General features: G+C 41.5%; 43 protein-coding genes, 1 tRNA gene and 4 pseudogenes. 14 read left to right on the forward strand and 34 right to left on the reverse strand.

The genetic code is table 11. The annotated features are described in order from the left end of the window. Positions 1-150: 150 nt before the first annotated feature. A pseudogene (locus F948_RS13420) lies at positions 151-411 on the reverse strand (hypothetical protein); the annotation flags it as partial. Between the two features lie 63 nt (positions 412-474). Between F948_RS13420 and F948_RS13430 the strand changes: the two are divergent. Continuing rightward, a protein-coding gene (locus F948_RS13430; protein ID WP_100222360.1) for an IS3 family transposase occupies positions 475-1,622 on the forward strand; the annotation gives its coding sequence in 2 pieces (ribosomal slippage) (positions 475-712 and positions 712-1,622; 1,149 coding nt in all). Between the two features lie 17 nt (positions 1,623-1,639). Here the strand turns inward: F948_RS13430 and F948_RS16750 are convergent. From F948_RS16750 to F948_RS13470, 7 genes and pseudogenes are all read right to left on the reverse strand, one after another. Then, positions 1,640-1,825: pseudogene (locus tag F948_RS16750) on the reverse strand (hypothetical protein); the annotation flags it as partial. A 27-nt stretch (positions 1,826-1,852) separates the two neighbouring features. After that, positions 1,853-2,074 carry a hypothetical protein gene (locus tag F948_RS13440; RefSeq protein WP_004964761.1) on the reverse strand — a complete coding sequence of 74 codons (222 nt, stop codon included), beginning with the start codon at positions 2,072-2,074 and terminating at the stop codon, positions 1,853-1,855. A 75-nt stretch (positions 2,075-2,149) separates the two neighbouring features. Beyond that, a complete protein-coding gene (locus tag F948_RS13445; protein WP_004964764.1) occupies positions 2,150-2,614 on the reverse strand; it encodes a hypothetical protein in 465 nt (154 codons plus the stop codon). A gap of 112 nt (positions 2,615-2,726) precedes the next feature. Next, the gene (locus F948_RS13450; protein WP_004964769.1) at positions 2,727-5,255 is read right to left on the reverse strand and encodes a hypothetical protein; all 2,529 of its coding nucleotides are present in this window, start codon (positions 5,253-5,255) and stop codon (positions 2,727-2,729) included. Next, entirely contained in the window at positions 5,252-7,882 is a 2,631-nt protein-coding gene (locus tag F948_RS13455; protein WP_004964773.1) for a lysozyme family protein, read from the reverse strand. Before F948_RS13455 ends, F948_RS13450 begins: the two co-directional genes overlap by 4 nt. Positions 7,883-7,889: 7 nt before the next feature. Next, positions 7,890-9,872 carry a hypothetical protein gene (locus F948_RS13460; protein WP_004964777.1) on the reverse strand — a complete coding sequence of 661 codons (1,983 nt, stop codon included), beginning with the start codon at positions 9,870-9,872 and terminating at the stop codon, positions 7,890-7,892. A gap of 601 nt (positions 9,873-10,473) precedes the next feature. Beyond that, positions 10,474-10,776, reverse strand: coding sequence for a hypothetical protein (locus F948_RS13470; RefSeq protein ID WP_004964786.1), 303 nt, complete (start codon positions 10,774-10,776; stop codon positions 10,474-10,476). A 699-nt stretch (positions 10,777-11,475) separates the two neighbouring features. Here F948_RS13470 and F948_RS13480 point away from each other — a divergent pair. Continuing rightward, positions 11,476-12,348: a toll/interleukin-1 receptor domain-containing protein gene (locus F948_RS13480; protein ID WP_025464258.1), complete on the forward strand. Its 873-nt coding sequence runs from the start codon at positions 11,476-11,478 to the stop codon at positions 12,346-12,348. Positions 12,349-12,420: 72 nt separating this feature from the next. Here F948_RS13480 and F948_RS13485 read toward each other — a convergent pair whose 3' ends face one another. Then, positions 12,421-13,587 carry a hypothetical protein gene (locus F948_RS13485; RefSeq protein WP_004964792.1) on the reverse strand — a complete coding sequence of 389 codons (1,167 nt, stop codon included), beginning with the start codon at positions 13,585-13,587 and terminating at the stop codon, positions 12,421-12,423. A gap of 232 nt (positions 13,588-13,819) precedes the next feature. Between F948_RS13485 and F948_RS13490 the strand changes: the two genes are divergently transcribed. From F948_RS13490 to F948_RS13510, 4 genes are all read left to right on the forward strand, one after another. Then, positions 13,820-14,311, forward strand: coding sequence for a hypothetical protein (locus F948_RS13490; protein WP_004964795.1), 492 nt, complete (start codon positions 13,820-13,822; stop codon positions 14,309-14,311). 34 nt (positions 14,312-14,345) lie between these two features. Further along, a protein-coding gene (locus F948_RS13500) for an IS3 family transposase (protein WP_100222360.1) occupies positions 14,346-15,493 on the forward strand; the annotation gives its coding sequence in 2 pieces (ribosomal slippage) (positions 14,346-14,583 and positions 14,583-15,493; 1,149 coding nt in all). Positions 15,494-15,497: 4 nt separating this feature from the next. Further along, complete coding sequence (locus F948_RS13505) at positions 15,498-15,872, forward strand: DUF4145 domain-containing protein (RefSeq protein WP_017397317.1); 375 nt, start codon at positions 15,498-15,500, stop codon at positions 15,870-15,872. 459 nt (positions 15,873-16,331) lie between these two features. Further along, positions 16,332-17,528 carry a tyrosine-type recombinase/integrase gene (locus F948_RS13510; RefSeq protein WP_004964802.1) on the forward strand — a complete coding sequence of 399 codons (1,197 nt, stop codon included), beginning with the start codon at positions 16,332-16,334 and terminating at the stop codon, positions 17,526-17,528. A 181-nt stretch (positions 17,529-17,709) separates the two neighbouring features. Here F948_RS13510 and cadR read toward each other — a convergent pair whose 3' ends face one another. Beyond that, positions 17,710-18,117 (reverse strand): Cd(II)/Pb(II)-responsive transcriptional regulator, encoded by a 408-nt coding sequence (gene cadR, locus F948_RS13515; RefSeq protein ID WP_001219642.1) that lies wholly within the window; start codon positions 18,115-18,117, stop codon positions 17,710-17,712. A 95-nt stretch (positions 18,118-18,212) separates the two neighbouring features. On the opposite strand from cadR, the gene F948_RS13520 reads away from it, so the two are divergent. The 3 genes and pseudogenes from F948_RS13520 (at position 18,213) to F948_RS13530 (ending at position 20,937) form a co-directional block, all read left to right on the forward strand. Then, complete coding sequence (locus tag F948_RS13520) at positions 18,213-19,109, forward strand: cation efflux transmembrane domain-containing protein (protein ID WP_004964805.1); 897 nt, start codon at positions 18,213-18,215, stop codon at positions 19,107-19,109. 3 nt (positions 19,110-19,112) lie between these two features. Then, complete coding sequence (gene lspA / locus F948_RS13525; RefSeq protein WP_004964809.1) at positions 19,113-19,625, forward strand: signal peptidase II; 513 nt, start codon at positions 19,113-19,115, stop codon at positions 19,623-19,625. A gap of 21 nt (positions 19,626-19,646) precedes the next feature. Beyond that, positions 19,647-20,937, forward strand: a pseudogene (locus F948_RS13530) (ISL3-like element ISPpu12 family transposase). Positions 20,938-21,118: 181 nt separating this feature from the next. Here F948_RS13530 and F948_RS13535 read toward each other — a convergent pair. The 15 genes and pseudogenes from F948_RS13535 to F948_RS13605 all read right to left on the reverse strand — a co-directional run bounded on the left by F948_RS13535 (position 21,119) and on the right by F948_RS13605 (position 39,529). Next, positions 21,119-22,990: a DUF262 domain-containing protein gene (locus tag F948_RS13535; protein ID WP_004964813.1), complete on the reverse strand. Its 1,872-nt coding sequence runs from the start codon at positions 22,988-22,990 to the stop codon at positions 21,119-21,121. Positions 22,991-23,018: 28 nt separating this feature from the next. After that, the gene (locus tag F948_RS13540) at positions 23,019-26,267 is read right to left on the reverse strand and encodes a type I restriction endonuclease subunit R (RefSeq protein WP_026057363.1); all 3,249 of its coding nucleotides are present in this window, start codon (positions 26,265-26,267) and stop codon (positions 23,019-23,021) included. Beyond that, the gene (locus tag F948_RS13545) at positions 26,264-27,313 is read right to left on the reverse strand and encodes a PDDEXK nuclease domain-containing protein (protein ID WP_004914917.1); all 1,050 of its coding nucleotides are present in this window, start codon (positions 27,311-27,313) and stop codon (positions 26,264-26,266) included. Before F948_RS13545 ends, F948_RS13540 begins: the two co-directional genes overlap by 4 nt. Continuing rightward, positions 27,310-28,599, reverse strand: a complete 1,290-nt coding sequence (locus F948_RS13550) for a restriction endonuclease subunit S (RefSeq protein ID WP_004964818.1) — start codon at positions 28,597-28,599, stop codon at positions 27,310-27,312. Before F948_RS13550 ends, F948_RS13545 begins: the two co-directional genes overlap by 4 nt. Beyond that, entirely contained in the window at positions 28,599-30,884 is a 2,286-nt protein-coding gene (locus tag F948_RS13555) for a type I restriction-modification system subunit M (RefSeq protein ID WP_004964822.1), read from the reverse strand. The genes F948_RS13550 and F948_RS13555 overlap by 1 nt, the downstream gene beginning before the upstream one ends. A gap of 265 nt (positions 30,885-31,149) precedes the next feature. Then, positions 31,150-31,380 (reverse strand): helix-turn-helix transcriptional regulator, encoded by a 231-nt coding sequence (locus tag F948_RS13560; RefSeq protein WP_004964825.1) that lies wholly within the window; start codon positions 31,378-31,380, stop codon positions 31,150-31,152. A 79-nt stretch (positions 31,381-31,459) separates the two neighbouring features. Further along, positions 31,460-32,344 (reverse strand): recombination directionality factor, encoded by an 885-nt coding sequence (locus tag F948_RS13565; protein WP_004964828.1) that lies wholly within the window; start codon positions 32,342-32,344, stop codon positions 31,460-31,462. A 195-nt stretch (positions 32,345-32,539) separates the two neighbouring features. Next, positions 32,540-33,598 (reverse strand): YqaJ viral recombinase family nuclease, encoded by a 1,059-nt coding sequence (locus tag F948_RS13570; protein ID WP_004964831.1) that lies wholly within the window; start codon positions 33,596-33,598, stop codon positions 32,540-32,542. A 188-nt stretch (positions 33,599-33,786) separates the two neighbouring features. After that, positions 33,787-34,821, reverse strand: a complete 1,035-nt coding sequence (locus tag F948_RS13575; protein WP_004964834.1) for a DUF932 domain-containing protein — start codon at positions 34,819-34,821, stop codon at positions 33,787-33,789. A gap of 22 nt (positions 34,822-34,843) precedes the next feature. Continuing rightward, a complete protein-coding gene (locus F948_RS13580) occupies positions 34,844-35,122 on the reverse strand; it encodes a hypothetical protein (RefSeq protein ID WP_026057364.1) in 279 nt (92 codons plus the stop codon). A gap of 99 nt (positions 35,123-35,221) precedes the next feature. After that, positions 35,222-35,560 (reverse strand): hypothetical protein, encoded by a 339-nt coding sequence (locus F948_RS16600; protein WP_004964841.1) that lies wholly within the window; start codon positions 35,558-35,560, stop codon positions 35,222-35,224. Between the two features lie 16 nt (positions 35,561-35,576). After that, a complete protein-coding gene (locus F948_RS13590) occupies positions 35,577-36,518 on the reverse strand; it encodes a YagK/YfjJ domain-containing protein (protein ID WP_004964843.1) in 942 nt (313 codons plus the stop codon). Between the two features lie 263 nt (positions 36,519-36,781). After that, on the reverse strand, positions 36,782-38,329 hold the full coding sequence (locus tag F948_RS13595; protein ID WP_004964845.1) for a hypothetical protein: 1,548 nt from the start codon (positions 38,327-38,329) through the stop codon (positions 36,782-36,784). Positions 38,330-38,508: 179 nt separating this feature from the next. Beyond that, a pseudogene (locus F948_RS16205) lies at positions 38,509-38,757 on the reverse strand (tyrosine-type recombinase/integrase); the annotation flags it as partial. A 499-nt stretch (positions 38,758-39,256) separates the two neighbouring features. Beyond that, complete coding sequence (locus F948_RS13605; RefSeq protein WP_004951410.1) at positions 39,257-39,529, reverse strand: hypothetical protein; 273 nt, start codon at positions 39,527-39,529, stop codon at positions 39,257-39,259. Positions 39,530-39,914: 385 nt separating this feature from the next. On the opposite strand from F948_RS13605, the gene F948_RS13610 reads away from it, so the two are divergent. After that, a tRNA-Thr gene (locus F948_RS13610) sits at positions 39,915-39,990 on the forward strand. Positions 39,991-39,994: 4 nt separating this feature from the next. Here F948_RS13610 and F948_RS13615 read toward each other — a convergent pair. From F948_RS13615 to F948_RS13630, 4 genes are all read right to left on the reverse strand, one after another. Further along, the gene (locus tag F948_RS13615; protein ID WP_004964846.1) at positions 39,995-40,414 is read right to left on the reverse strand and encodes a GFA family protein; all 420 of its coding nucleotides are present in this window, start codon (positions 40,412-40,414) and stop codon (positions 39,995-39,997) included. 7 nt (positions 40,415-40,421) lie between these two features. Next, a complete protein-coding gene (locus F948_RS13620; RefSeq protein WP_004964848.1) occupies positions 40,422-41,246 on the reverse strand; it encodes an SAM-dependent methyltransferase in 825 nt (274 codons plus the stop codon). A 2-nt stretch (positions 41,247-41,248) separates the two neighbouring features. Further along, entirely contained in the window at positions 41,249-42,547 is a 1,299-nt protein-coding gene (locus F948_RS13625) for an FAD-dependent oxidoreductase (RefSeq protein ID WP_026057365.1), read from the reverse strand. Between the two features lie 430 nt (positions 42,548-42,977). Further along, positions 42,978-43,838, reverse strand: a complete 861-nt coding sequence (locus F948_RS13630; RefSeq protein WP_004964851.1) for a pirin family protein — start codon at positions 43,836-43,838, stop codon at positions 42,978-42,980. A 287-nt stretch (positions 43,839-44,125) separates the two neighbouring features. Between F948_RS13630 and ycaC the strand changes: the two genes are divergently transcribed. Together ycaC and F948_RS13640 are read left to right on the forward strand one after the other, a co-directional pair. Further along, a complete protein-coding gene (ycaC, locus tag F948_RS13635) occupies positions 44,126-44,752 on the forward strand; it encodes an isochorismate family cysteine hydrolase YcaC (protein ID WP_004964852.1) in 627 nt (208 codons plus the stop codon). A 73-nt stretch (positions 44,753-44,825) separates the two neighbouring features. After that, complete coding sequence (locus F948_RS13640; protein ID WP_004964854.1) at positions 44,826-45,752, forward strand: LysR substrate-binding domain-containing protein; 927 nt, start codon at positions 44,826-44,828, stop codon at positions 45,750-45,752. A gap of 69 nt (positions 45,753-45,821) precedes the next feature. On the opposite strand, the gene F948_RS13645 is transcribed toward F948_RS13640, so the two are convergent. Further along, a complete protein-coding gene (locus F948_RS13645; RefSeq protein WP_004964855.1) occupies positions 45,822-47,270 on the reverse strand; it encodes an NAD-dependent succinate-semialdehyde dehydrogenase in 1,449 nt (482 codons plus the stop codon). Then, on the reverse strand, positions 47,267-48,559 hold the full coding sequence (gene gabT / locus F948_RS13650; protein ID WP_004964859.1) for a 4-aminobutyrate--2-oxoglutarate transaminase: 1,293 nt from the start codon (positions 48,557-48,559) through the stop codon (positions 47,267-47,269). Before gabT ends, F948_RS13645 begins: the two co-directional genes overlap by 4 nt. A gap of 154 nt (positions 48,560-48,713) precedes the next feature. On the opposite strand from gabT, the gene pdxR reads away from it, so the two are divergent. Continuing rightward, positions 48,714-50,213 (forward strand): MocR-like pyridoxine biosynthesis transcription factor PdxR, encoded by a 1,500-nt coding sequence (pdxR, locus tag F948_RS13655; protein WP_004964862.1) that lies wholly within the window; start codon positions 48,714-48,716, stop codon positions 50,211-50,213. A 73-nt stretch (positions 50,214-50,286) separates the two neighbouring features. Here pdxR and F948_RS13660 read toward each other — a convergent pair whose 3' ends face one another. The 3 genes from F948_RS13660 to F948_RS13670 all read right to left on the reverse strand — a co-directional run bounded on the left by F948_RS13660 (position 50,287) and on the right by F948_RS13670 (position 54,237). Further along, positions 50,287-51,729 (reverse strand): amino acid permease, encoded by a 1,443-nt coding sequence (locus F948_RS13660; RefSeq protein WP_004964863.1) that lies wholly within the window; start codon positions 51,727-51,729, stop codon positions 50,287-50,289. Between the two features lie 506 nt (positions 51,730-52,235). Then, the gene (ssb, locus tag F948_RS13665) at positions 52,236-52,820 is read right to left on the reverse strand and encodes a single-stranded DNA-binding protein (RefSeq protein ID WP_004909838.1); all 585 of its coding nucleotides are present in this window, start codon (positions 52,818-52,820) and stop codon (positions 52,236-52,238) included. A 52-nt stretch (positions 52,821-52,872) separates the two neighbouring features. After that, positions 52,873-54,237 carry an MFS transporter gene (locus F948_RS13670; RefSeq protein WP_005403380.1) on the reverse strand — a complete coding sequence of 455 codons (1,365 nt, stop codon included), beginning with the start codon at positions 54,235-54,237 and terminating at the stop codon, positions 52,873-52,875. Between the two features lie 194 nt (positions 54,238-54,431). On the opposite strand from F948_RS13670, the gene F948_RS16215 reads away from it, so the two are divergent. Continuing rightward, the coding region (locus tag F948_RS16215; RefSeq protein ID WP_004963338.1) for a DUF4372 domain-containing protein at positions 54,432-54,572 on the forward strand (141 nt) is incomplete at its 3' end.

Raw genomic sequence — 54,572 nt, forward strand, 5'->3', positions numbered from 1 at the left:
TAGCTAGATATGTCCATAATATTTAGATTGGAAATTCCTTTAGATAAAGGCTTAATGCCAGTTAAGTCTCACATTATTTAGCTTAGATTCAGGACTTTATCGGTGAAATCCACTAGCGTCGACTTTTTTATAAAATCAAAGATTTAATACTTAAGGAGCAACTTTAAATTTCATTGGCTGAAAGTCATCAATATGGACTTTCTTAGCTTTCAATAAATCTTCTCGTTTACCATCTACAACCAGGACGGCGCGCTTAACTTGAACTGTCCAGGTACGATCCGCTCCGCACATAGTCTCTGATTCGATAAAGATATTCCCAAATGCTTTACCTTGAAGGTTTTGTATATCGCCGTAGGTTATTACATTCTCAGAAGTCCCTTGCACTCTGCCGGATTTGTCCTTTGATCCTAGCCAAGATACTGGACAATCGGTCCCTCTAAAGATAGTTTAATTTTAATCTTTGGAGATGTAAAAATGGCTAAACGCTTTAGTCCGGAATTTAAACAACAAGCGATTGATTACGCCTTAGCGAACTCAAGTGAATCGATAGCCGCACTAGCCAATAAACTTGGTATCGGTTACTCAACACTAGATAAATGGATTCGTCAATCTAGCGAAGCAGGCTCCAGTAAACGTCAATTAACACCTGAGCAGCAGCGCATTCTAGACCTTGAAAAAGAGAATAAGCGACTCCGTGAGGCGAATGAGATACTAAAAAAAGCGCATGTGTACTTTCTCACCGAGGATGCCAAGAGAAGTACACGTTAATCAAAGGAATAGCGCCTGAAATGGTTACTGTTGCTTCAGCTTGTGATTGCATTGGTGTGAGTCGATCGGGCTATTATGCGTGGTTGAAACGAACACCTAGATGCGAGAAGCAACTCAATGATTTACAGTTACTTTATTGGCAGCATCACGCACGTCTAGGTGCCCCATCATTGGTCCATGATATGCGTGATAAGGGCTATTGTTTGAGTGAAAGAACGGTAGGTAGAATGTTACGTACTCTGGGGTTGCGCAGTAAAATATCCCGTAAATTCAAGTATAAAATTGACCCAGCAGATTGCTTATCAGCAGCACCAAATTTATTGGACCGTCAGTTTAAAGTATCGAGACCAAATAAGGTATGGACTACCGATATCACCTATATTTGGACTCAGCATGGCTGGCTATATTTATGCGTCATGTTGGATCTATTTAGTCGCCGCATCGTTGGTTGGCAGACTAGCAAACATATTGATCGTCACTTAGTCTGTGATGCGTTTAATTATGCGATGGCGCGTCAAGGTTATCCTCGTGGAGTAATGGTTCATTCTGATCAAGGCAGCCAGTACGGCAGTCATGACTACAGAGACTTGTTAGCTGCCAATAGAGCCATTCAAAGTATGTCACGACGAGGCAACTGTTGGGATAATGCCGTCACTGAAAGCTTCTTTCACACATTAAAAGTACATATCGTGCATGGCAGTGTATTTAAAACGCGAAAAGAGGCAAATAAGGACTTGTTCGAATATATTGAGGTTTATTACAATCGAATCAGACGACATTCTGCAAATGGCTGGGTTAGTCCCGAAGCTTTTGAAAAAGAATATTTGAAAAATTTAGAGGGAACCGCTGTCTAATTATTTGGCTAGGATCACTTTGCCACCAGGTCTAAATACAGTTTGTCATAGGCCCCAAGAAAATCATGGATCGTCACATCCACCACGGCGGAACAGATCCCTGAGTTCACATAGCTGGTCTTGGAATGCTGAAGTGTAATTGGGGTAGCCAAAGCCACTGAGCTTATAAGACTCATTAGAGAGAAAGCTAATATCTTCTTCATGATGTGAAATTCCTTTTTCTACTAAAATTATGTATGTGATGTTATCAGAGGCTTTATTTCAAGTGATTCAAGCAATCCACTGTTTCTTTCCCAGGTATCAACTGCTTTGATCCCGTAACGACTGCTTGAGCGTCCATGCGCTTTAATGACTGGTTCAGGAAAGTTCTTTTTATTTCGCCAGCTGATCAAAGTACCTTTAGTAATTCCATAGCGCTTCAATAACTCAGGTGTTGAGATATATAAGGTCATCAATTATTCCTCAAAGTGTAGTCATACTAATCAAGCTGTTCAGCAATAACTGCAACTTTGAATTGTATTTCACATTCATTCTTCATATGTTCTTAGTGGGAATGTATAGCTGTAAAGTTCCATAAAATTACTATTAATCACTTTAAAAGAAAAATGAGTGCCATTTACCCTATAAACTTGAGAAGTACCAATAGCTGAGGAACAAGCGTAATTTCTAATTAATTGACTAAACTTTTCCAAGTCTATTTTTTCCGATAAATCCTTTTTAGTTTCAATATCTCTTAGCGCATAAGTCTGAGAAATTAAAGGTCTGCTTACCACCATGGTTAATAGCTCTGTATCAGCATCAACCTTTCTAGGTAACGTCGAAACTACTTCATTGGTGATTTGACGAGTAAGATCGTTAAAGCTATCAATATCAATAATTTCATATTTCTCATTAATTATCTTGGCATTGATTAACGAGCGATCAAATCCATTCTCTGCTAAAGCTACTGTTGAATACCCTAAAAGTAATATGGGTAAAACTCTACCAATCATATTTCCCCCTTAATTGTCTCATCACATCATTCGATGTTGAATTTGGGCTATTTATAAATATTAATACAACATAGTAATCTAAAAATTAAAAAAGGAGCCGAGGCTCCTAATTTTATTCTTCTGATAAATCCCACCAGTAACTATTACCTAAGTTCTCCAGGCGCTGCTGTGTTCTTGGTAGATAATCAGGATCAATCATATTCTGCATTTTGGAATACAGCATTCGATCTACGACCAGCTTACTGTACCAAAGATTCTGCAATGGAATATTACTCTTCAGGGTATTGGCCACTTCCATCATCCGGGTAGATTCTTTCCCCTCAATGATGTTGTTACCCATACCGGTTAGCAGCATACCCAACTTCATGCTTTGGCCTAATAATGGGCCACTGATAAAGTCTGATGCACTTCGACCGGTTGGATCTGAAAGTGCAGACATGATGTCCCCTAGGAAGGAAAGCCCGCCACCTTTAAGAAGTGACTTACCAAAGAAATCAATCGTAAATACAGGCTCTGGATTCTTACCATTGGCCAAGTTCTGGGTCTGAACGATCAATGCACCTGCTAAAGTTTGATAAGCCAGTAGCGAAGCTAGGAACGTCACCCGACTCTTAATATCTCCCTGGGCAAAGGCACGATGACCAATACGGAACATATAAGCCAATGGGAAGCCTTTGAACTGGAATAGGGTTCGGCCCAATTCCCCTTGGATAGTTCCGGCTTCACCTAAGTTAATGATGCTACGTTCACGTACACCTGCTTCAATAATAGCGACTGACTCCTCATTAAAGATATGAGTCTGGTATTTCATAGCAGCTTTATACCGGAAGTCAGCCAGTGCATTAGCATTGTCCTGCTTGTCCAGTGGCAAGAACTGCTTAATCACATCATCTGGTGCATTAAAGAAGTCATTCTGCGAAAGTACCGCCGTCCCATCTTCACGCTTACTTGGCTCCAGCTGCTGCCACAACTGCCAGTCACGTTCGGTAATACCGTTCCCCTGCAGGATCTTAAGATCATCTGCACCAAGATCCTTCCAATCCGTTTTACGGGTCATTTCAGCAAGCTTATTCATATGCACCAAATTAAGCGCTCGTTTTGCTCCTGCAGTGACAGCGTTCAGTCCTGATAGTTTCATAGTCGTTGCAGCAAAAGCCTGCATACGTGCATTAAAGCGGCCTGACTTGGTAGCACTGCTGACAATATCAGCATCACCAAAACGAGTCATTGAACCGGCCATTTCGTTAATCCCAAGGCCAAACCGCAATGCTTCATCACGTGTGGCACCCTGTTTCAATTGCTTCATGTATTCAGGGAGGATCGATTTGGTATAGGACAGGCCCAGCATATTAGCGACCTTCTTCATACTGGCATGGTCGCCAAAGGTCGTCAGCGTGGTGCCACCTAATTTAGATGCAACCATTAAGGCGCGTAGACCACCCATAACGTTACCTAAAGTTGAATCAATCGCCCGGGTATTGGCATCCAGAGTGTTATACATGGACATGGCCCGATGAGCCTGCTTATCAATCTCACCATGTTTCATGCCATTCTGTGGATCTGCTTTCAGTTTGATCTTGGCTTCATCCAATAACGACTCAAATGTATTGCGAGGATTGGACCCAAGGTTCTGCATCATGGCAACTTCTGTACTCATGCGGTGAGTATGGTTTTTCAGAATCTCATGAAACCCTGCTTCATCATAAGTTCCATATTTCTTCTGATACGCCAGCCATGCGTCACCATCTTTGAAATGCAAAGCCCTGGACTCTTGGTGACGATTTGCCATCTTGGAGCGACCACCTACAGGCGATGCACCTGCTTTGGCCTGTTTATTCAGTATCAGTAAGTCTTTGTTGGCGCCGTTGGTTGAGATGGTTTTATAAATCTCCTCGAGCATGGATTTAAGCTCCAGCTCATCCATCAACTCACCAGTCTCTTTGACATACTGATTACGATCTACTCCAGCCAATGCATCGTTCACCCACTCTGATTGATCTGTTAGGGCTACTTTCTTCTGATCATGTGAGGTCATAAAGCCAAAGTTATCGAGCTTCTTAATATTCCCACCAGCCCGGTTGAAGGCTAAACGCATTTCCTCCAGGGCTGCACTTACTTCCTTGGCCATCGCCGTAATTTCTGGATTATCAGACTTGCCACCAAACATGACCCGGATAATGTCGTCAGTCATTGCCTTGTTCACTGACATACCAAAGCGCTCTTGTGTCTTGGTAAACACATCAGCAACCAATGACATCCAGCGGCTATGCAATGCTTGAGATTGTTTCTCTATAGACTGGATACCACTCTGATCCGAGAAGTATGCAATCTTCCGCATTAAAGCTTGGACCGGATTTAATTTAGGATGGTTATAGATTTCGTTCTGCAGTTGGGCTTTGAGAATTGCATCCCGGGCAATGTTCTGATTATTCTTGGCGATCTGGACGGCGAGATCCGTAGCAGTTTTCTGCGCAATCGCTTCAGCACGTTCAGCAGAACTTTTAAACATCCAATCAGGATCTGTTCTGGCCAGAGTATTTTGTGCCCGGATATACAGTGATGAAATACGATTACTATCAGCTGCACTTAATTTTCTTTTACCTAATGCCTTTGCAACTTGTTCTCTACATTCAGCTCTCATGCTGCTTCACTCCCAAATCTTAATGCGCAGCTTGCCAATGCTTTCACTGCCTGAATTTCATCTTTTGCGATTTCTTCTTGCTCTTTGACATAGTCCAATAAATCTCGGGATGACATCGTCACAATTTCTTCATTCCCGGTTTCATCCAGGCGTGTAAATGTCACTTCCATATCGAGATCTGCTTCCAGAATTGAAACTGCTTCCCTACCATCTGCCGTGTCAGTGAATGCACCGTACTCCCCTTTACTAGACTTGGTTAAGTCCGGTGCACCATCAACCTTAGATTTACCTGGCTTCCAGAACTCCCGTTCTAATGCCTGGGTAGCTTTATGCTGTACTGCAGTTAATTCAGGACTATCGGCTTTACCATTAGCAGGATGGGCGAATAGATCATTTCCATTACGTGTAGCCTTTACCGGGCTAATGGTGCCATCCTGATTAATCTGGCGCTGGAATGTCGTATTAGAAGTACTATTGTGTAGCTCTTGAATAACTCCCCCATCCTCCATTAAACGCTCTCGTTTGAGATAGTTTTGCGATCTAGTTGGGGTCCAATTATCTACACCATCAACAATTGAGTTTTGCGGAATATTTGAACCTGATGTTCTGGTATTGATATCCAAAGTATTCGATTCTGGATCTGGAAGAATAACGCGTTGTTGTTCTGGCTCAAGCTGGTAAAGATCAGAGTCCAATGTATCCAAATTACGGCTGGCACTATTACCAGGGCCAGATAAGTCGACCTGAGGTTCAACATACGGCGTTCGGTAAGCACCTCCTTCCGAATACTGATAATGCGCCGTGGCCTTGAGGTATTCCAGATCCTCCTTGGTCAATGGAGAAGATAGGGCTTCAAACTCTTCCTGGAGTGACTTCACACTATGCTCATCTGCACTGAGTACAAAAGGCATTGCTTCAATTTCAGCATCAGATTGTGACTTGTAAGCAGGGGGCGCAGTTATATCAGACTCAAACTGTGGGAACTCTGATTCGCTTCCTCGGACTTCAGTAGATCTTACTGAAGCATCTGGACTAACATCACTATAAAGACTTGCAATTTCGTTCCAGCGCTTTTCGTATTTGGCCTTTACTTGTCCTACGGTCATACCATTGAATTGATGACTTGAAGTGATACCTTCTGCAATCTGTCTTGCAGTCTTTTTCTGATTGCCTTTACTCCAGCGTGTGGCCACATCTACAAAAAGCTCATTATCTTTGGCTTTTAAAAAGACTGGTCCACCCCCCTCACCAAAGAAGTGCAGGTAGTAAAGCTCTAGGCCATTCGGATCTCGATTAAAGTGACTACGAAAAACCTTGGCATTGTGCTCGTAGTAGTTCAGGCCCGCTTTAATTTGATCATTACCATCAAACTTATTCTTACCTCCCATACGGGCAAAGGTGCTATCCAAAGTCTGAAATAAGCCGGTGGCCGATGAAAGCAACTCCCCATTTCTGCCCTTTGGCTGGATTGAAGTACTGAAGGTGCCACCAGTTTCCAAATGGGAAATGATTAAGGCATCTACTGGATTGATACCCCGTTTAGAGGCTTCCTGGACAATCGTTTTTGTCCAAGGTTTTTTATCAAATACAGGATTAGTCAAAAGTTCCGCTATTACTGGCGCTTTATTTTCATCAGTATTAATAGCACCTGGTCTTACGATAGCTTTCGGTGTACCTGTTATTGGTACCACTGGTGTACTGGTTACGACTGCTTTAGGTGTTCCGCTCACTGGTGCTTTTAAGCTGACCAGCTCATCATTCAGTGCGCTCTCCATTGCACTATCCAATGCATCAAAGTGTGAATTGGCTTCTTTAGCATTAGTTGGGCTAAATGGATTCGTACCCTCTGCATGCTCGATGTTGGCCTGAATATGAGCCGCATCATTCATGGTATCTACATTACTATGGTCTTTGATCTGCTCTGGCCGTAAACGCCCTTTGTTCGCCCACAAGTTGAGTAGCAAGGCCATCCCGCCGTTTGCTGCCAATGTGGACGGACTCAATGCATTTTCCTTTAATGCTTCACCGTATTGAGCGACTTTCTTATTTTCATTGTTTTCAAGAAATGAACCTTCAAGATAATCACCAGCTACGCCAGCTCCAGTAGCCAGCGCAGTAGTAGCCACAGCATCAGCCACTACAGATTTAGCAACACCATGGGTAGGAATAGCAAAGCCCAGAGCATCTGTAACCCCTTTAATAGCCCCACCGGTGCGAGCCGTTTTTATATCCGCCCCTTTGTTAAGTAAGTCTGATTTCTCTGCTTCAAAGGTCTGGTACCCAAATAGTCCAGAGTTTAGGGCCAAACCAGGTACACCACCTATACCTAGTGTAGTAACGGCGTTCCAGCCAATACGTGTAAAGTCTTTGGTCAGGCCATAGGTAAACTCACCTATGCCACCTAAATCATCAGGCTTAAAAATCTCGAGGTTTTGCGCTCTTAAGGCCGCTGCTTTCTTATCACCACGTACTAAGGCATCCGGTGCAGTGGCAGCCTCAATGGTACCCATGGCAACACCGGAAACAGTACCTAATACGCCGTCACTAAATCCACCGCGTTCACTTTTAGGTTTAAAGCGAGGATCGTCCTGATTTAACGTTAATTCATCATCTGCTAAAAATTCCATCTCTACCTCATCTCACTTTAAAAGTTAAGCGTGTTTGACGCTTCTTATCGGTGGCATCCATGATGTACTTGCTACCATTCTTGAAGTAATAGACGTATGGATTTTTAGGGTCTTGCTCTAAAGGCAGATCCAAGAAGAAGTCTTTATCAGATCCGCCATAGTTACGGGCATTGCGAGAGTTAAAGCTCTCCAGCTGCTCACGAAAAGCCTTTTCACCAACAGTATGAGGCCGTAACACTACTGATTTACTTCCGAAGAATCCCCCTGAGGTGAACTTGCCTCCTGTGACATTCTTGGCAGCTCTATTGAAAAGCTCTTCATCAATGGTTTTATTTAAAATATTGCCTTTGGTATCAGTCACCTTCTCAGCTTTTTGAACCAAATAAGCATAGTTGGCTTTGATTGAATCCAGATAGATTTGAAAGTCAGGTTTACCTGGTGAAGTAATGCCGGCTAAATAGGTTTCTGTATGCTTTGTTAAGCCGGTTTCATCTACTTTGACTAATCCCTTCTCAATCAGATCCTGACCGGTAACGATCTGACCAGCAATATCTTGCAGACCACGGTTATTCAGTGATGCAGATAAACGATATGAACCGCTTTCGCCTGCAATGCTATTAATCATGTCTCTGGATGCATTGGCATTGCCTGCACTAGATTTATAAATACTGGTTAGTAAACCTAATTTGTCACCAGGTTTAGCCTTTTCCCAGAACTGCTTTAATTCAGATTGTTGTTGGGTAGAGAATGGATTTAAGGACCCTACAGTACCGTTTAAAATATTGTTGGCATGAATAGATTTGATATTCTTAGATAGAGCACTAATGGCTTCAGGATTGCCGCTTAGAATCGCATTGGTTGGTACTACTGTTAGATCTTGGCCAGTCTTAATCGAGTAAGCCAGAGCTGAATTATTTTTCTCATAGCCCAGCATATTTTCATGCGTTTTAGAAAGAAGATTTAACTTCCAACTCACGTCTTTAGCATTATCTTGCGCCGTATTTTGAGCCTCTGAACGCCTTTTACTGAGGTAAGCTTCGCGCTCATCCGCTCCCAGTCTCATGAACTGCTGGACCTCAACCAAGGCCCCACTATATTGAACAAACTCAGATTCTTTTTGAGTTCCCTGCACACGTGCCAAACGAGACTTGATTACTGCCTCACTTGGAATTAATCCAGTTTCAATGTCTGCCTTCATTTCATTAACAGCATCTTTAGCATCATCATCTAACTGCTTTTGCTGCAAGGCAGCCGCACGTTTATTTTGATCCATTTGAGTGAGTGCACGACCACTCCAGTAGACAGCCTGCTCTTGGGTTAAATTGGGATGTTTTGCTATTACAGCTTCAGGAGTCGTTAGTTCAGTAAGCTTTTCATTGTCCGACTTATTTCCTAAATAGAATGCAGCTACCTCATTGCTGGAGCGATTATTTTTATATTCGTTATAAGCATCTTTAACATGGGCCAAAGGTAGGCTCTTAGATTGTCCATATGTAGCTAAACCATTCCAAACTTCTTGCTCGGAAGCATTCGGGTTCTTTAAATAATTTTCTTTCATGTCCTTGAGCTGGACAATTGCCTGTTGCTGCTCTGACTTCTGCGCGATCGGCAAATACTTCGATGCACTTTGATAAGAATGCTGTTCGAAGTAATTATTAAAGTTTTGCTCAAACTGCTTTGGTACGGCAGTTTTATACTGGGTCTTGATTGACTCAAGGCTTTCCTGTCTTTGCTTTACTGCATTATCGTAGGTCAGTTCTCCACTCTGCATTTTAAGCAGCAAATCATTATCAACAACGCTGATATCAGCACCAATCTTGGATGACTGTAATGCAAAATCAGCCTTCTCTGTTTTATCCTTTTCCTCTTTACGTGCCTCAAGCACACCATCAATAGCTTTACCAATACTTCCGAGTCCGGTTATTGGTGTGTGCTGCTGCAATGTTGGCCGTGATACTGTTCGGCCTTGTGAACGTGGAATTAATGCCATTTTCTTTCTCGAAGTAATTTACTCAATACTTCAAAATTAAATGGTTATGTGTCCTCAAAAAATGGGTGTGTAAAGCAATGAAAAAAGGAGGCTATGAAAGCCCCCTTTTATACTAGAATATTCTTAAAAAGAATGTGAAATGCTTCTAATACCGGACTTTCGGCCTACAGCGAGTGATTGTAATACTGGCTTTATAAACTGAATTTTTTTAACAATTTGTCTGACTTCATAATCAAACGTATTCCGATTAAGTAAACGCTTAAACTCATGATTAGGATCCAGATGGTATGCCGTAATGATTAATGGATTAGGTGCGTAACTCAAACTTTTAAGAATCGCGAACAAATGCCTAAAGTAAAATGCCTTATTATTTTTATTCGCCAAATAAGTGAGCCGGTGGATCAGCTCTTCCAGGTGGGATGCTATCTTTAATAATTGAGCCTGGTATTCGCTATTAAATAATTGACTCGACTCCTTCCCATTAGTTTGTCTCTGAAACTCATCAATTAAATATTCAATACCATTGCATAGCTGAATGGATCTCTCCATTTCATCACAATCTAATGGCTTAAAAGCTGTTGTCTTAATATTCCCCATATTCCTACACACTCCGGTAATTAATTCTTGGAATATCCTGATCTGTCTTATCAGTAAGAGTTTTCCATAGTTCTATTAATGCTTCACCATTTTCATAATTTGGCTGTCCACCTTTAGTCCACTCAATCACACTGGAAGCACCAGAGACAGGTAGCAAGAAAGCAATTTTTTCGCTACTCATCTCATGGTATTCATAAAGCTCTCGCACTATCGCAAAGTAATCAGGTGCCTGATATTGAGTCTGTGCTTTGAGAAAAATTAGCCTTTTGGATACTTCGAAATTATTAAGCTCAATATAAATCCCCATAGCCCTCCCCTCTAATAAGTTTCAAATTATTAGGAGGTAATCCAAGTCCCCAAAAAATGGGTATATTTCAACAAAACGCGCGCGCGCGCGAGGGAGACCGTAAAACACTATATTTTTAGTCTTTTACTCCACCTGGTGATCAATGCCCCCCTTCAATCATCTTTAAGACTACGGCGTATTTAAATGGATTAAATAAGACTTTCTAAAAATACCCCTAAAACGTTCTTATTCGCCGTATTAGCCCCTTTAATATTTTCATGTACCTTTGTTTGTTTTTCTTACTAAAGTTGCTCAGTGATGAAATAGGTGTGAAATTCCCCTATGGATTTACCCATCTTTAGATATTCCTCATTAAAAAAGAGAGGAATCGTCAAAATAGCAGTTTCGAAATACTCTAATGAACACTTGAAAGGTTGAACTTTTCTTCTCAGAGAAACTGACAGATTCTTTGGTAGATTCATTGATAGGTTCTGCATCCCAAAAACGGGTACATTCAAAATCCCAAAAACGGGATCGTTCAAAACCCCAATATTGGGAATATTACCGTTTTCGGAATGATACCAATATTGGGTAGATTAAATAGCTGATATAAAACCTAGTCACACACGGATAATTTTTCTTTATGAGAATACCCTTCTGACTTGTATTTAATATGATCAGCCAATAATCTGGATCTTTATATTTTCGAACTAGATTACAATGTCAATTCAATCCATATCCTCAACTATTTCAAGGCTTAATAAAGAGCTATCCGATATAACTCATAGGATGAGTTTAGAGCAGACAAAAGCAAGTAGTGTCACAGCTAAGATTATTCAACTTCAAACGTCTATTACAAAGACCACTACAGCTAGCACACTAAAAACTAAGCTTTCTGAAATCAGCAGAAAAGAACAGGAAAATGCACAGATCCAGAAAAAACTTTCAGATCTGCAAAAAAAGAAAACTGATATCCAAAACAAGTTATTAAAAGAAAACCAGAACTTGGCTAAAGCTGAAGCATTAGAACGCAAAAAATTAGATGCTCTAGCCAAGAAGCAACAAAAAGAAGAGATCGAACATCAAAAAAAACTGAAACGTGAAATTGAAAGTATCAAAGCATCCACCCAGCATATCACTGGTGCCACGGCGTCCCCTTATCTCGATGTCACACCTGAACCTGAATATGATTTATTCATCTCCCATGCTTCAGAAGATAAAGATGACTTTGTGCGCCCTCTAGCCGAGACATTACAAGGGCTAGGTTTAAAGGTTTGGTATGATGAATTTTCTATGAGAGTTGGAGATAGTCTGCGTCGGAAAATTGATAGTGGTCTAAGGAATTCACGATATGGAACTGTAGTTCTGTCAGCAGATTTCATAAAGAAAGAATGGACCAACTATGAATTAGATGCATTAGTAGCCAGAGAAATGAACGGTCATAAGATGATATTGCCAATTTGGCATAAGATCACCAAAACTGATGTGATGAACTATAGTCCAAATCTAGCGGATAAAATTGCCTTGAATACTTCTTTTAGCACTATCGAAGAGATTGCTCATCAATTGGCTGATGTCGTATTAGATAAATAAAACTCCAATAGCTTGATTAGATCAGGATGCTATTCAAGCTATGTGTTCGCTTTTAACGATTGAAGCAGAAATTTAAGAAGCAATGAATGAGTGTGTCTTTTTATCCCGTCTCAAATGTTGGTCTTTAGAATTCTGTCTACCCTGTTTATTCAAATAAATCTTATCTGCATTTCGACATACCAATTCAAACTCTTTCATATTCTGAGCCTTTTTAGCAGTAAACCGTACATAGTGAAGATTTTGAGGGAAATACATTTGATTTAGTTTCTTATGGTTTGGATCCCTACTATTTAATTTTGATCTGGTCTTGGTCTGTAACTTTCCAATTTGGTGCCGGGTACCATGGAAATTACCATGTGCACTTAATCGATATGTAGCTTCTTTTAATCGATCTGCCTTACCTGTAGAGATTAAATCAATCTTCTTATCTAACTCCCTTTCAGCCGACTGCATAAAATCTTTTGATAGATACCAGGTGTAGCGGACTTTCTTCTGAGAATGACGCTGGAAAAACTCCAAGTGCTTTTTACGAACTCCACGTAATACCCTAGTCAGTTCTTTTAATCGGTCGTTATAACCGGTATTAGCATCAAACTTAATCCCAAACTGATTTAATAAAAACTGACTTACAGAGGTTTTATTCCAGCGAGTGTGTTTATTTTCGAGAAAGGCGAAACCAAAATTTTTATTAATGCCGGCTAGACGATTTAATTCAAAATTATCGAACGGTTTAAATATCCGGTAAGTTGAATTCTTATTACTATCAATTGTCTTGGTTCGGATTGTCTTGGTATTAAATATCACTCCAAATTGTTCCGGGTGATAATAAGTCTTAGCAAATTGAGGTTTAAGATCGCTGAACTCTATGTACTGTCCAAGTACATAATCTCCATAGCGAAGCAGCTTCTCTTTTTTGACAGTCAAAATACTGTTGAGCTTTTGCTTTTGCACCATGCTGGAATTTTTAGCGAGTATTTCTTTTAGCGTCAGCTTACTTCTTCGAGCTTCTCTATAGCCTGTGGTAAATAACCAGAACTGGAATACATCATTCCTTGCCGGATCATAATTGATGACCAAACTCCACACTGGTTCCCCATAATCTGATTTTCGCTTGCGTAAAGATTCATCCAGATTGAGACCATACTCCAAGATCAACTTTGGAATGACGGTATGAAACTTTGAAAAGCTCACAGAATCAGAGAACCAAAACTTTGCACTGCCGTTAGAAATGCACTGCATGAGGCTTAAAAGGCAGTCTGTTTTCGTTGTAGTGTAGTAGATCATTATTCATTCAAAAGTGTCTTTTTATGCGGAAAGCATAAAAGTTTATCTTTGATTTTGAAATGACAATTTCTCTTACTTTCTTATAAAAAGATGACTTATTAACCAGACATGGTCTTTACATAAATAAGAGTTCCTGTACATGATGAAGATCGACCATCTTTAACTACTATACGGATAGAACCAGACCATGATGGAAAGCTACAAAAATTTCTTAAAATCTTTTCATAAAGAGGATGATATTCCCTTTAATTGTCCAGAATGTAATAAGCCAACCTTAAGCTTGGATGAGACTACTTGGCTTCAAAAAGAACAAGTTTCTAGTGTTTTAGAAAGAGAGCAGAATGATTTTTATGAGGTAGAATGGGTAAAGTATACCTATACCGGCACACTTAAATGCCTAAATCCAAAGTGTGGAGAAATTGTTATAACCTCTGGATCAGGATCAGTAGTAGAAGAATATACCGATTATTGTTTAGATGAAGATGGTTATCCGGTACCATATGAAAGAGAATATAGAGATATATTTTTTCCTAAATATTTTTATCCAACTTTAAGTTTTTTTAATATCCCTAATGGAACTCCGGAAGATATTAAATCCACCATTATTGAGGCGTTTAGTTTAACGCCTAACTCGCCCAGTGTGATCCTAGCCAAGATACTGGACAATCGGTCCCTCTAAAGATAGTTTAATTTTAATCTTTGGAGATGTAAAAATGGCTAAACGCTTTAGTCCGGAATTTAAACAACAAGCGATTGATTACGCCTTAGCGAACTCAAGTGAATCGATAGCCGCACTAGCCAATAAACTTGGTATCGGTTACTCAACACTAGATAAATGGATTCGTCAATCTAGCGAAGCAGGCTCCAGTAAACGTCAATTAACACCTGAGCAGCAGCGCATTCTAGACCTTGAAAAAGAGAATAAGCGACTCCGTGAGGCGAATGAGATACTAAAAAAAGCGCATGTGTACTTTCTCACCGAGGATGCCAAGAGAAGTACACGTTAATCAAAGGAATAGCGCCTGAAATGGTTACTGTTGCTTCAGCTTGTGATTGCATTGGTGTGAGTCGATCGGGCTATTATGCGTGGTTGAAACGAACACCTAGATGCGAGAAGCAACTCAATGATTTACAGTTACTTTATTGGCAGCATCACGCACGTCTAGGTGCCCCATCATTGGTCCATGATATGCGTGATAAGGGCTATTGTTTGAGTGAAAGAACGGTAGGTAGAATGTTACGTACTCTGGGGTTGCGCAGTAAAATATCCCGTAAATTCAAGTATAAAATTGACCCAGCAGATTGCTTATCAGCAGCACCAAATTTATTGGACCGTCAGTTTAAAGTATCGAGACCAAATAAGGTATGGACTACCGATATCACCTATATTTGGACTCAGCATGGCTGGCTATATTTATGCGTCATGTTGGATCTATTTAGTCGCCGCATCGTTGGTTGGCAGACTAGCAAACATATTGATCGTCACTTAGTCTGTGATGCGTTTAATTATGCGATGGCGCGTCAAGGTTATCCTCGTGGAGTAATGGTTCATTCTGATCAAGGCAGCCAGTACGGCAGTCATGACTACAGAGACTTGTTAGCTGCCAATAGAGCCATTCAAAGTATGTCACGACGAGGCAACTGTTGGGATAATGCCGTCACTGAAAGCTTCTTTCACACATTAAAAGTACATATCGTGCATGGCAGTGTATTTAAAACGCGAAAAGAGGCAAATAAGGACTTGTTCGAATATATTGAGGTTTATTACAATCGAATCAGACGACATTCTGCAAATGGCTGGGTTAGTCCCGAAGCTTTTGAAAAAGAATATTTGAAAAATTTAGAGGGAACCGCTGTCTAATTATTTGGCTAGGATCAGTGCAGCTGCAAACAAAATCAGAGTAGCCGTTGAAATCTTAGCTACAGAGTTTGGAGTTCTTTCAAAAAGACCAAATGGTAGTTTTATTCCTCTAGATCAAAGAATAAGAAACATAACAGACCATGGAAATAGACTTTATGAGCATAAGGATCTAATGCTAGCTATTAAATACATTGGGAATGCAGGTAGTCATGAGGAGGATGTTATTAGCCTTGACGAGTTGTTTGATTCATTTCAGATTATAGAAGAATTATTAAAAAGCCTGTATGCAGAAAAAAATATGGTTCGTGAAATAGTCAAAATTATAAATGACACTAAAGCTCCACTTACCCGGACTCATAGACGGAGTATTAAAAGCTGAACATAGTGTATTTGTACCCTGTTTATTAGCCTCTACTCTTTTCAAAAATAGAACATCAGGCTAAATATTCATTATATTATTTTTATCTAAACAATTAGTTTTATATTCCCAGAATACCAAAATTGAGTATTAAAGAATCAAATTCACGATACGTGATCTGATATTTTTCCTTTTTTCACTTGTCGGTATATTTGTCGGTATATTTAAACTTATTACTTTTTATATTAATAACATTCAATAACTTAAATAATATTTACGACTTCCTCTCTCACCGCCAAATATCATTCCCACGATGTCTTATGGGATCTTAAAAGACTTAAACCACAAGGGTTTAGGTCTTTTTTTTGTCTTATGCTATCTCACAACATCTATTGAAATCCTGTTCCAGTTGGGGGTATAACTGGGGGTACATATTTATACCCCCAATTTTTATACCCCCAATTTCTGCGGAACTTCAAAATGCTTACAGATGCAAAAGTACGAAAGCTTAAACCCCTAGAAAAAAAAGCTCGTTATTCCGATGAGAAAGGTATGTACTTAGAAGTCACACCATCGGGCGGTATGTATTGGCGAATGAAGTTCCGCTTTAACGGTAAAGAAAATATTTTCAGCATCGGTACCTATCCTGAAACCTCACTGGCTCAAGCAAGAAGAATTCGAGACGAAGCTCGGTTAAAGTTAAAAGATGGGATTAATCCCAACGAAGCGAAGAAGCAAAAGAAACAACAAGCTGCTGAAAATACGCTTTTCAAAGCACTTGCTATGGAATGGATGGAAGACCGTAAAGCTGTTATTAAAGAAAATACCTATTTACGTGATTTATCCGTATTTGAAAAAGACCTTTTCCCAGATTTAGGCAATATGCCTATTGATCAAATCAAAGGTAAAGATGTGCTTGCCTGTGCCAAAAAAATCGAAGAACGTGGCGCACAGGAAATGGCTAAACGCTCCATACCTTTAGCAGGTCGTATTTTCCGTTTTGCGATTCGTAAGGGTCTCATCGAGAATGATCCGACACCTCATCTTCATGAGGCTTTAAAACCTCGTAAAGTGAAGCATATGGCACGTTTGGATATTTCTGAGTTCCCACCCTTCCTTGAGCGAATGGACCGCTATCATGGCAATCCAATGATTAAAACAGCCATTCAACTAATGACGCTGACTTTTGTACGCACAGCTGAACTCAGAATGATGGAGTGGAATGAGATTGATTTTGATAATCATTTATGGCGAATACCTGCTGAGAAAATGAAAATGGCTCAGCCTCACATTGTTCCATTATCCAAACAGGCAATTGAACTCATTGAAGGATTACGGCCTCTCACCGGCAATAAGCAGTACGTTTTCTATAACCATAGCACGGCAAAGCCCATGAGTAGCAATGCACTCCTCTGTGTGATCCGTACGATGGGCTATAACGGTAAAATGACTGGTCATGGATTCCGTGGACTTGCATCAACGACACTTCATGAGCAGGGCTATATGCATGATGCAATTGAAATTCAGTTAGCACATCGAGTTGGTAATGCCGTATCTCAAGCTTATAACCATGCTCAACACTTAGAATATCGAATCAAGATGATGCAAGAATGGTCTGATTTTATTGATAGTTTGAGAAATAAAATTGTGCCTTTTCCGAAGCAAAAGATAGGGTAAATAGTCTATGCAATAGGCTAAATTTTGGGCTATTTTGCAACGATGATATTTTTCTCTTCAAAACTTCTAAAAGTTTCTATGGTAGGCTTTTTAGGGTAAGCGGATTAAATGGTTGATCTTACCTTTGCATGAGAGTGAGGCAAACCGGCATCTCATCGGATTATCTGGTTGGCACTCCAACCTACTGCTGATGCATGCTTCCCTCGCTAATTCCAGCAAGAACCCCACACGCCTTAACTTCCCGGTCATCGTTGCAACGCGCTCTTAGTGAAACGAGTTGTTTCTCAAGCGCCTGTAGAGCGGTTATCTGCGAGCGCACATGAGAGATGTGATCATCGAGCAAGGCATTGACAGCGGTACAGGACTGATGAGGGTCGTCCTGATAGCGCTTTAGTTCGTGAATTTCTGCCAGTGACAGATCCAGGATGCGGCAGCGACGAATAAAGGCCAGCCGCTCAACGTGTTTCTCGGTATAGACACGGTAACCGTTCTCCTGCCGACCAGGCGGCGGCAACAAGCCCTGCCGTTCGTAGAAGCGGATCGTCTGTGTATCTACCCCTACTGACTGTGCCAACTGACCAATACGCATCGGGTTCCTCCGCAACGGATTCTCTACGCTATTGACATTATAGCTACTATATAGTTTTAAATGAAAACCCGATCACATTCAAGTGGAGTCATATCATGAGTAAAAACTGCGGAGGCCCCTGTGGCGACCATGCAAGGCCTGCGGCGGATATCGATATGCAGGCCTCCTCCGAGGCGCCAGGGAGATGGGTCAGTGTTTATGCCGTGCCGAAGATGGACTGTCCATCAGAAGAGCGCATGATTCGCCTGGCCCTGAACGGCGTTGAGGGGATTCGGGCACTGTCCTTCGACTTGTCGAACCGCCGGTTGAAGGTCGTGCATGACGGCGAGGCTGAGCCCATTACCGCGAAACTGGCGACCTTGGGGCTAGGCGCCTCGCTTCAGGAAACCGTCATTGCCGACCCAGAGACGATCAAGGCCGCTGAGAGCTCGGCAGTCTCTGCTACGCAGGAGTCAGGCACTCTGCGCGTGTTGCTCGGTATCAATGCGATCATGTTCGTGGTGGAAATGACTGCTGGCCTGATCGCCCAGTCTACCGGCCTGATCGCTGATTCCCTGGATATGTTTGCCGATGCAGCCGTCTATGGTCTGGCTCTCTATGCCGTAGGGCGCAGTGCGAAAATGCAGGTACGTGCCGCGCATCTGGCAGGGGTACTGCAACTGATTTTGGCTATCGGCGTACTCGTCGAGGTGGTGCGACGCTTTGTTTTCGGTAGTGAGCCTGAATCGCTGATGATGATGGCGATCGCCTTCGTCGCATTGATTGCCAATACCAGTTGTCTGCTGCTCATATCCAAACATCGGGAGGGCGGAGCGCACATGAAGGCAAGCTGGATATTCTCGGCCAACGACGTGGTGATCAACCTGGGGGTCATCACCGCCGGCGCTCTGGTCGCGTGGACCGGGTCCAATTATCCGGATCTGATTATCGGCACCATCGTGGGGGTAATTGTACTTAACGGTGCTAGACGCATTTTGGCGTTGAAGGGTTAAATAATGCTCATTATTGGCAAAAAGCTCTCGCCGTATGCCCTATTGTCCATATCGGGCCTGCTGGCAGCGTCTGATCAGGCCGTAAAATGGCTGGTGCAACAATCAATGGCATATGGCGAGTCTATTTCAGTGACCTCATTCTTTAACTGGGTACACGTATGGAATACCGGTGCCGCATTCAGTCTTTTTGCGAATGGTGGAGGCTGGCAGCGCTACTTTTTTATCGGAATCGCGGTAGTGGTCTCGATTTTTCTGATCAAGCTGATCCTTGAAAATCGTCATAAAGGAGAAGCCATCGCTTACAGTCTTATCCTCGGTGGCGCCATGGGCAACCTGATTGACCGGGTCTTTCGCGGCTATGTTGTGGATTCCATTGATTTCTATTGGCGAGACTGGCATTGGCCGGCCTTCAACCTGGCTGATATTGCAATTGTCCTCGGTGCCTTACTTTTAGTTTCCAGCAGCTTGTTGGGTAAAAAAGCAAACACCAATGCCGAGTCGGATGGATCTGACTGACACCTACGCCTATACAACACCATGACCGAACTTCCCGACAACATCCTTCACCTGCCGCAATACCAAGTACTGGGCTGCAAATCAACCGACGACGAAATGCACTTCCAGGTGGACGTGCCCGATCCCATCGCCTGCGAGGAATGCGGCGTGCAGGGTGAGTTCGTACGGTTCGGCAAGCGTGACGTTCCCTATCGTGATCTGCCCATCCACGGCAAGCGGGTCACTCTCTGGGTGGTCCGCCGCCGATACACCTGCCGGGCCTGCAAGACAACATTCAGGCCCCAGCTACCGGAGATGATGGACGGATTCCGTATGACACTGCGGCTGCATGAGTAGGTGGAGAAGGAATCCTTCAACCACCCCTACACCTTTGTGGCGGCACAGACCGGCCTGGACGAGAAGACGGTGCGCGACATCTTCAACGCCCGCGCCGAGTTGCTGGGGCGCTGGCACCGCTTCGAGACGCCCCGCATCCTGGGCATTGACGAGCTATACCTGAACAAGCGCTACCGCTGCATTCTGACCCAACATTGAGGAGCGAACCCTGCTCGACCTGCTGGCCACCCGCCGCCAGGACGTGGTGACCAACTACCTGATGAAGCTGAAAGACCGGCAGAAGGTCGAGATCGTCAGCATGGACATGTGGAACCCCTACCGGGCAGCGGTCAAGGCTGTGCTGCCCCAGGCCCGTATCGTGGTCGATAAGTTCCATGTGGTGCGCATGGCCAACGATGCCCTAGAGAGAGTGCGCAAGGACCTCAGAAAGGAGCTGAAACCGTCCCAGAGCCGGACTCTCAAGGGAGACCGGAAAATCCTGCTGAAACGCGCTCACGAAGTCTCAGACCGGGAGCGCCTCATCATGGAGACCTGGACAGGCGCGTTCCCGCAACTGCTGGCCGCCTACGAGCACAAGGAGCGCTTCTACGGCATCTGGGACGCCACCACACGGCTCCAGGCAGAAGCCGCCCTGGACGAGTGGATAGCTACCATCCCGAAGGGCCAAAAGGAAGTCTGGAGCGATCTGGTCAGGGCAGTGGGAAACTGGCGCGAAGAGACCATGACCTACTTCGAGACGGACATGCCCGTCACCAACGCTTACACGGAGTCCATCAACCGACTGGCCAAGGACAAGAACCGTGAAGGGCGCGGTTACTCCTTCGAGGTGATGCGGGCACGAATGCTCTACACCACGAAGCACAAGAAGAAGGCACCGACTGCGAAGGTCTCTCCTTTCTACAAGAAAACCATCGGTTACGGACTGCCGGACTTCGCAGAGGAACTCAACTACGGAGTCGATCTATCAACCATCTGAGGGTGGTATCAGATTGATGGGGTGAAGGTGCCCCATCAACCATTAAATCCGTATACCCGCTTTTTATTCCAGTAGCCACCGAAGTGGCTACTGGAATAAAGTTAAATATCATTTTGATAAATAATTAAACAATATATTGAATATGTAGAATGATCTAAGATTACCTTGACTTACAGTTTCCTTATAATACAGCTGTAATAACTTGATCTATGTTTGTACGTTGCTCATTTTCATCAGCAAATTTATATTGGTCTATTCTTTGCCCATTAATTGTCCAAGCCAAAAGAGCTAAATTCAATAAAACTTGCTGACGCTGTAGAATCTGCTCCTTTTTCCATTCAGTAAAAGCATATTTATAATCATGGATAAATTGATTCGTTGAGGTATTTTTACCAATACTAAACTCATTATCTAGCATTTTACTTAGTACTAATGCTGAATTTTTATACTCAGATTGCTTTTGTTTAAACCAATCTGCACTTAGGTTATTAAAATTATTAACAGACTGATTAATCTGACTTTCTAATAATGTCACATTACCTAACATATAAACTTGGCCACTATATTCTAAATAGTCAGCCCCATACTCTTCAGGAATTACATCAGCCTTAGGTGTCTGAGGTAAAATATGTTCAACTTGCAGACTTTGGATAAATCCATGATCCTTCAGTGGCATATTACAAAGCTCAGCCGCTTTATTTTCCAATGTACCTAGAATATAACGCAGACGATAAAGCGGATTAAAAGCATCATGACGTTTCGTTAAGAAGGTTTGTTTAAATTCTGCCGCCTTTTTAGTTATATATTTTGCAATAGTTTTTTCAACAGCAACTTTTACCTGTTCAATGGTTTTTAAGCCACGGAAATATTGCACCCATATACTAAAATTATTCTCGTTATATTTTGCCTGTATACCTAATGTATTACTCACAAAAAACAAAGTTTCTAATTGTTTTGCAAGATAATTGATCACTTCATCTTCACAATTAACATCTAGGGCCAACAACAGTAATAAGTGCTGTCTGGACATATATTTATTAATGTAGCCTATATTAACTACAGCAGGGTAAGCTTGATGATGGTCAGCTAAACTTGTCGCATTAACTAATTTTGAATAGCGTTCTGAAGCACTCAATAATGCATTTACAAATTCGATTGGTTTATTTTTATAGTTGATTAATGGCTCACCCTCAGAAATGATCCATTTATAAATATCTTCCTCACGTAGAATTCCATTATTACAGTAACGTGCCATTAAGAAATATCGTAGGAAGCGTAATGGGTTCTCCCCTTCCTTACATGCATGAATATTTCCAACAACCATTTTCCATTTAGATTTGATATCAGGAAAATCTTTTTCATTAGCTTCACTAAAAATAAGATTTTTGACCAAATCCATAGCATCCAGGCTTGCCCCACGCTGATTACTGGTTTCAAATATTTTCAATGCGCCATGAAGGTCCGCAGAAACAATAAAAACCAGGACAATTTTATTAAAAAAGAAAGTAATAAAATCAACCAGATGCTCTTGTCCTTCATTCTTCAAACTTGCAATATATTCATACATCGCATCATAGGCAGCCTGCATTTTTTGAATAGATGGCGTAACTTTACCTTTGTATTCTTTTTTATGAATAAGATAGCCTAAATAATTTTGGCTTTCTTCGTATTGCAACTCTACACGGTTTTGATGGGATGCCGTTTTCATATTGAAAGTCGATAACCATGATTTAATCGCGTTATAAAAGTTTTCAGCAGATTCAGTACGGGTAATACTTTCTAAAAAATCTTTTAACGCACAGAGAGTTAGTACGATTGTAGTAAGACGTTGCTGACCATCTATGACATCATAATTATCCTGTTTTTTAACAATAATTACTGACCCTAGATAGTAGCTCGAATCATTATTTGAAGTTTCAAAAGCATTATCTATATCTGTGATGAATTGTTTTACTTGATCATTAGCTTTCCATACATATTCCCTTTGATAATCAGGAACAATAAAGAATTGATTAATATCTGAAATACTTTTTACTTGGGCATCAATTTGCATTCTCTTTCCCCCCTCTCCCTCTCTAAAATTACCCACCACTCAACATATCAAAGATCACCCGCGCAAATATGCTGGCTTTCGCCGGATCAGACAGTAACTGCATCATCTGTTCCTGATGTGCCGCACTACTGCCAAGAATGGCATCATCCATGGCTTTCGGGAAATCACCCAGCATGGCCTGTTCACGGGTATTGTTGGCAATCTGCTTCATCACAATCTCATTTTCCGCCAGCTTGTCACGTACCGTATAGGCATAGTTCAGCATGTCTTTATCGGTTAGGTTATCAGTGATAAAGACATCATTCAGACGCTCAATGATCTGTGACAGGAATTCTTCTTTCTTATCGCGTGGCTTGGCTGCACCGAGGTCATTGCCCGGTTCCAACTTAAAATCTTCGGCATCTTCTTTCAGCTTGATGTCCTGCTGACGGATCTTGGACAGGCGGTAATGGCTCATACTAACATTACTTAAGTCCACCTCATCGTCTTTCGTTGCGGTTTCACGCAGCAATGGACGCAGGTTACGCGCATACAGACTGAGCTTCTCCAGTTCTTTGTCATCGTAGTCCACGATCTGTGACATAAACTCGTAGAAACGGGTAAAACTTCCCAAGTCTTTTTTAAAGATTTCCAGCTTGTCTTTTTCAAGCTTGGCCTCTTTAAAGGCATTGTCGGCATTAGCAATCAGCACCGCTTCATTGGTTTTCTTGCAGCGTTCCAGCATATCGCGACTGTTGTTATAGGCTTCGATGGCTTGGCTATAGCGTTTCTGCCAGCGTTCAACCGCAGGCTTGCAAATGTTACTGATCGCGGCATTGGATTTGTTCTTGGTAAAGAACGCTTCGACAAACTGTTCAACTTCCGTCCACAGAAAAATCTTGCTGGCTTTCAGCTTTTCAAACAGGTCAAAGATCTGATCTGGATTGGAAACATCGGCCAGTTCAGCGGTTTGGTAATACGGTTGGAAGGCCGCCAGGATATCTTCAGGATCGTTAAAGAAGTCCAAGACAAAGGTGCCAGATTCCGCCTTGCCCGGATAGGTGCGGTTCAGGCGTGACAGGGTTTGTACGCACTCAACACCACCCAGCTTTTTGTCTACGTACATGGCACACAGTTTCGGTTGGTCAAAGCCAGTCTGGAACTTGTTAGCCACCAGCATCACCTGATAGTCATCACTGTCAAAGGCCTTGCGCATTTCCCGACCTTTCAGCCCCGGGTTCATGTTGCGTTCATTAAAGGTCTGCCCGACTAAACCACTGCTGTCGGTATCCTTGTCATTAAACTCAACCTCACCCGAGAATGCGACCATAGCCTGAATGGACTTATAGCCCTGATCCGTCACGTATTTATCAAAAGCGAGCTTGTAACGCACCGCTTCTTTACGTGAACTGGTCACCACCATGGCTTTGGCCTGTCCACCCAATAAGCCCATCACGTTATTTTTGAAATGCTCGACAATGACTTTCACTTTCTGAGAAATGTTGTGGTCATGCAGGCGCACCCACTGATTCAGTCTGATCTTGGCTTTTTTGGCATCGACCTGTTTGTCGGCTTCTTCAATTTTCTGTTTGAGTTTATACACCACTTTATAGTTGGTATAGTTTTTCAGCACATCCAGAATAAAGCCTTCTTCAATGGCTTGGCGCATGGAGTAAACATGGAAGGCTTCCGGCTTGTTCTGCTTGGATGGCGGTAGCTCAGGATTGGGTACACGGCCAAACAGTTGCAGGGTTTTGTCTTTCGGTGTCGCGGTAAAGGCATAGTAGCTGAGGTTATTACTGCCCTTACGTGCAGCCACCACCGCATCCAGAATATCTTCCGAAGACAGTTCAGCATCCTCTTCGCGCTCTTCCAGCATCAACACTTCTTTGAGTTGTCGTGCCGTAGAGCCGCTTTGTGAAGAATGCGCTTCATCGGCAATCACCGCATAACGTCGCTGTTTCAGATTGGTACTGTTTTCAATCGCACGCAACACAAAGGGGAAAGTCTGAATGGTCACAATGATAATCGGCTGTGATGTTTCCAGTGCCTTGGCCAGTTTTTCCGACTTGGAGCCATCACCCTCTTTGTTATTGATGCGTCCGACCACGCCATCGGCATGTTCAAACTGATAGATGGTGTCCTGTAGCTGGGCATCCAGAATGGTACGATCAGTGACCACAATCACCGAATCAAACAGTTTCTGATTGTGTTGATCGTACAGGGTCGACAGCTGATGTGCTGTCCAGGCAATTGAGTTGGACTTGCCTGAACCTGCACTGTGCTGAATCAGATATTTCTGTCCAGTGCCCTCCTCTAAGGCGGCATTGATCAGTTTGGTGACCACATTCCACTGGTGGTAACGTGGGAAGATCAGCAGTTCTTTTTTGTACTTGCGGCCTTCCCAGTCTTCTTTTTCTTCAATTTGCAGATGGACAAAACGTCCAATGATATTCAGCAAATTGTCTGGGGTGAGAACTTCATTCCACAGATAGGCCGTAGCGTACTGATTCTGGTCTTCTGGCACATCATTGCCTGCGCCACCGTCATGCGTGCCTTTATTGAATGGCAGGAAGAAAGTATCTTCTCCGGCCAGTTGGGTCGCCATATAGACTTCGTATTGACTCACGGCAAAGTGTACCAATGCGCCACGCTTAAACATCAGCAAGGGTTCAGGCTTGTTGGTTTCTGGATCTTTCGGCAAGCGGGTGCGTTTGTACTGCAACATGGCATTCTGCACCGCCTGTTTAAACTCGGACTTGAGTTCCAGTGTTGCCACAGGAAAGCCGTTTATAAACAGCACCAAGTCAATACGCCATTTCTTGGCCTGTTTGCCCATGTCCTGTAACTCGGCAGCCGTAACATACGGGCTATAGACCAATTCTGGCACAATGCGGCAGATGTTCTTTTTGTAATTGGCTAAGGTATCGGGATTTAGCGCATGTTCTGGTTTAAACTGACAGAGGAAAAAACGTGCGCTGCGGGTTTTCACTCCGTGACGCAGCACACCTAAAGTGCCATAGCTACGTGACTGTTCATCAGTGGCATTGATGTCGGCTTTCTTCAGCTGGGCAACCACGGCTTCTAGAAAATGCCGTTCGGTATCTTGCGGAAAGATGCGCTGAAACTTCTGCCAGTCTTGTGCTTGGGTTTGTTGCACAAAATCTAGTACGTCCTGCTCATACAAGGCGGTTTCACGGTTATAACCTTGTGGGGTTCCGAGTTGCCAGCCTTGGGCCAGCATCTGTTGAATGATGTCGTTCTGGAAAATACTTTCACGGGTAGCGTCCATGATTATTGTTCTCCATCGGCGAGCAAGCGTTGTTTAGCACGTTCCCTCGCAAGGTGTAAGCGCTGTTCCAAGACTTCTTTGGGTGGCAAAACCGTCATATATTCAGCCACATGAATATCCGATTTTTCCAAGTCCAGCAATTCAATTTGTTCATGTTTTTTGGAGGTACAGAAAATAATGCCCAGCGGTGGGTTTTCACCTTCTTCCTGTTCGTATTTGGCCAGCCAGCGTAAATACAGTTCCATCTGGCTTTTATGCGAATGGCGGAATTTTTCAGTTTTCAGGTCAATCGCGACCAGTCGTTTGAGTTTGCGGTTATAAAACAACAGGTCAATGTAGAAATCATCTTCATCAATCTGAATACGCTTCTGGCGGGCAATAAAGCTAAAGCCTGAACCAAGCTCTAAAAGAAACTGCTCAATATCGCGCAAAATGGCATCTTCTAAATCCTTTTCCAGATAGCGGTCATTCAGATCGAGAAAGTCCAGAATATAAGGATCTTTGAGCAAGAGCTGCTGATGTACAACCCCTTGTTCCTTGAGCTGTTGCAGTTCATGCAGAATGGTTTCATCCGGTTTTTTGGAAATGGCGGTGCGTTCAAACAGCATTGAACCGATGCGTTCATCCAGCGTTCGCGTAGACCAGCGTTCCTGCACTGCCATGTTGAGATAGAATTCTCGTTTGATGTGGTCATCTATATACATCAGGGTTTTAAGATGCGTCCAGCTTAATTGTCCACGCACTGCATGGACAAAGTTGAGATCATCAAAAACTTCGGCAAATTTAACATAGTAGTTGAGCTGTGACTTTCCCCAGCCTCGGCCTAATTGCGCTGTCAGGGCTTTGGATAAATTGCCAATGATGTGTTGCCCATATTCTGCCCGTTCGCCTTTGAGGATTTCCTGTCGGATACGTTGTCCCACGTGCCAATACAGCAAGGTCAGTTCGGCATTGACGGCTACGGCTGCACGCTGTTTGGCGGCATGGACAAGTAAAACAATATCTTGGGTCAGTTGTGGCAAAGCTAAGCTCGTTAATGAATGCTCACTCATGCGCTTAACTCCGTTTTTGCCTCAGCAAGCGTTGGGGCTTGCCAATTACGAACGTCGATCTTTCCTGTAACCGCAGATGAAATCAGGGCTGTACGGCGTTCTTGCATTAATTTTACACTATAGCTTGCTTTATAGATTAAATTTTCAAACAATAAACATTGATTCTCTAAATATTCAATGATTTCCTTTTGCTCTGATAAAGATGGTGCACAAATTACAGTATTTTTAATATCTTCAGCATGAATATTTTGATTTACGCCCCCATGAATATTTTGTTTCACAGAAAGTTGAAATGAATCTGATTGAAATAAAAACCTTAAATAATCAGGTTCAAATATCTTGTTCATAAATCGGAAACGGATCAAATATGAAGCATAAATTAAATTTTCATAATCTTCGGTAATTACTCCAAACGATCCTGCACCTCCAGTTCTAGCAAACACAACATCGCCTTTTTGCAACTTAAATAAATGGGTAGTATCACTTTCATTAACCATAGGACAATTAGATATATTAATTTCTCCTAAATCACGTAAATCAGTAATACGTAAAAGTTTTAATCCCTCATCAACATATGATTCAGTAGTATAATAACCTTGTCGATGCTCAACTAAATACCTACGGACTGGAGCCATATTCCAATGCTCAGGCACTTGCCCTAACCATTCCACGCCTGAATCTTTCATCGGGACATTCGGATTGAGTCCTTTGGTCACGGCATGGCTAATTACCGCCTGACGTTTTTCTTTGACCAGTTCGATCAGTTGATGTTGTTTTTCAATCAGGTGGTCGATTTTGGTGGTTTCATGGTCGAGGAAATTTCTAATCTGATTTCGTTCGAAAACACTGGGAGGTACAGAAAACTCAAAATTATTGAGGTTCTCTTGTGTCATACTTGGTAAAGCTGTATTAGTTGAATAGCGATTAAAGAGAATAGTTTTGCTTAAGTAATAAAAATATTTTACATCAATGTCCTTATTCACTTCAGTGTAATACATCGTATCAACTGTCCAAAATGGCTCATCAATATAAAGTGGTTTATCAATTGTCCCTTTGCGCCCCAAGAGCACTGAAGGCCTATTAAACATATAAGTAGAGCTAAAAGTAAATTGCCCACCCGATCCCATAACAGGGAAGCCTGTTTCAGTTTCTACATGCTTATAATCTTGACCATTTCTAATTTTTGCCAAGAATTTTAATCGCGTTAATTTCCAATGACTCGGAATCTCACCTAACCATTGAACACCTGAATCCTTATACTCCGCATAGGCCTGATACTTTGCCATTAGGAATGCACCTCTTGTAGCAGCTGCATAATCTCGGCACTCACCGCATCCAAATCCGCATCAATCTCAGCTAAATCACGTGGTGGCTGGTACACGTAGAAATGACGGTTAAACGGAATTTCATAACCCACAATGCCAATCTCGCTATCTTTCTCGTCACGCTTGTCGGCATTGATCCAAGCATCCGGCACGTGTGGCTGTACTTCACGTTTAAAGTAATCTTCAATCAGCTCCGTGGTGCTGACTTTTGGATTCAGTGCAATATTCTCCGCATCACGCAAGTCACCATCCTGCACAAACTCAACAACTTTGCCCTGGTAGTTGAACTGGCCATATAATGGATTTTCCGCCTGTTTCACGACCTTGTTAATCACTGGTTCTGCTTCCGGATTTTTCCAGGTAATGGCATCTAACAGCTGTTTCTTCTCTTTGGCATCCAGCTTGATGTCGGTTTGCTTCAGGGCTTTTTTCAGCACTTCATCAAACTGGTTGAAATCATCAAACTGCTCAGTGCCAATCACATTCTGTAAGGCTTGGGCTTTTTCCATCAAGGCTTTCTGGAATAGCCAGATTTTGCTGTCCAGTACCTCTTTAATGTCTTTTTCTTTTAGCTCAGGGAATTCAGCTTTAATCAGGGCACGTACCTCAAGCGCCACGTCCTGCAACTGACCATAAGTTTCTGCTGTCCACACTGTACCAAAGGCTGTGCCCAATTGCGCATCGATACTTTGCATCACGGCATTAAACGGTTTCGGCGCAAAACGTAATGCAGCAATCGCGCTATCCGTGATCTGTGCCGATAAACGTAATGGACGTTCAATGGTCACGCGACGGTAGCCAAATTCATGGCTGTCAAAAATCTTGCTGGCGAATGGTTTTTGCTGTTCGGTTTCGCCATCCTGCGCCAAGGTGTCTACCGCCACAAAGTCACCGTAATTTTGGGTAATGGTGGCAATTTCAGCTTCAGTCAGATAGTTACGTTTTGAACCCAGCGACTTACGCATTTTGGTACTGAGGTTTGAGGCATTAATAAGCTGTACCTTGCCTTTACGTTCAGCGGCTTTTTTATTGCTGAGTACCCAGATATAGGTGGCAATCCCGGTGTTGTAGAACATATCGTTCGGTAAGGCAATAATGGCTTCAAGCAAGTCGGCTTCTAAAATGTAGCGACGGATCTCGCTTTCACCACTGCCTGCACTACCGGTAAATAAAGGTGAACCATTCAGGATAATCCCGATGCGGCTACCGCTCTCGGTACTGCTGGCATCACGCATCTTGCTGATCAAGTGCATCAGGAATAATAATGAACCATCCGATACCCGTGGCAAGCCTGCACCGAAACGGCCATCAAAGCCTTTTTGTTCATGCTCGTCCTTGATGTCCTGTTCGATCTTTTTCCAGTCCACGCCAAAGGGTGGATTCGACAGCATGTAGTCAAACTGATCGACCGAGAGTTGATCATTCGACAGCGTATTTCCGAGTTTAATCCGGCTCACGTCCTGCCCTTTAATCAGCATGTCGGCTTTACAGATGGCGTAGGATTCTGGATTGAGTTCCTGACCAAACGCACGCATCACCGCATTCGGGTTCAGCTCATGCAGATATTCCATGCCTGAAGACAGGAAGCCGCCTGTTCCCGCTGTAGGATCGTAAATGGTACGGATAATGCCGTCCTTGGTCAGCACGTCATCATCTTCCATAAACACCAGTGCCGTGGTCAAACGTACGATGTCACGCGGGGTAAAGTGTTCCCCAGCCGTTTCATTAGAACTTTCGGCAAAACGACGGATCAGTTCTTCAAACACCAAACCCATGTCATGGTTGGATACGTTCTTTGGACTCAGATCCGTGGTAGCAAACTTTTGCACGACTTTATACAAAAGGTTGGCATCATCGAGGAGGCCCACAAATTCGATGAAGTTAAAGTATTCAAAGATCTCACGGGCATCTTTAGAGAAACTTTGCACATAAGTGCTTAAGTTGGCCTTGATATCACTCTGCCCCATTTTGCTAAGATCCATTGGGGATGTATTAAAGAAGGCTAGACCGTTGGTGGCACGCAGCAATAACTTTTCTTGAGCTTCTTCTGGCAGATTCAGCTTGGAGACTTTTTCATGTTCTGCCAGTACCGCAGCCTTGCTTTCTTCCAGTACACATTCCAAACGACGTAACAAGGTAAATGGCAGAATGATGCGACCGTATTGCGATTGTTTGAAGTCACCACGCAGCAGGTCGGCAACCGACCAGATGAAAGAAGCGATTTGTGAAAAGTTATTGTTGGTCATAGTGTTCTGAAAAATCCTGGTTCTTATTTGACGCAGTAGCATCAACTGAAAACTTGCTTACCTTTATCTTACTGAAATTTTGTTGAACTTTTGGAAAAAAATAGTGATTAATCACTGAATTGATTTCACTCAGCGACAGAAAATGTCGTTTAAAGCATCTTTTGATTGTAGTAGTGAATGGCTTGATTCATTTTATTCTTTAGATTTTTAACATTTCCATAGTTTACTGAAAACCAAAAAATAAGGGAGCCGAAGCTCCCCACTTTTATTCACGATTTTCCAGCTTATCTTCAATCCATTGATTTATTTCCCAAGCTGACCAGCCAATACGAGATTCACTTAGTCGCACAGGCTTTGGAAAAGTAGAATCGTAGTATTTTGATTTCTGATTGATCATTTCATAGATTTTAGCTCGACTGATACTTGTAAATTGAACTACCTCTTTAATATTAATGATTTGATTCATCGGGAAAGTTTGACCAACAAATGCATTCATGATGTTTACTCCTATCTCATGATTTCGAGCAACTCGCTCATGAGATACGGCAATCTCGTAAGGTTTTACCTTGTACGATTTAATTCAAAGCCGTCACTGATCCTTTCAATCCCTGTTGAATATCAAATGCAGTCTGAGTCTCTTCGATCTGCTGGCCTCCGACAGGCTGATAAAACTCCTCAATTACCTCCAAGCCTTCCTCCATGTCTACGTCCATCCTTCCATTCCCCAAACCCTTCCTTGCGGTAAAGTCTAAAGCCTCCTGATAAAACCCCGCCTGCTTGCTCTGTTCATCAATTTGCTTTGCCTGAATAATGGCTTCATTCAGGCTAATACCTTCCCTTAACGTTAGATCCACGTAATACACCGGCTGACGATAACTTTGTGTCGTACTCTTGCCTCGCAATATCAACTGCAAGGGTAGACATGACAACAAGCCATTTGATGCTGCATGGTAATAACTCAGTCGCGCAGCCAAAGTCCGAATACTATTAAAGCCTGTAGTTCTAAAGATGAAGGTGCCAAACTCATCCGATTCATCTAAGTTCACATGCAAACGCCCGTAGGGCTTACAGTTCCCTCCTTGAGCCAATGGACATAAATCAGGGGATGGACAGGGAAGTTGCTCCACGCCTTGATTGGTTAAACGTTGGCAGGTTTCTCCATTACCGACACAGACAGGTCTTCCAGTCTGTCGGTCAAACAGGCTGTATTCTGCACGCAGGTTTAAATCAGGATCATTAAAGATCATTCTGACAGGGATTGAACGTAGCTTTTGATTCGGAGCATTCGCTCGCAGCTGATCATCCAGTGGATGTTTAACCCAGCCTTCTTTGCTTTGAATCTGGGAAGTAATGGTGAACTGGTCATCCTTTTCCGGTAGGCGCTTGCCATTCTTCTCGATCATCCGACCGATACTGATCCGTCCGAGTATTGGAGGAGTAATTGCTAAACCTTTAATCATGTTGATATTCCTTAATGTATTACCTTACAAATTTGGGTCTATGTATGTAGGTCGGAACAAGGACCAAATAAGTTACCCAAAGAATGTAGAGCCAGATAAAGTGCTACAGAAATCGCGACCGATTTGCTCTCTACCGAAGGGTAGAGAGCGGGGAGCGATTTTTGTGAATTTTTGATTGGGTGCTGTAGATAGGGCTTAGTCGGTATAGATGTTGAATCGACGACTGCCCTGCTTTTGAAGTGGATAAAGCTCGATGAGTTCAGGCTGGTGCTGAAGCAATGCTTTGGTATTGAGGCTGATAGAATCCTTGGCTTTCTTCCAGACTACTGAGCCATTTGCAAAGACTGCCCTTTCCTTGTCTTGCATCATCATCTGGATTTCATGTTTAAGCTGGTCAAAGCGTTCCTGCTTATGCTGGATCTCTTCTTTTATTTTGATGAGCTGGTCGAACATCAAATTGGCATTTTCGTTTTGCGAAAGATCCTCTACGGTTAAAGGTACATGCGCTGGATAAAGTTGTTGAATCGCTTTAGCTGCGGATTCACTTGCATCCACGGATGGTGGTGTATCCTTTTCCACGCATTCCCAGAAATATCGTTCTGCTTGAACAATATGTTCAATCACCGATTCTGATCGTGTCACTTTGAAGATCTTGGTTTCATGCCCACAAATCAAGACACAAACATGTGCTGCCTGCTTACCAGTCACCGCCAGTTGATGCTGCACCTGACAAAGCACGTATAAAGGCACACCATCACGCCACAATTTTGCTCCATGCTCACCTGCTGTTTTGCATTCCAAAATTTGAACTTCATCGCTGCCGACTACGCTGTAATCCAGATTGGCTAACATAAAGTGTTTATCGGGATCAGGATGCTGAAGCACCGCATTGATTCGTCGCACCTTGTTATGGGTGTGCATGCTATAGAACTCTGCCACCAAAGGTTCCAGCTGCTTACCCCAATACAACGGTGCAAGACCTGTGCTTTCATCTTCAATAGACTGAGCTTGACGACCTGTTTTGATTAGCCACAGTTCTAGCATCGACATATACGGATTTAAGCCACAGGCTGTCGCTGCATCACTACTGCCAATACCTTGTTTACGAACTTCAAGCCAATCTTGATACGCCATATCTTTGGTACTAACCAAGCGTTTGGCAGAGTTAGCTCGCTTGTTTGTGGTTAATGGATTTAATACTGTCTGAACACCTGCCTGTACAGTCTGATTTGAAATCGGTGCGATTTGATTCATGGTTCTATCCTTATAAATTTCAGTTTTTGTAAAAATGAACCGCATAAAAAAGCCATACCCGACACGAGGTCGGGTATGGCGATATGTATGCTGATTCAGATTGTTGATTGTGAGTTGAAAGTAGAGAGAGTTACGTATGTGCTGTATTCAGCGATTGTTGAGACTTGCGGGGTTAAGGTTGCATGAGCTTAGGCTATCAAAGATAGAGCCTGTTGCAGTCCACGTTGCTTAAGACCTGCGCCTGCACCAAACCATGCTGAGTCAAGGCGATGATCTGTACTCATGGCACGACGTTCATGATCGACGAATTCCGTGATTGAACAGAGTAAGCCATAAGCCGTGTCCTTCGCAGATGAAAGATCTGCCCCTCGTCCCTGACCATTAAACATATCTAAAGCCTTGCTCATGGCTCTTCCATTTGGCTCAGCCTTGTTTTGCTGTGGTGGGTTGCTTGCCACCTGACGATAGAACTGAATGATGTTCTCTTCAGGATCAGAAATTGACATGGTGCTATTGTTGAACACGGCATCAAAGTAAGCTTTTGCTTCCTGCTGACTGACTTTACGCTGTGTGAGCTGTTTCATTTCATACATGTGTTCATCCCATGTACGCACTGAAATACCCAATTGTTGTTTCACTTTCTCCGCATCAAACTTGGTGCTATGCGGTACTTTGACTACACCAGCACTAGCCGTTGCTCCCTTCAAAGCAATCGCAAGCGTGTTGTTACAGACGACACGGATACTGGTGAACTGAGCTGTAGTCGCCAGTGTACCGTCACAAGCTGATGCCAAAAGGACATAGCCATTACTGACATCCTTACCTTTCAATGCAGTGCTTTGACCTGTACGAGCTAAAGCCCAGAACTTCTTGCCACCTTTCAGCACACCTGCTGTTTCTAGCTCAAATCCTGATTGTTCAGTCAGATCACGATAGAACTCCAAAATCTCTTTTGGTTGGACTTCCTGATAACGCTGACTGACCACAGATAACGGTGCCTGAGTATCTGAGCGATACAAAACACGTTGTTCCTCAAACGGCATGATGATGTTCTGACCACGTTCATTCTGAGCCATGTAACTGACATCAGATGACTCGATACGCCAATCCATCCCGGCTTGCTGTGCCCAAACTTCCAGTGGCTGATTTGGACTGAGTTGATTCCCTAAGCCATGCCAAGGGGTTTCACCAACATAGGCGATTTGTTCAATTTGATGTGCCATTGATTCGTTCTCCTATGCTGACTTAACGAAAGTTCTGCTGACAGTGATTGCAGTGATAGTAGGTCAGGGTGATTGGCTTTTTCGGCTCATCAAACATGCTGCTGAATAAACCACCAATGACCGCACCTGCAAGCCCGCCAAGCAGTGGTGATACGGGTAAAGGTAAACCCTTTGATATGGATGCACCAATCGTTGCGAACGAAGCTGATGCTGCTAGACCTGTAGAATCAGAACCATTCACCTGCTGATTAACCACCTGAATGACTTGATCCGATAAGCAATAAGGACAATTTAAACTCATAATATATACCTCTAGAAATGACAAAGGCTCGCCGATGGGCAAGCCTTGCAAAGTTAAAAAACTCGTTTTCATCTAGATAATGTATATCTGAGATTATTTTCAGATCAGATTATATAGGATCTCTAATCTTTGCTTTTTATAGATATTAAAGGCAACATTGAAACCAGTCTTTACTTCCTCCTCCGCTTCCTCATAAGTACAATCTCTTGAAATATAAAAAAGCTCGATCAATTGCTCTAGATCCAAAGAAAGAGTGAAAGCCTCCTTGTCATTGAATGTGTCTTTGCCAGGAACCCATAATTTTTTGATTTGCTCGATATGACCTATAGTTAAATATTTCAGCTTATGTGTTTTCATTTCACTTTTGAGGATAATAGGGAAAATCCAATTATCCTCAAAAGGTTTATCATTACAATAGCTTATATTTCGTTTTAGCATTTAATCAGCGGAATGACTATTCACTTTTCCATTTTAGTCGTTCTAATGTCTTATCTACCCCTCGTCTCGAAGGTTTATAGAATTTGCCATGACCAAAGGTCTGCATATTCTTTACTTTTATCCTGAGATATTGTTCAATTTTAGCTGGCTCAGTAAAATAACGTACTATTTTTAGAACATTAGCTCGTTTTCCCTCATCCTGTCTATTTACACGACCAAGAGCATCATTGCCCGTAGCCTTGTAACTGTCACGATTTTTGGCAGTATTACAGTTATACCCTATTCCAGTCTCATCTGTGATCTTCTTCCAAGTATCAATAATACAGTCTGCAACGTAACGATCTGCTTGTACTTTATTACCATCATAGAACAACAGGAAGTGAGCGTGATATCCTTTTTCAGTGCCTTGTTCTAGGGCATAGATATATCCCTGTAAATCATTGAAATGGCGATCCCCATCCTGTAATCGATCCAATAGTTTTCGAATATCTTTTCTGAAATCTGATATATCAATAAAGGTACGTTTATCCTGTCTGTAAGAAAGATCAACACGAATAATAGCCAACTTAGAATAATGCTCCAGTAACATTTCCGTGTACTCTAGAGCTTTACTTCGATTTCTTAACTCATCTTGTTTAAATCTCTGTACCTCCCGTTGATGCCTTTTTTCAAACTTATCAAAAACAGACTGAACATCATAAAAACTCAGCTCAGCTAATATTGAGCTATCTATAACATCTGATTCCAAATTTTGTTCTAATTCCAACATGAGTTCGATCATAGCTTCGTTATAGGCTGAATATCTTAAATCTGGATTATATTGGTCTTGCAGTTCTTTGAGTAAATCACCTAATTCAGACCAGTAACCATCCCATGGTTCTGTACGATTAATAGTATCCTCTACAAAGTTCTCAATTGCAGTAATAAGAGGTGAATGATTGATTCGAGTTTGTTCCATTGCTATGTACCTGTGGTTATTACATAGCAATAGGGCTAATCAATAAGAAATTACATATAGGCTTAAATTAGATAAGAGCTCTATATAATGTGAGTGTATATAGAATCATATATTTAATTAGTATTAGTAATATAGCCTTATAATACCCACTAAGACTTCAGCTACAAATGCAGTGATTCATTAGGCTTTCATAGTCATATTTCTATTCGTGTACACGTTTTGCCGATCATATTGTGAAGCGACAACTTTTTACACCCATCTTCTCAAATTGCTGTATCAAACTTTCGTGTGCCTCTACTAAATCTACTTCGAATTTCTTCATCATCAGTAAGTTCTAAAAATTCCTGATATACAAAAAAAGGTAATATTTTCTTTTCAAATACGTTCCATCCATCACGATCATTTACTTCAAGTAATATCTGAGAAGGTAAATCTAAATGTCTCATTAATGGAACTGGCTCTACTTCAATTTCGGGCACTTTATCATTTTCGAAGATGAAGCTTCCTCTACGCTTTAGTAATTCGACAGCATAATCTTCGAATTCTTGCCTCACATTTCGAATACTACCATTAAGTTTGCTTTCACCTACTTGTAGCAAAGTATCGCTATCTATTATCAATACAATATCTTGGAACCATTGATCATTATATTTATCCCAAAAATAAAAGAAGTTTAGATATCCTTTAAAACCTACTTCAGGTCTAGCTGCTCTCTTATTTAATTCACTGAAAAATTTTTTAAATTGATCTAATGTAATTTTTTGGTTATCACTATCTAGCCAAATTCTAAATCTATAGAGAGTAATACTACTAGATCTATAACTTTTAAAATAAGTAATAGCTTCTTGTAATTTTTTCGAATACTTATTAACGGCTATTTTGAAATTTTCAGCATTTATTCCGCTCACAGTATCATTAAAAGATTTTTTTCTGCTTGACATCGATAATTGAAATGTTGGTCGCTTATCAAATTCTCCTTTACTTATTGCATTTTTAAGATCACACACAATATGATTAAGTTCGTTTAAAGGTTTAAAGTAAATTTCCTGATTTAGTAAATTACGTTCCTGCCCAGTATGCCTGTCAGGTGAAAATTTATAATCTTCCATAAATTTTAAGAATAATTGAATATGTGAGGACAGGTATCTCCCTCCATTCATTGCACGTATGGTTTTTAGATTATCAAATAAGTACAGTAGTTCATGACCTAGAGCCGTTATTCGCTTTTGGACCTTTTTCAATGGCTCTTCATCCAAATCTTTTACACTTTCATCATCAAACATATAAGCTGGTGTGGCGTTATAAGCTAATACCAGTACAAATCGTTCAAGGCGAGACAGCAATCCAACAGTATCATTTTGATCATTTAATATCCTATCCACTATTTCTAGGTACGTATTATTAGAGCTATCCGTTTTATAAAAATTTTCGCCAAGCTCAGTCTGTAGCTCAGTATAAATCAGCTCAATTACATTCAAATACTCTTGAGCAAATTTGACTTTTTGACTTAACTGTAGCGGTTTTCTGTTAGGATCAATTAAATCTCTAATCTTTTGAATTTTTCTTGAAGGATAACTCCTTTCCTCTTTGGTTGATTTCCTGATTTCAGTGGGATGGCTCCTCTCCTTTAAGCTACCCAATACTTTATCAAAGCGACTATCTGCTAAAATTTTTTCCACTAGTAACGATGCAAGATCGTCCATTTTTTCATCAAGAGCCATGACAAAATTTTCGTCTTCGCAACTATCCAATTCATTAACTGTATCAATTACGTCATTTTCAGTATCGTTATTAACTTGCTCTAATTCCATATGCTTTTAAGTAAATTACTACTTTCACCCCTGATCAGATCCTTTAAAATAGCACTTCAATTCCTAGATTACAAACCATTAATTCCTAATAATTTTTACCCCGATTCCTAGGTTTTTCACTATAAATTCCCAGCCCAAAATTAAATATCAGGCAAAAAAAACCACGCTCAAAGGCGTAGCTATACAATCCATTCTTTCACTTGTTTCTCATACAACTTCAGCAACCTTACTTTCTCATCCCAGTACTGTACTCGGTTATAGGCCGAGCGAATCCTATTCTGAGGTACATGAGCAAGCTGGCGTTCAATTGCATCTGGATTAAACAGATTTGATTCGTTTACAACTGTACGGAATAGAGATCTAAAACCATGTGTGGTCATTCGTCCCGCATAGCCTGAATGTTTGATCACAGCCAAAATCGATTCACTGTGAGTAAAATAATTCAGATATACCAACTGGTTGTTATTTGTTCATTTAATAATAACCATCAGATGACATAAGAGCACCCTTATATAGTTGGGGGTATAAATGTGGGTATAATTAAAAATATATATTTTTATTTAATTATATTTCATTTACTTATAAAACAAATATGACTCCCTCTCTCGCCAAATTTAGTTTCTATGATGTCTCATAGAGTTCTAAAAGCTTAAATCTAAAGGGTTTAAGCTTTTTTTATTGCCTTATGTTTTCCAATATATCCTATTAAATCCTGAGTTGGTTGCGATACGAATTGAGATAGAGTAATTCATATAAATTTTATTCCTTAATTTTTTATACAAATCCCTAGACGATTCAGATTAAATCAAGTCACAAAACAAACATAAAAAAAGCCACCTCTTGGGGATGAGATGGCAAAACCAATAAGTATGTATTTTTATTCAGGATAAATATTGATACTTCAACAAATCAGTCATATCTGTAGCTTTAATTTTTCGAAATGTTGTCCAATAACTCAGGCTCTAACATAAAAAACTCTCGCCCAAAGTGTTCAACATCCATTTCCGCAAGATTAATTTGATATTCAATCTCACCATTTAAAAATGATTGAGAAGTTTGAATCATTTTTCCCCAGCCCAATTCTCGCTCACAGTGTGTCAATAAAAAGTGATATACCTTCGCATCATTGATCTTCAATACAAAAGCAGTATCAGATAATTGAAGAATTGAGACATTTTCGGAATATTGCACATCAATCATGAACTATCCCTAATTTAAATGCAGAAATGCTTAATTCATATCAATACATAGAAAGCAAAAAAAATTCAATGAAAAAATGATTTTTTATATATTTGTTATATATTTAGTTTTAATTTTTGACACAAAAAAACCACATTTCTCGTGTTATGGCATAAAGTGTCACTCCTAATATTTATAAATATTTTCTAGGGCATCCCACTCATATAGTTCTGAATCGGGGCAAGTACTTTTGCAGTTTTAGCAGCTCTTCCCATACATCTCACTTTCAAACAAGCAAAAATTGATCAAAATTTGATATAAAAATTTTTAGTGGGGATAAATCGAATTATTTGCTCATTTTTTCGCTTGTTTTTTTCTACGGATTATCTATAATTCTCGCCACGTTGCCGGCATAGCTCAGTTGGTAGAGCAACTGACTTGTAATCAGTAGGTCCACAGTTCGAATCCGTGTGCCGGCACCATTTTCTACTTTTTCTTCCTCATCATTTTCTCAAAATGCAAAAGCTCTGGATTTAACATATCCCACTGATTTGCATGACTCACAAAAATTTCTGCTTGCGGTTGATACAAACTTGGATCATCCAAAGTTCCTGCACGAATCGAAATCATATCTGGTACTATTTCTGGTAACCCAAACATTTGCGAGCCGCATCTCGGGCAAAATGCACGTCGAATTGGCTTCCCAGATGCACCAAATGATTCAAAATAATGAAGTTCACCCTGAATATTGAGTTCTGATTGATGAAAAAATGCGATCGGCGCATATGCAGCACCTGTTGCTTTCTGACAATCTCGACAATGACAATTAAATTGATAATGTGGCTCTACACTAGCTTGATAACTGACCGCACCACATAAGCATGATCCTGAATATAAGACTGGCATATTATTTTCACTTTTTGACTGCACTCACCTGAATATACCGCACCAATCCATCATGGTAGAGCTTTGCACACAACTTGGCAGTCATCTCAATCTTAAGTTGAGCAAAATCAAACGGTTTTTTTATTGCGGTTTTATTTTTTATAAAATTTGAAAAACCGTTTAAAACGGGTTCTGAAAAATCTTGAATAATGATGTCATCTAGACCATTTTCTAGCAAGTTTAGACGCAATTTTGACTCTGTTTGAAGGTTTAAATCATTAACATCCGCAGCCTTTAATAAATAACGGTATTGTTGCTTTTGGAGTTGAGAACAGTTTTGCCAACGGTCAGACCACATTAAATAATGAAAAGCAATTCGTCCTTTTGAATTTAAAACTGATGATGCTGAGAGAAGAAATGAATTCAAATCACTGTGATAAGCTGCATCCAAACACAGCACCACATCAAATAAATTCAAAGTAACGGGTTGCTGTAAATCTAAAAAGGATTGGCAATAAATTTCAACCTGCGGTAACTCATGTTGAATTCGTTTGACACATTCAGCTTGCAGCTCCACTGCACTGAGTTGACGAACATGATACTGCTCAATCCAATGCAATAAACTTGCACCTTGCCCACATCCGAGATCTAAAACACGATCGGAACCTTTAAGCTGAACTGCCTCAGCGATTTGATCTGCTAACGTTTGACATGCTAAGGGATAATCCTGTAGCTGTTGCCAATATCCTAAATTACTCCAAGCAAGCCTAGATTCATCACCAAGTCGTTTTGCATCTATGGCATATTTATGCCCGATGAGGCTTTCAATCCATGCTTGCTTGAAGCGCTTCATATTTAGTAACCGAGTTCAGGTGCAACTTTAACTTGTGGTTTAAGTCCAACAAATGGAACTGGGGCACCTAAAATTTCTGCAATATGCATCGCAGAAGTCACTGCTGATTCTAAAATTGGCAAGCCATCACATGACCAAGAACCACAATAAAAGACCTTACGATTCTGTTGTAGATGACGTTGTTGAATCTCTTTATTCAAAGCAACAGTTTCTAAATCAACCACTGCTCGTGTCAATTTAACCTTAGAAATAATTTTCTTTGGATCGATGTCAATGACTGGACACCAAGTTTGGAACACTGCATTTTTTCCCACTAAAGATGGTTCAACTGCATTAATCCAAACTGTAAATTGTTGGCGGGTAAATTTACGATCCATCATATAGCTCAATACAGCCCAATCTTTACGACGTGCTGGCATGACGACAGGATCGGTATGAATCACCAAATCACCATCTTCAAATCTGAACTTTTTCAATATGTCGATGTCATCAGCAAATTGAGGCTGCTTTAAGAAATTCTCAATCACAGGTGTCGGCGTTGCAATCACAACACGGTCAAAAGCTTTGCTTTCACCTTGTCCATTGTCGACCAATACTTTATCGCTGTGCTCTTCAACCTTCTGAACGGGCGCACCACTATGAATTTCAATCCCTTCGATTAAACGATTCACCAAAGCAGGTGTTCCACCTTTCATTCGTAGTAGTGCTTCGCCTTCCGTCAATTGACGTACAAATTCAAGTAATGGTTTAGCTGGCCATTCACCAATGGTTTTAGGATGGCATGTACAAATGGTGTACAGCACTGGCATCACCGTACCATGCCAAAATACTTCTTCAATATGATATTGATTCATGAATTCAGCTAAGGTGATGTCTTGATTATCTGATTTGAAAAATTGATTAACAGCAGTTTTGAGTTGCAACATCCCTTTTACGAGACGCCAGCCATATTGCTGAATGCCTTTGCGGTTATTAATAATCGGAAAGTTACCAATTCGACTGCGCGAAGTGGTCAACCATGTGTCTGTTTTGTCTTCAAACAACCAACTACACGCCATAAACGTGCGCACTGGAAACGTTTCTATTCCTAAGTGACTGGCTAAACTTAAGGTATTCTTCCAAAGTTTAGGATTCATCACACGTAAGGGTGCATCAATAATACCACCATCGAATTCGATACTGTGGCTATCCATACCTCGTCCAGCGAGTGCTTCGAATATGGTTACTTTGTGCCCTGCATCATGTAGGATTCTGGCGGCAGCGAGTCCTGCCATTCCACTGCCAATAATTGCAATATCCAAAATTTTTGTCCCATCAGTTGATGATTTTTCTTGATTATGACTGATAGTTAACCCAAATGCCGTATTAAAAAATACCAGATTCAGCATTTAAGCCATACTTTTGTAGTAATAATGTCTTCATGTATTGTTACATTTAGCACAGCTGATTTTTTAATCGTAAGCTTATGAATAAATTAATTTTATTATTAAATGAATAATAAAAATATACAGATCGTTCTTTATTTTTCCATTTTTCACGCTGATCCCCCTTTGCAAGTCACAAAAATGGGGCTATTCTGATTACACAACAATGAAAACTGAGTCACATAATAAACTGCATAATTATAAGTGACATAACATTAAAATAATCAATAGAGGAACCTTATAGCCGAAAGCCCATAACGTCAAAGGAGTTATGGGCTTTCTTATATGAATCAATGTTTGGTTAAACTTAATTCATTATTCCAAACTTACCACGATTAAAATCATTAATTGCATCAACGATTTCCGCTTTATTGTTCATTACAAATGGACCATAACCTTCGATTGGTTCATTCAATGGTTGGCCAGTTAAGATCAAGAATTTACTGTTCTGAGTTGCTTGAACAGCAAAATCAATCTCTTCACGGCTTAACACGACTAAACTTGGAGAATCAATGGTTTGATTACTCAATACAACCTGACCTGACAACAGCACAAACAATGTGGTGTGTCCTTCAGGCACATAGAACGTATGGCTTTGACCTTCGATCAATTGACCATCCCAAACATTGACTGGACTAAATGTTGTTGCTGCACCTGCAAGGTCTTGGTATTCGCCCGCAATCACACGTAACTCGCTGCCCACATCATCTAATGCGATTTTCTGAATCTTGCTAGATTCAATCGCTTGATACTTTGCAGGTGTCATTTTTGAGTGTGCAGGTAAATTGACCCATAGTTGCACCATTTCAAACAAACCACCTTGCTGAGCAAACTCAGGAGAATGAAACTCTTGATGCAGAATTCCACAGCCAGCAGTCATCCACTGTACATCACCAGTTTTGATCGTACCGCCGCCACCTGCTGAGTCTTTGTGTGTCACTTCACCCTGATAAGCTATTGTTACAGTTTCGAATCCACGGTGTGGATGTGTACCCACGCCATGCTGAACTGTAGTTGGTTCAAAGCGATAAGGTGCTGCGTAGTCCAAAAGTAAAAAAGGACTGATTGTTTGCCCTAAGCGATCATAAGAAAATAAGTTGTACACTGGGAAACCATCACCCACCCAATGCATATGTTTATTTTGATAAATACCTGTAATCGTTTTCATCTTTTTACTCCTAAAGTGTAGAAGTTGCGATCTTGATGATTATTCTACGCCTCACGGAGACAGACTTATAGGCACAGGACAGCAACACATTATTTCATAAATAGGACAAATAACTTGGTCACAGGGTATAAATCAGGATGAGACTTAAATAATCCTATTTATAGTATTGTTTGTCTCATTTTTCAGACTTCTGAACCTAGAAAATTTCCAATAGCATAATTTTAATTTCAAGCTTCAATCGAAGCCTTTCTTTCAAAATCAACCTAAAACAACTTGAGAATAAAATCATGAGCCAAGACTATATTCGTTTAGATAAGAATAATGCGGCTGTGTTATTGGTCGATCATCAAACAGGCTTATTGTCATTAGTCCGCGATATCGATCCTGACAAATTTAAAAATAATGTGTTGGCACTTGCAGATGCTGCGAAATATTTTAATTTACCGACAATCCTAACAACAAGTTTTGAAAATGGTCCAAATGGTCCCCTCGTTCCTGAACTTAAAGAAATGTTCCCCGATGCGCCTTATATTGCGCGTCCAGGTCAGATTAATGCATGGGACAATGAAGATTTCGTTAAAGCGGTTAAAGCAACTGGCAAAAAACAATTGATTATTGCAGGTGTTGTGACTGAAGTTTGTGTGGCTTTCCCAACACTATCAGCACTTGCTGAAGAATTTGAAGTTTTTGTAATTACCGATGCTTCAGGTGCGTTTAATGAGTTGACTCGTGATGCAGCATGGGATCGTATGTCTAAAGCGGGTGCTCAATTAATGACATGGTTTGGTATGGCGTGTGAGTTACATCGTGTCTGGCGTAATGATATTGAAGGATTGGGAACATTATTCTCAAACCACATTCCAGATTATCGTAATTTGATCAACAGCTATAATCAAAACACTAATCAAAAATAATTGACCTGCTCCATCAGTTGAGAATAGTTCATGCTATTCTCAACTGAATAGTTATAGGATTTGATCTGCCTTGATGAACTCATTTGATGATTATTATTATTTCTATCTAGTGGTAAAACATGGTGGGTTTAGTGCTGCAAGTGAAGCAGAAAATATCAGCAAATCAAAGCTCAGCCGCCGTATCATTGACCTAGAAAATAAATTTAATGTCAGCCTCATTCAGCGTACAACTCGACATTTTAAAGTGACCGAATTAGGTCAAAAATTTTATGAAGAGTGCTGTAAAGTCATCACTCAAGTTGAGTGTGCGGAAAATGTCTTACTCAAACAAAAAAGCGAACCACAAGGCTTAGTTAAAATTAGCTGTCCACCGTTAATGATGCATTTTCAAATTCGCAAAATCCTCAATCAATTTTTAAAAACCTATCCTAAAGTAGAAATATCACTTGAGCTCACCAGTCGACGAGTGGATATTTTACATGATGATATTGATCTCGCGATTCGAACCAATTTTGAACCAAATGAAGATTCTAATTTAATTGTTCGAGATGTCATTAAAACAGATCATTGTCTAGTTGCCTCCCCTGAGTTACTCCAAGGTCGCAGCATCAAGCATTTTTCTGATCTTAAAGATTATCCAAGCATTAGCCTAGGCACCCAAAAAGCAAATTATATTTGGCATTTTTGCAATACTCGCACAGGGGAAACGATGGATGTTCCCTATCAACCGCGAATCAAAAGTAATGATTTGGCCGGTGTGTATTATGCAGTAGCAGATGGTTTAGGTATCGCTGACCTACCATTCTTAACTGTGGAATCCGACATTCGCAAAGGTAAACTGATTCATTTGATGCCTGAATGGAAATCTAATATTGGGACCTTGCAATTGGTCTACGTATCTCGAAAAGGACAACGCCTTGTCGTCGAACGCCTGATCGAAACCTTGATTGAACATTTAAGAAGTTTGTCTGAGAGCCACAAAGGTTATCTTTCGGCTTAATAAAAAAACGGTCATGAATGGGCATGACCGTTTTTATCGAACACATTTGAGTGTTCAGTTATCCAAGATTTACTCAGATAAATCCACACAGAGGTATTTCATTTCGAGATATTCCTCAATGCCGAATTTTGAACCTTCACGACCTAAGCCTGATTGTTTAACTCCACCAAATGGCGCAACTTCATTTGAAATTGCTCCTGTGTTAATTCCAACCATGCCATATTCAAGTGCCTCACCAACACGCCATTGACGAGCTGCGCTTTGAGTAAACACATATGCGGCCAAACCAAATTCCGTATCATTTGCCATGGCTACGGCTTCGTCTTCAGTTTTGAAACGGAATAACGGCGCCAGTGGACCAAAGGTCTCTTCTTTAGATACTCTCATGTCTTGAGTGACGTTGGTCAGTACCGTCGGTTCAAAGAAAGTGCCACCGAGTGCTGAACGCTGACCACCAATACGTATTGTCGCGCCTTTTGAAGTCGCATCAGCAATATGTGACTGGACTTTGGCAATCGCATCTTCATCAATCAATGGACCTTGCGTTGATGTTTCCTGACGACCATCACCGACTTGTAGCTTAGCCACAGCTTCAACTAACCTATCCGCCAAAGCATCGTAGATACCATCTTGTACATAAATTCGATTCGCACATACGCAAGTCTGACCACTATTGCGATATTTACTCGCCATAATGCCCTGAACGGCTTGATCGAGATTGGCATCATCAAACACCAATACAGGTGCATTACCACCCAATTCGAGCGATAACTTCTTAATCGTCGGCGCACATTGCTGCATTAAAATGCGCCCCACTTGGGTTGAACCTGTAAAGCTCAACTTACGTACAATATCGCTCTCGCACAGTGTTTTGCCAACTTCAATCGCATCACCACTGATATTTAACAAGATATCGGCAGGCAAACCTGCTTTGAGAGCTAACACTTCCAGTGCATATGCAGTCAAAGGCGTTTGTTCAGCCGGTTTGACCAACATCGAACAACCCGCCGCAATTGCTGGTGCAGCTTTACGTGTGATCATCGCCGCAGGGAAGTTCCACGGCGTAATCGCAGCAGTCACCCCGATTGCTTGTTTAATAACAAGTAAACGTTGATTTGGCAATGTTGGCGTTAACACTTCACCATCAATACGACGAGCTTGCTCAGCAAACCAACGGATGAATGAAGCGGCATAACCAATTTCACCACGAGCTTCAGCCAACGGTTTACCTTGTTCGGCAGTTAAAATCTGTGCAAGATTTTCTTTATGCTCAAGCATCAACTGATACCATGCCCAAAGCACATCGGCACGAACTAAAGCAGTTTGCTTTTTCCATGCAGCTTGGGCTTGGGCTGAACGCTGAATCGCGGCTTCAACACCAGCACGGTCATAACTTTTCACCCATGCCAGTGTTTCACCTGTCGCAGCATCTTTCACTTCGATATCGTTATGAGCCGCAGGTGCAGCTAATGAAATATCGGGGTGCTGTAATAAATACTGCAAATTGTTTTGAATCATGCAGATTGCTCCACTGCTTGTGCACTGTCTGCTGTTAATGCTGCAAAACCTTGTTTTAAAATATCGAGACCTTGACGGAATTGCTCAGCAGGAATGGTTAACGGATATAGGAAACGAATAACATTACCGTATTTACCACAAGTGAGAATCAATAAACCATGTTCCATTGCATAACTTTGTACTGCTTTTGCTTGTTCAGCTGTTTCTAGCTCTGCAGCGACCATTGAACCCAAAGCACGAATTTGAGTAACAACATCGCCTGAAGTTTCTTGAATTTCTTTTAAAACAGTAACCAACTCTGTACCTAGCTCATTGGCACGATCACATAAGTTTTCTTCTTCGATTGCATCAATCACCGCATGAGCAGCAGCAACTGCAATTGGGCTACCTGCATAGGTGCCACCCAAACCGCCTGGGTTTGGTGCATCCATCACTTCGGCACGCCCCACTACACCTGAGATTGGGAAACCACCACCCAAGCTTTTCGCCATCGTAATCAAATCTGCTTTGGTTTCATAATGATTCATGGCAAATAATTTGCCTGTGCGCGCAAAACCAGATTGCACTTCATCAGCGACCAATAAAATACCGTGCTTATCACACAAAGCACGTAAGCGTTTTAAGAATTCGGCAGGTACAACGTTGAAACCACCTTCACCTTGTACAGGTTCAAGCACAATTGCCGCGACGTCATGTGGGGCAATATCTTCGCTAAAAATATCTTCAACACTTTCAATCGCTGCTGCAACTGAAATACCTTTTTCTGGCACAGGATAACGCGCATGGAATACACCTGCTGGCATCACACCAAAGTCACGTTTATATGGTGCTGTTTTACCTGTCATTGCCATAGTCATAAATGAGCGTCCATGGAAACCATTACCAAAAGTAATGATACCGTGACGACCTGTATATGAACGTGCAATCTTCACTGCATTTTCAACTGCTTCTGCGCCTGTAGTGAAAAATGCTGTTTTCGCTGCACCTGCGATCGGCGCGCGCTGATTAATGCGTTCAGCCAAAGCAACATAACTTTCATAAGGTGTCACTTGATAAGCCGTATGGGTAAATTTAGTCAGTTGCTCTGTGACAGCCGCGATCACTTTCGGATGACGATGGCCTGTATTGAGTACTGCAATACCACCTGCAAAATCGATATATTGCTTGCCTTCCTTGTCCCAAATGGTTGCATTTTCAGCTTTTTCTGCATACCACTGACACATCACACCGACGCCACGTGGCGTTGCTTGCTGTTTGCGTGTATTCAGTGCAGAATGTTGAGTATCCATTTTATTCCCTCATATCTCATCATCAGTTACAGCTTTGGTCGTACATCCTAGGGGTCGATTTTTAGGATGCGATACAATGACTGCCTATAGCTGTAATTTCGCTCGTCTCAAGGCAAGAGACGAGAGCCATTTTTAAACTGTAGGAGAGAGCCAATTGCGTAGTTTACTTGGAGATCATTTGCTGCAAAGGCTCCAACAAGACACGGAGGGAAAACTACATCAACGCCTTTTTCGATGTCTACGTGGTGCAATCATAGAAGGCGTCATTCAACCGATGACGCGCTTACCTGCGTCACGTGATTTAGCCAGTGAAATTCATGTCTCTCGAAACACTGTGCTGAGTGCTTATGAGCAGTTACAAGCAGAAGGATATTTAGAAGCACGTACAGGACATGGAACTTGGGTCGCAGAAAAACTCCCTGAAAGTTTCTTAAACACCAAAAATAAAAAGAAAAAACCTGAACTCCCTAATATCCAAAGTTCATATGTACTATCACAACGTGGCTCAAACTTATTGGGCTATGCTGCTGCATCACCGCATCAATGGGGAGCTTTTGTACCCGGGGCACCTGATGTCACTGAGTTTCCACATCATATTTTTAGTCGTATTCAAGCACGTTTAAGTCGTGAACCTGATGTGAATCGACTGATTTATAGCAATGCTGGGGGATGTATTGAACTTCGGAGTGCTTTGGCAGATTACTTAAAAGTCGCCCGCTCTGTGCAATGTGATGCAGATCAAATCATTATCACCGAAGGCATTCATCAAGCGATTGACTTAGTTTCTCGTGCGCTGAGTGACATTGGTGATCGTGTTTGGATTGAAGATCCCGCATATTGGGGAATGCGTAACACACTCAGGATCAATGGCTTGGATATTCAACCTATGCCCGTTGATGCAGAAGGTATTATTCCTGAAAACAATCCAACTCAACCGCCTAAACTGATCTTTGTTACCCCTTCTCATCAATATCCTTTAGGCTCTCATCTCAGTGTAAATCGACGCAAAGAATTGATTCAAATTGCTCGTCAACACAACAGTTGGATCGTAGAAGATGATTATGACAGTGAGTTTAGATTCTCAGGACAACCTTATCCCTCCTTGCAGGGTTTAGAAAATAATGCCCCTGTGCTCTACATGGGTACCTTCAGTAAAACCATTTATCCATCACTCAGAATTGGATATCTCGTTGTGCCTAAACCCTTGTTCTCATCTTTAAGAATCGTGGCAGCAGAACTATATCGTGGTGGGCATTTGCTTGAACAAAAAGCACTCGCTGAATTTATTCGTGAAGGTCATTATGAAGCGCACATTCGACGTATGCGCCTACTGTATGGCAAACGCCGGGATTATCTGGTCAGTTTGATCAAACGCTATCTAGGTACTGAATTTCTACATGAATATGATGAAGCCGCAGGCTTACATTTGGTTCTCAAATTACCAAGTGATTGTGATGATGTCGCGATTACCAGTAAAGCCTTAGAACGAGGCGTGAAAGTTCGCCCATTGTCGCAATATTACATGCAATCACATGCTCTCGCTGAACGTGGACTGTTGATGGGCTTCGCCTGTGTTAATGAAAAAGACATGGTGATGGCTTTTGGTGTGTTATTGCAATGCTTACGAGAAGCAGGTGTTCCCACGCTCAATTGATGCTGTTTTACGATTGTCGTATCTAAAAAAAAGAGCCTCATGATTTGAGGCTCTTTTTCACTTTTAAACGAACTTAGACCAATTTTTCTTCATGCACTTGGCTCAGGTGAGATGCTCGACGCTCTTCACCCCAACGCAATTTTTGCGAGACAAAACCAAAGAACACGATAATGCCAAAGAGCGCTGTGGTGTAAATGACTTCTTTAAAATAGGTTCCCTCTATCAACATGGTAAGAATTGCACCGATAATGGCAAATATCACGAGATAAGTGATATAAGGGAATAACCACATTTTAAATTCAATTTTTGCGCCCTCTGCTTCAAGTTTTTTACGCATACGCAGCTGAGAATAGGCAATGGTTAAATACACATACAGTGTTGCTGCACCTGTAGTTAACATGAAAAAGTCATATACATTCATACTTTCGGTAGCCGTTAAAATCACAGCAATTACTGAGAAAAAGCATGACACAATCACCCCTACCCAAGGGCTGCTCTTACTATTTACAGAACCAAAACTTTTCGGTGCATCACCACGTTTTGATAATGAAAATAGCATACGTGAACAGGTATACAATGCTGAGTTAAAACAACTGCATACTGAAGTTAGCACCACGAAATTCACGATATGACGTGCTTCTGGAATACCGAGTGCCGTTAAAGTCACACTATAAGTTCCCCAAGTTGAGTCTTTTAATAACTCGTTATTATGTGGAATCAAACAAACCGCGACAAACATTGAACCGACGTAAAATAATACAATTCGCCAAACCACTGAATTTGAGGCTTTACGAATTTCTTTCGATGGATTTTCTGATTCAGCCGCTGCAACCGTGACAATTTCAGCTCCAATATAGGCAAACATAACTCCAAGTAATGCCGTAATCACTGACGATGCGCCATTTGGCATAAAACCTTGAGCGGTTAGATTACTGACCCCAGAAGCAGACGCATCAGCCCACGGCCATAAATGCATGATCGCTAAGCTACCGATCACCAAAAACACCACGATCGCAATGACTTTGATCAAAGCAAACCAAAACTCAAACTCACCATAGTTTTTGACGTTTTGTAAGTTGACTGCAACTAATCCGCCGATGACCAAGACCATATAAGCCCAAATCGGGATAAAGGGGAACCAACTATTCAGAATTTTACCTGCGACATAGGCTTCCCATCCCATCAACATCGCCAAGGTACACCAATACAACCATCCGATTGAAAAGCCTGCCCATCGACCAATTGCACGGTCAGCATAAGTTGAAAATGAACCGCTGTCTGGGTTTAACACCGCCATTTCACCCAACATACGCATGATGAACCAAACCAGTAAACCACCTAAGGCATAGGTTAGAAAGACCACTGGTCCTGTGTTGTAAATAATACTGCCTGAACCGACAAATAAAGAACCACCGATCACACCTGCAATTGAAATCATCGTGAGGTGGCGTGACTGTAGCCCGTGTTTTAGACCTTGGGAGAGATTGGCTTCAGAACTATTTTGATGTGCTGCCATATCATTTTCCTTAATATATTGAAGGTATTAGCGGCTTTTGGCATCACATACACCATGCCGCAAATACCTCCTAAAAACTGTGTCGTTCAACCTATTCCGTCCAGAATGGAATAAGGATTAAAAACGACGCTTCCGCATGCATACTTTCTATGGCTTTAATTTGTCGTTTCGGCTCTGAAGAAACGAGAGCCATTTTTAGAATAACAGAGAGAGCCAATTGTAAAAATAATGCTCAATCTCGGCGAGTTTTTTAAACAATATTGAAAGGAAACATCATCAAATTAAAAAATACAACATCAAATTAATTAAAATAAATCAGTGATTTAATATATCAACCCCTTCTTTAAAATCCTTTCTAAAAATAAAATCTGAATCGAAATAGAAATTTGTCTAGACCCTAAACTTCGATTCAGCTCCATTTAAACTTGGCTTCTAGTTTCAATAAATCTCCATAAAAAAACCTCTTTTCGGATCAGGAAAAGAGGTTTTTCATGTCTTTTAACTGATTAGAACGGTAAATCATCATCTAAGTCAGCTGGAGCAGCAGCAGGTTGAGGTGCGGCTTTTGGTGTATTAAAACCATTACCTGCTTGCGGACTGCCTGCATAATTGCCCTGATTTCCACCACCAAAACCGCCACCTTGACCATAACCATTTTGGTTGTTGTTATAGCCTGTATTTTGGTAGCCACCGCCTTGATTGTTGTTAAAACGCGGTTGGTTAAAATCATTACCCGCTTGATGCTCACCACCTTGCTGGCGAGAATCGAGCATTTGCATTTGGTCACCACGAATTTCGGTGCTGTAACGCTCTTGACCATTTTGGTCTGTCCATTGGCGCGTACGCAATGAACCTTCGATATAAACTTTCGAACCTTTACGTAAGTATTGCTGTGCAATTTCACCTAAACGGTTATGCAATACGATACGATGCCATTCTGTTTGTTCTTTTCGTTCGCCTGTATTTTTATCTGTCCACGATTCACTTGTTGCAATCGAAAATTGGGTCAGTGATCCACCATTTGGAAAGGTTTTTGTCTCAGGATCTTTACCCAAAGTACCGACTAAAATAACTTTATTCACACCACGCATTAGCTTGTCTACGTCCTATCTATTTCTATGTTTTACTTTATAAGAGTTATGCTTAAATGGCTACCTCTTTACCCAACAAGTGCGTTAAATCTTGTCGCGCAGCATCATCTAGATGTTGTTTATCGACCTTAATATAAGCAACTTGTTGCTCAGACATCACCACGACTTCTTCAATACCACGAATTGCCAGTAATTTTGAAGACCATTCATCTGTTTGTTGCGCTTCAGGTAGTCGAAGCACGATTGAAGACAAATATCTTGGTTGAGACAACCCAAAACTAACCAGCAGCCATAGTATAGCAATCCCCGTTAACACACTCCAGCCAAGCGCCGTATTCTGTAACATCAAAAGCTGACCGCCCAATGTTCCACCAAAAAAAGCACCTAAAAACTGACTACTTGCATTGACACCCATCGCAGTGGCTTTGGACTGAATCGGAGCGACCTTCGATAACCAAGAAGGCAATAAAGCTTCCATGACATTGAAGGCAATAAAGAAAATTCCTAAGCCTGTTAGCAACACATATTTCGATTCATAACCAAAAATGAGAATTAACAAGCCCCCAATAATGCCTGCGATTGCAGATAGAAAAATCCCACGCATCTTGCGGTACTTTTCCGCAATGATGATGCTCGGAAATGCAAAAAACAAACTCACCAATAACAAGGGCAAGTAAATCAAACCATGTTTTGCTAAAGGAATTTGTGCGTAGTCGATTAATTGCGAAGGGATGTAAATAAACATTGCAGTGAGCAATAAATGCAATGAGAACACTGACACATGCAAGCGATTTAAATCGCCCATTTGAATCACTTGTTTTAGTTGTGCCCAATAACCTTGTTGAAAATTTCGATGATGGCGAGTGACTTTCGGCACCAATAACAACATTAAGATCGCGGCTAATCCCATGATGGTCGTGACAAAAAATAAACCTGAGATTCCGACTAAACTCGTCAACCACGGCCCTAAACTAAATGCCACCACAAAAGACAAGCCAATACTCATACCCATGGCTGCCATTGCTTTCGTTCGTTGCTCTTCACGGGTTACATCTGCCAACAAGGCCATCACAACTGCCGAAACAGCACCAGCACCCGCAATCGCACGACCGATGATTACACCATAGATCGTCTCGGAAAACCCTGCTATCGCACCGCCAATCGCAAACAATAGCAGTCCGAGAACAACCAGTGGCTTACGACTAAAACGATCTGCCAACAAGCTAAAGGGAATCTGTAAGATCGCCTGCGTTAAGCCATACACCCCGACAGCTAAACCGATCAAAGCAGGTGTTGCGTATTGATATGATTGCCCTGCAACTGAAAAAACAGGAATAATCATGAACAAGCCCAACATGCGTAAGGCAAAAATGCTACTTAAGGCAAAGGTTGAACGACGTTCTAAAGCATTCATCATTGACTAGACACTAAAACTGGCTCAAAGGATTATAAGCTATTCCTTTTAAAGCGTTGAAAAAATAACAATCGAATAAATAAAAAAGGGACGTTACCGCACTACTGTCCCATAGTTTGCTTTAAATAAAAAAACCTGAGTCTAAATAGTTAAAATATGAGTGCAAACAAACACTTTAACTATAAAGGACTCAGGTTTTGTCACATCAGAATACCGTATTTCATCAATTACTCAAACCCATTCTAAGACAAGATTTTGAACGTCTGGCTAAACTGCACCACTCTGGGCAAAAATTAAGATCAGCCACCCGCTGGGATCAGTTTGTTGCCATATTGATG

The organism is Acinetobacter junii CIP 64.5 (assembly GCF_000368765.1).
Lineage (GTDB): Bacteria > Pseudomonadota > Gammaproteobacteria > Pseudomonadales > Moraxellaceae > Acinetobacter > Acinetobacter junii.

Bases quoted from the DNA above. Each gene is read 5' to 3' on its own strand.
- F948_RS13490 (WP_004964795.1), top strand. From the start codon at position 13,820: ATGATGGAAAGCTACAAAAATTTCTTAAAATCTTTTCATAAAGAGGAT.
- F948_RS13590 (WP_004964843.1), bottom strand. From the start codon at position 36,518: ATGGAACAAACTCGAATCAATCATTCACCTCTTATTACTGCAATTGAG.
- F948_RS13445 (WP_004964764.1), bottom strand. From the start codon at position 2,614: ATGATTGGTAGAGTTTTACCCATATTACTTTTAGGGTATTCAACAGTA.
- F948_RS13470 (WP_004964786.1), bottom strand. From the start codon at position 10,776: ATGGGGATTTATATTGAGCTTAATAATTTCGAAGTATCCAAAAGGCTA.
- F948_RS13510 (WP_004964802.1), top strand. From the start codon at position 16,332: ATGCTTACAGATGCAAAAGTACGAAAGCTTAAACCCCTAGAAAAAAAA.
- F948_RS13630 (WP_004964851.1), bottom strand. From the start codon at position 43,838: ATGAAAACGATTACAGGTATTTATCAAAATAAACATATGCATTGGGTG.
- F948_RS13605 (WP_004951410.1), bottom strand. From the start codon at position 39,529: ATGATTGATGTGCAATATTCCGAAAATGTCTCAATTCTTCAATTATCT.
- F948_RS13460 (WP_004964777.1), bottom strand. From the start codon at position 9,872: ATGGCATTAATTCCACGTTCACAAGGCCGAACAGTATCACGGCCAACA.
- F948_RS13555 (WP_004964822.1), bottom strand. From the start codon at position 30,884: ATGACCAACAATAACTTTTCACAAATCGCTTCTTTCATCTGGTCGGTT.
- F948_RS13645 (WP_004964855.1), bottom strand. From the start codon at position 47,270: ATGATTCAAAACAATTTGCAGTATTTATTACAGCACCCCGATATTTCA.
- ssb (WP_004909838.1), bottom strand. From the start codon at position 52,820: ATGCGTGGTGTGAATAAAGTTATTTTAGTCGGTACTTTGGGTAAAGAT.
- F948_RS13580 (WP_026057364.1), bottom strand. From the start codon at position 35,122: ATGAGTTTAAATTGTCCTTATTGCTTATCGGATCAAGTCATTCAGGTG.
- lspA (WP_004964809.1), top strand. From the start codon at position 19,113: ATGCTCATTATTGGCAAAAAGCTCTCGCCGTATGCCCTATTGTCCATA.
- F948_RS13570 (WP_004964831.1), bottom strand. From the start codon at position 33,598: ATGAATCAAATCGCACCGATTTCAAATCAGACTGTACAGGCAGGTGTT.
- F948_RS13565 (WP_004964828.1), bottom strand. From the start codon at position 32,344: ATGATTAAAGGTTTAGCAATTACTCCTCCAATACTCGGACGGATCAGT.
- F948_RS13595 (WP_004964845.1), bottom strand. From the start codon at position 38,329: ATGGAATTAGAGCAAGTTAATAACGATACTGAAAATGACGTAATTGAT.
- cadR (WP_001219642.1), bottom strand. From the start codon at position 18,117: ATGCGTATTGGTCAGTTGGCACAGTCAGTAGGGGTAGATACACAGACG.
- F948_RS13620 (WP_004964848.1), bottom strand. From the start codon at position 41,246: ATGAAGCGCTTCAAGCAAGCATGGATTGAAAGCCTCATCGGGCATAAA.
- F948_RS13560 (WP_004964825.1), bottom strand. From the start codon at position 31,380: ATGAATGCATTTGTTGGTCAAACTTTCCCGATGAATCAAATCATTAAT.
- F948_RS13660 (WP_004964863.1), bottom strand. From the start codon at position 51,729: ATGGCAGCACATCAAAATAGTTCTGAAGCCAATCTCTCCCAAGGTCTA.
- ycaC (WP_004964852.1), top strand. From the start codon at position 44,126: ATGAGCCAAGACTATATTCGTTTAGATAAGAATAATGCGGCTGTGTTA.
- gabT (WP_004964859.1), bottom strand. From the start codon at position 48,559: ATGGATACTCAACATTCTGCACTGAATACACGCAAACAGCAAGCAACG.
- F948_RS13485 (WP_004964792.1), bottom strand. From the start codon at position 13,587: ATGCAGTGCATTTCTAACGGCAGTGCAAAGTTTTGGTTCTCTGATTCT.
- F948_RS13450 (WP_004964769.1), bottom strand. From the start codon at position 5,255: ATGAGAGCTGAATGTAGAGAACAAGTTGCAAAGGCATTAGGTAAAAGA.
- F948_RS16600 (WP_004964841.1), bottom strand. From the start codon at position 35,560: ATGCTAAAACGAAATATAAGCTATTGTAATGATAAACCTTTTGAGGAT.
- F948_RS13480 (WP_025464258.1), top strand. From the start codon at position 11,476: ATGTCAATTCAATCCATATCCTCAACTATTTCAAGGCTTAATAAAGAG.
- F948_RS13545 (WP_004914917.1), bottom strand. From the start codon at position 27,313: ATGAGTGAGCATTCATTAACGAGCTTAGCTTTGCCACAACTGACCCAA.
- F948_RS13575 (WP_004964834.1), bottom strand. From the start codon at position 34,821: ATGGCACATCAAATTGAACAAATCGCCTATGTTGGTGAAACCCCTTGG.
- F948_RS13455 (WP_004964773.1), bottom strand. From the start codon at position 7,882: ATGGAATTTTTAGCAGATGATGAATTAACGTTAAATCAGGACGATCCT.
- F948_RS13670 (WP_005403380.1), bottom strand. From the start codon at position 54,237: ATGATGAATGCTTTAGAACGTCGTTCAACCTTTGCCTTAAGTAGCATT.
- F948_RS13520 (WP_004964805.1), top strand. From the start codon at position 18,213: ATGAGTAAAAACTGCGGAGGCCCCTGTGGCGACCATGCAAGGCCTGCG.
- F948_RS13550 (WP_004964818.1), bottom strand. From the start codon at position 28,599: ATGGCAAAGTATCAGGCCTATGCGGAGTATAAGGATTCAGGTGTTCAA.
- F948_RS13535 (WP_004964813.1), bottom strand. From the start codon at position 22,990: ATGCAAATTGATGCCCAAGTAAAAAGTATTTCAGATATTAATCAATTC.
- F948_RS13440 (WP_004964761.1), bottom strand. From the start codon at position 2,074: ATGACCTTATATATCTCAACACCTGAGTTATTGAAGCGCTATGGAATT.
- F948_RS13640 (WP_004964854.1), top strand. From the start codon at position 44,826: ATGAACTCATTTGATGATTATTATTATTTCTATCTAGTGGTAAAACAT.
- F948_RS13615 (WP_004964846.1), bottom strand. From the start codon at position 40,414: ATGCCAGTCTTATATTCAGGATCATGCTTATGTGGTGCGGTCAGTTAT.